The organism is Rudaea sp. (genome assembly GCF_047601565.1).
GTDB lineage: Bacteria > Pseudomonadota > Gammaproteobacteria > Xanthomonadales > Rhodanobacteraceae > Rudaea.
Genome location: NZ_JASGIY010000001.1, coordinates 1,492,599 through 1,549,503, shown reverse-complemented (window position 1 = coordinate 1,549,503; position 56,905 = coordinate 1,492,599). Strand labels below are relative to the sequence as shown.

The following is a 56,905-nucleotide window of genomic DNA, read 5'->3' as shown; positions in this document are numbered from 1 at the left end:
TCGGCATGGGCAGATCCTGAGTGGCGAAGGCCCGAGTTTATCAGTTCGGCTGCACATTCCCGGCGCGCGCATGCGGCCGGGACGCGAGTGCCAGCGCCGCGCCGATCATCGCGGCAAGGCAGGTCCAGCCGAGAAAGCGCAGATCGGCCCCCGGGGCGATCAATGGCAGCGGCGCGGCGTAGGCGAGACCGCTCGCGAGTACGGCGATCGCGGCCTGCGCATTCGCGCGTATGCGCCAGCACCAGGCGAGCACGAGTGCAGCGAAGCCAAACGCAAGGTAGGGCCACGGCGCGAGCAATGCCGTGTCGCGCAGCGCTTCGGCGTAGCGAATGCTCGCACCGTGCAAGATCGAATGATTCGGCGTTACGGCAGGATTGTCGGCGAACTGCAATTCGTCATCGACGTAGATCAACTCGTGTGGTCACTCGCGCGGCTTGTTGCCGAACAGTGCGCGCGTAACGCGCCAGCGATGCGCGGCGTAGGAAACCGGATGCTCGACGATCGCGGCCAGCCATGCTTTGCGCAATTTCGAAGCCGCCCGTTCACGGGGCGGAAAAAACGGTCCGATCACGCGGCCCTGGGTTGCGGTGAAGATGGGTACGCTGACGTAGGGTACATAAGCCGTGCGCGGGTCATCGACGGTCAGTTCGGGTTTGCGAGTCTCTGGCGGAAACAGTACCTCGTTCGCGTCCAGCGAGATCGCGGCGAGGTCCCACATCGCCGGATTCGACCACAGCGTGAAGTATCGCTGCGCGGACCATGCGCTCAGCTCGCTGACCGACTGGAGGCCGAGAGCGCATGCGGCGACTGCGACGATCATGGTGACTCGTTTGCGCATGGGCGGAACCGCCCACGATCGCAGGCCCAGCCAAACGGCATAGGCTGCCAACGGCAACAGAGCCGGTAGCCCGTTGTGGCGCAAAGTCGCCGCGAACACGAGCACAAGCCAGAACATGGCGAGCCATCCCGTGCCGTGCGTATCGCGCCAGCGCAACAGTGCGCCGACGGCGAATGCGAGCGCTGCCAGAAGCATCACGTCGGTCCACACGTGCGCGATCAGCACGAAGACGACCGGCGCGAAGGCGGTCGCGATCAAGAACGTGAATCGTCCCGCCAAACCGCATTCAAGTGCGCGCGCGACCAGAACAAAGCGAGTTGGATCAAGAACAAAACCCCCGGCCCGCTCCAGAACTTGTCGGCCAGCCACCACATCCAGCGCAGGCCGGTACCGTAGATGTTCGTGCTCGGCGCGGCGCGCGCCTGCGACCAGATCACCGCGCTGTCGAGCGACATCGCGCCGGGGTAGTAGCACGCGACGAAGAACACGAAGCCGAGCAGCGCGACCGCTGTCAGAGGCCACCATGATTCCCGCCGGCCGGGTGCGGAAGACATGCGCTTAGCCGAGAAGCCGATCGCAAGCGGCGTCGAGGTGCGCGGCGAGCGTCGCCGGGCCGGCAGCGGCACGGTACGGCAGCACGCCGAGACACGGCGCATCGAGGCGTTCGCGCAGCGTCGCGAGATTGTCCTCGCGCCGCGCCATCTGCGCGTCCACGCAACTGCCGATCCAGCCGATCAGTTCCGCGCCGTCGGCGCGAATCGCGCGCGCGGTCAGCAGCGCATGGTTGAGGCAACCCAGGCGCAGGCCGACGACGAGGATCACCGGCAATTGCAATCCACGCGCAATATCCGCCTGCATCAAGCGCGGGCCGAACGGCGCCATCCAGCCGCCGACGCCTTCGACGACGAGAAATTGCGCGTTTGCGGACAATGCGGCAAATGCGGCTTCGATGCGTGCCGGATTGATTGCGACGCCCGCATCGGCCGCGGCGAGGTGCGGTGCGATCGGGTCGGCGAAGGCGTAGGGATTGACGTCCGCGTAGGCCGGCGCGCCCGCGCTGTGCGCGATCAGCAGTTCGGCATCGGCATTGCGCAGACCTGCCGGAGTGTGCTCGCAGCCGCTCGCGACCGGTTTCATCCCGACCGCGCGCACACCATGCGCATTGAGCGCGGCGAGCAATGTCGCCGCGGCGAGGCTCTTGCCGGCGCCGGTGTCGGTGCCGGTGACGTAGATCGCGCGCGTCACGGGCCGGATGCCCGCAGACGCGCGAACTGGCGACGGTAGTGGCGGCCGCAAATCGCGCCGGTCACGACGTTGAGCGCGTAGACGATGCCCGGTATGGAATACTCGAGTACGTCGTTGAACGGCAGCCAGCGTGCCAAGGCGATCGAAAGCAGGCTGATCGCGACATGCCCCGACCAATCCGTTCGACGCATGCGCGTGAACAGGCGTTCGCCGGCGTCGAGCCCGATCCGGTCGGCGAGGCGCAGCGCATGCGCATAGAGCAGGATGAAAACGGTGCCGATCGCAGCGAAGCCGACGCCGAACACGGTATACGCCGTGCGCAACTCGTCGACGGACTGCAGCGCGGCGACGCTGCCGTCGGACAGCCAGCCGCCGCTCCAGCCCATCAGCGCCTGCGCGAACAGCATGCGCATCGGATAGACGAAGATCAGCACGATGAAAACCAGGGCTAGGCTCAGGCCCATGCCGATGCCGTCCTCGATGTCGTAGTAGCGGCTCCAGTTGCGATGCGTAAGCCAGATGCGCGAAATCAGCACGAAGCACACGGCGAACGTCGGCAGACCGCGCAGCGCCTGCATCATCTCCGGCACCGAGGCGGGCACGTGGCCGACCGCGATCACGACGAGGGTGACCGCGAACGCGAACGAGGCGTCGACGAAGCCTTCCAGCCGTGTCGGCTGCTGGCGGCGTATGCGCATCGCGTCGTGGAGAGTGCTGGGCATGCGAGCGGTCGTTGCAGGCTGTCGCGCAGCATAGAAGGATCGGCACGCGAAGCAAAGACGGCGCTGGAGTAGAATGCGTGTATTCCACTCGCCAACGAAATCATGTCCACCGCCGCCGCACTCCAATCCGACAGCAAGCCCGGGCAGTACGCCGAGCTCGCCGAACAGGCGCACGGCCTGCTGCACGGCGAGCGCGACCGCATCGCGAATGCGGCGAACTTCGCCGCGCTCGTCTACAACGCATTGCCTTCGCTCAACTGGGCGGGATTCTATTTCTTCGACGGCAGCGAACTCGTGGTCGGCCCGTTCCAGGGCAAGCCGGCGTGCGTGCGCATCGCGCTCGACAAGGGCGTGTGCGGCGCAGCGGCATCGAGCCGGCGGACGCAGGTCGTGCGCGACGTGAACGCGTTCCCGGGCCACATCGCCTGCGACGCGGCATCGCGTTCGGAAATCGTCGTGCCGCTGGTCGCCGACGGCGAACTGCTCGGCGTGTTCGACGTCGACAGCCCGGAACCCGCGCGCTTCGACGAAGACGACCGCAGCGGCATGGAACAATTGGTAAAAATATACTTGCAATCGCTGCGCGGCGATTGACGCATCGGGACGACTGATGGCAGCGAGAGACACGGCAGGAAAGATCCGCAACGTCGGCCCGAAATCGGCGGCCTGGCTGCGCCAGGTCGGCGTGCGCACGCAAGACGACCTCGTGCGTCTCGGCGCGGTCGAGGCGTTCATGAAGGTCAAGCGCGCCGGCTTCCGACCGAGCCTGAACCTGCTCTACGCGCTCGAAGGCGCGCTGGCCGACTGCCATTGGGCCGATCTGCCCGAGGAGCGCAAGGCCGCGTTGCTGACCGGCGCGGAAGCGGCCGAAGCGGCCAATCCGATCAAGACGCGCTGGCAGAAGCAGGCCGATCGCAGTGCGGCCGTTGCGCAGGCGAGCGGCAACTCATCCGACGAAGGCAATGGATCGCCGCACGGGTTCCCCGACGACGCCGACGGCGCCGCTGCACATGCCGACAAAGACAGCGCCGCCAATCGTTTCGAATAGCGGCGCCGTCCGTTGCCATCAGTCCGCCGCCGGCAACAACGCAATGGCCTGGCGCACATAAGCCATCATCTTCGGATCGATGCCGGTACGCTGCTGCATCGCCTGCGGTTCTTGCTCGAACATCGTGTTGAGCGAACGCTGGATGCCCGCATCGCCGCCGGTGAATTCGCGCAGAAGCGAACGCCAGCGCCGCGCAAGCGCTTGCACTTCCTCGCTGGCCGGGTCCTTGCCCAACGCCAGCGCCGCCTGCATGCCTGCGATCACCTCCGGCCAGGCCTGCTCGACTTCGCGGATGCGGACGGATCCGATGTCCTCGCCGCGCTGTTTGACTTGGGCGAGTTGTTCTTGGGTCAGATATTTTTCCATGATGGTCGATGCCTCGATGCTTTGCAGTAGGGTATCGGCGTCTATCGCGTGCCCGCGACCCGCTGCGTCCGCCACCGATTCGAGACGGACGAGCAGGTCGCTCTGGCGCGCGACCGCCTCCCGCAGGCGGACGACTTGCCTGCGCAGTGCCGCCGCGAACGACGGTGCGTCCGCGGCAAGGCACTCGCGCGTTTCGGTCAGCGAAAAACCGAGCGTCTTCAGCGCGAGAACGTGCTGCAGGCGCTTCAGTTCCGCCGCGCCGTATAACCGATAGCCCTTGTCGCTGCGTCGCGCGGGCGCCAGCAAACCCTGCGCTTCGTAGTGATGCAGGGTGCGAACGCTGACGCCGGTGCGGCGGGCGATCTGGGCGACGGTGTAGGTTTTCATGGCGCGTGCGGATAGCGGGTAATGGAATCGTCCGGCCTCACGCAACGTGAGGGTCAAGCGATTTCTTTATCTCGGGCTCACGGCAGCATGCGCGCGCGCATCCTCGCGCCAGCGCGGCGTGGCGCGGATACGCGGTAGCGCCTCGGCGACGGAGTTGACGAGCGACCACATCTGCAGGTGCTCGTCGTTCATGAAACGTTCGGCGACGACCTGCTGAATGAACGCCTGCAGCGGCGCGTAGAAGTCACGCAGGTTGAGCAGCACGATCGGGTTGAAGTAGATGCCCAGACGCTTGAGCGTGATCGCCTCGAACAATTCTTCGAGCGTGCCCGAGCCGCCGGGTAGCGCGATCACGGCATCCGAACCCGTGAGCAGCCTGTGCTTGCGCTCGCGCATGTCCTCGACGACTTCGAGGTTGGCGATGCCCGGATGCTGCCACTCCACCTCGGTCATGAAGCGCGGGATGACGCCGATCACTTCGCCGCCGGTCGCGAGCGCGCCGTCGGCGAGCGCGCCCATGAGGCCGACCGCACCGCCCCCATAGACGATCTGGCAATTCTCGCGTGCGAGCGTGGCGCCGAGTTCGCGCGCGCCATCGAGATAGACCGGATCGCAGTAGCGGCTCGAGGCGGCGTAGACACAGATGCGCATGATCGAATTCCAAAAAACGGAATTCTACCGCCCCATCGCGGCGGCCTGGATCGGGAAACGGCAGCCTGAAGCGCTAGCGCGCGCCGCGCCCGAACAGCACGACTTCGATCGTCTGGATGAAGATCATCATGTCGAAGCGCAAACTGTGGTTCTTCACGTAGAACAGGTCGTAGGTGAGCTTCATCGACGCGTCTTCTTCGCTCGATCCGTACGGATAACGCAATTGCGCCCACCCGGTCAGGCCTGGTTTCACGGAATGGCGCAAGGAATAGTAGCTGATCTTGCCGTTGAGACCATCGACGAACTCGGGGCGCTCCGGGCGCGGGCCGATGAAGCTCATCTCGCCGCACAGCACGTTCCAGAGCTGCGGCAGTTCGTCGAGCCGCACCTTGCGGATGAAGCGTCCGACGCGCGTTACCCGGTCGTCATTGGTCGAGGCCCAGCGCGCTATACCGTCGCGCTCGGCGTCGGTGCGCATGCTGCGGAACTTGATCAGACTGAATGTGCGCCCGTGTTCGCCGACGCGGCGCTGCCGGTAAAGAATCGGCTGGCCTGGGCCGGATTCCAGCCGGATCGCGAGCGCAACCAACAACATGAACGGCCACGTCAGCGCCAGCACGACCATCGCGCTGGCGATGTCGAAGGCGCGCTTGGTTGCCTTGCGCAGCAGGGTGGCGTGGAAACCTTCGGAAAACACCAGCCACGAAGGCGACACGGCGAGGTTGATCAGGCCGGATTCGCGCTCGAGGAAACGCCCGACCTCGGTCACCTCGATGCCATTGTGCTTGCACTCGAGCAATTGCGTCATGGACAGCACGCCGCGGCGGTCGTCCGGACCGACGACGATTTCAGCGATATCGTTTTGCAAGGCCCATTGAAACAGGGGTATGTCGATCGAAAGCACCTGATTCCGAGGCACACAAACCGGATCATTGCCGATCGGGATGTAACCGATCAGGTTGAGCGTACGGCGACTGGATGGATCGCTGAGCCAGCGATGCACCGGGGTGGCGCATTGGCCCGCACCCAACACCACGACGCGACGCCGGAGCATGTCGCCATCGATCATGCTCAGGAACCAGACGCGGAACGTGCATATGAGCGGCAGACCGAACAGCAGCGACGGGCCGACCACGCTACGGCCGACGTAAGTCTGCGGAACGGCATAATAGACAACCACGAGCAGGATGCCGCCGATTGCGAAACCCACCGCCTGGCGCAGCAACACGCCCGATGCGGATTCGCGAACGTGCGGCTGATACAGTCCGAGCGCCGCCATGCCGACCATGAGACAGAGCGCGAAAACCGCGCTGCGCAGCAGCATGCCATGGGAGAAAAGCGCGTACACCTCAGGCTCGTAGAAGTAGCGCAGGTACATCGACACATGCATGCCCAGCATGAGCAGGCAACATTCACTCGCGGCAAGCACGAGCAGCCAACGCGATATTTGTTGGCGAAGGAAACGAAGCATACGATCTACTCCCTCAGTATCCCTTTGAGAAGCGCACCGATCATTACGCAATCCACAAGGAAAAACTGACACAGCACGGACCGGGACGCTGCGCCTACCTCGTCGACACGGGGGGAGATTTGGGGCAAGTGCGCGACAACCGCCCGCCCCAGCCCATTGCGCCGTGCAATGGCTGTTTCGTGGATGGTCTGCACATGTCGCGGAGACGGTTGCACCGCGTTTACGGACCAGATTCCCCCTGAGCCGTGTCCGCACTCTAGCATATTTCGTGATAGTGTGAAATAGTTCAAAAGACGGAGTTCCGATGCGGAACGGGTCGGAAACCTCCAATCACCGGCTATCGTGTCTTGCGCAGAGGGCAGACGGGTTCGAGACCGGTCTCGTCGCAGCGATGTTCGGGCAGCCGTCTCACAGACGAAACGGCAAAGTACGAAAAATTCTTCTTGTTTTCACGAGTTTGGCATATGGCTAGCGTGCCGTTGGCGCCCCTCGATACGGTGCGTGTGGCAATCATCGGTCTGGGTTACGTGGGGCTGCCGCTGGCCGTCGCATTCGGGCGACGCCGCGACGTGGCCGGCTTCGACATCAACGTCGCACGCGTCGCCGAGTTGCGCGAAGGCCGCGACCATACGCTCGAGGTATCGGCGGACGAACTGAAGGCTGCGGCAAAGCTGCATTTCAGCCACGATCCGGCCGACCTCGCCGGTCGGGATGCCTTCATCATCACCGTGCCGACCCCGATCGACGAATTCAAGCGACCGGACCTGCGGCCGCTCGAATCCGCAAGCCTGACCGTGGGCCGGGCGATCCGCCCGGGCGGCGTCGCGATCTTCGAATCGACCGTCTACCCCGGGGCGACCGAAGAAATCTGCGTGCCGATCATCGAGCGCGCCTCGGGCCTGCGCCACAATGTGGATTTCTATACCGGATACAGTCCCGAGCGCATCAATCCGGGCGACAAGACGCACCGGCTCGAAAGCATCGTCAAGATCACCTCCGGATCGACGCCGGCGGCCGCGGAATTCGTCGATGCGCTGTACCGCGAGATCGTGCAGGCCGGCACTCACCGCACCTCGAGCATTCGCGTCGCCGAGATGGCCAAGGTGATCGAAAACACCCAACGCGACGTGAACATCGCCCTGATCAACGAATTCGCGCTGATCAGCCAGCGCCTCGGCATCGACACGCTCGAAGTGCTGCAAGCGGCGGGGACGAAGTGGAACTTCCTGCCGTTCCGCCCCGGTCTCGTCGGCGGCCATTGCATCGGCGTCGATCCCTATTACCTCACGCACAAGGCGCAGCAGCTCGGCTACCACCCCGAGGTCATCCTTTCGGGACGGCGCATCAACGACAGCATGGGCTCGCACGTCGCCCAGCGCGCGATCAAGCTGATGACCCAGCGGCGCATCCAGGTCGCGGATGCGAATGTCCTCGTCCTCGGCCTGGCGTTCAAGGAAAACTGCCCCGATCTGCGCAACACGCGCGTGATCGACCTGATCGACGAATTCAGGGCCTACGATACGCACGTCGACGTGTATGATCCTTGGGTCGACCCCGGCGAAGCACGCCATGAATACGGCCTTGGCCTCGCGACGAGTCTGGCGCAGGGCAAGTACGATGCGGTCATTCTCGCGGTCGCGCACCGGCAGTTCATCGAAATGGGCGCCGCGCGGATACGCGCGCTCGCCAAACCGGGCGGCGTGCTGTTCGATGTCAAGCACGCGTTGCCGAAGGACGAGGTGGACGACCGTCTGTAAGCCGGACTGCGGAGTCGACGGAATCGTAAGGAGGGTGGATGCGTGTACTGGTGACGGGAGCGGCGGGATTCATCGGCGCGGCATTGAGCCGCGTGTTGCTGGCGCGCGGCGATGAAATTCTCGGCGTCGACAATCTCAATGCCTACTACGACCCCGCGCTCAAACAGGCGCGGCTTGCGCAATTGACCGCACAGCCGCGGTTCCGGTTCGTCAAGGCCGAGCTCGAGGACCGCGCCGCGATCGACCGCGCGTTCGACGAATTCCGTCCGCAGCGCGTGGTCAATCTCGCCGCACAGGCGGGCGTGCGCTATTCGCTGGAAAATCCGCGGGCCTATATCGACAGCAACGTCGTCGGATTCCTCAACATCCTGGAAGCATGCCGTCACGGAGCCGTGGAGCATCTGGTCTACGCCTCGTCGAGTTCGGTCTATGGCGCCAATCGCAAGCTGCCGTTTTCGGTACGCGACGCGGTCGATCATCCGGTCAGCCTGTACGCAGCGACCAAGAAGACCAACGAGCTGATGGCGCATACCTACAGCCATCTGTTCCGGTTGCCGACGACGGGACTGCGGTTTTTCACCGTTTACGGCCCGTGGGGCCGGCCGGATATGGCACTGTTCCTGTTCACGCGCAAGATCCTCGCGGGCGAACCGGTCGAGGTGTTCAATCACGGTCGCCACACCCGTGATTTCACGTATATCGACGACATCGTCGAGGGCGTCGTCCGCACTCTCGACCATGTTCCCGCGAGCGATCCGGCTTTCGACCCGCTGCAGCCGACTCCGGCGTCATCTTTCGCGCCATATCGCGTATACAATATCGGCAACCATCGGCCGGTTCAGCTGGAACGGTACATCGAGATTCTCGAAGCCTGCCTCGGACGCACGGCAGAAAGGATCCTCTTGCCCTTGCAGCCCGGCGATGTGCCCGATACTTGCGCCGATGTGGAAGAGTTGGCGCGCGATGTCGGCTATTCGCCAGCCACTCCGGTGGAGGTGGGAATAGAACGCTTCGTGGCCTGGTATCGGTCTTATTTCGGTCAATAGGACAGGAATGTTGTGGGAAGTCGACCTCGTGTCGTTCGGAACGTGCGGTCCAATCTGCAATTCAGAGCAAAGGTACGGGATATGCGTTCAATCAGCTTCGCCATTGCCTTCGTCGGCGCGCTCGTCCTGGGGCTGCCTTTGTATGGCGCCGAACCGGCGACGACCCAATCCGCACCCGTGTTGCCGGTCGACGTCTACCATATCGGCGTCGACGACGTGCTTCAGGTCTCGGTCTGGCACAACCCGGATCTGAGCGTCACTGCCGTGCCCGTCCGTCCCGACGGCCGCATTTCGGTGCCGCTCGCCGGCGACGTCATTGCCGGGGGGCGTACGCCGGACGAAGTGGCTACGACCATCAGGGAGAAACTGTCCCTGTACGTCCGCGAGCCGCAAGTGGTGGTCATTCTCACCGAATTGCGCAGCCACGAATATCTTTCGCGCGTGCGCGTGACCGGAGCGGTCCGGCAACCGGTCTCGATACCCTATCGACAGGGCATGACGGTGCTCGACGCCGTGCTGGCGGCAAACGGCACCACCGAGTTCGCGGCACCGGACCGCACCGAGTTGTATCGCAAGGACGGACAGCTCACCAAGGCCATGGACGTCAACCTGAGCAAGATTTTGAAGAAGGGCGATTTGACGACCAATTATCCGGTCCAGCCCGGCGACATCATTACGGTGCCCGAGCGCGCTTTCTGATGCGAACCGGCGCATCGACGAGATCGAGAAGGCAACTGCGATGAGCGGAGAATTGATCACCACCAAGGAAATGCTGCACGTCGTGCTCACGGAGGCAGGGCGGCGGCGTCTTCAATTCGGCATGGTTTTCGCGACGATCGCGCTCGCGGCCTTGGCGGTGGGCGCGTTTTGGCCGAAGAAATACGTTTCGTCGACGACCATCCTGGTCCAAGAGCGCAACATCATCAAACCGCTGATGGAGGGACGCGCCGAAGCGACCTCGATCGCCGATCGCGCATCGATTGCGCGCGAAGTGATCTTCAGCCACAAGATCATGGACGAGGTGCTGGCTGCCGGCGGCTGGCTGGACTCGGATCCGAAACCCAGTGCCATCGAGCAGGAACGGATCATCGATGCGATCAAGAACCGCACGACGATCAATCTGTATAAGGACAATCTGATCCAGATCAGCTATGCGGATTCCGACCCCGATCGTACTTACAAGATCGTCACGCTCATGGCCGACCGCTTCATCCAGGAAAGCCTGGCCGCGAAGGAGCGCGAGAGCCGCGAAGCCTACGAATTCATCAACGATCAGGTCGAGGCCTATCACAAGAAACTTACCGATGCCGAGGACAAGCTCAAGGCATTCCGTGCCAGGAACGCCGATGCGCGGCCCGGCAGCGCCACCGACTCGAACACGCGCATCAGCACGTTGCGCGCCCAGGTCGAAAATGCGCGCATCGAACTGATGGAGTTGAATTCCAAGGCCGCTTCGCTCACCTCGCAGGTATCGGGCGAATCGGAGGTCGTGGCGACGCAAACGCGCGAGGGCCAGTATCGCGTGCGTTTGGCCGAATTGCAGAATGAACTCGACAAGCTGCTGTTGACCTATACCGACCAATATCCCGACGTGATCCGCGTGCGCCACGAAATGGACGACGTGCGCGCGGCGCTCCAGCGCGAAGAGGGCCAGAGCGCCGCGCGCAAGGCGGCCGGCATTTCCTCGGGGGGATCGGAAATCGCCGTGACCAATCCGCTCTACGTGGAACTGCGCGGCAAGCTGGCGGACGTGCGCCGCGACGCCGGAGGCGCGGCCTCGCGCATGAGCGCCAGCGAAACTTTGCTCAACGCCGAACTCGAACGCAGCCGCCGCATCGCCGATTCGGAGAACGACCTTGCCGAATTGACCCGCGACTACGAGGTCAATCGCGACACCTACCAGGACCTGCTCAAGCGCCGCGAGAATGCGCGCGTATCGATGAATCTCGACGCGGACCATCAGGGATTGACTTTCGCCATCCAGGAACCCGCCGTCAAGCCATTGCAGCCCGTCGGCTTGCGCTTCCTTCATTTCGCCGGGATAGGTTTGATCGCCGGCGCGGCGTTGCCGCTGCTGCTGCTGTTCGCCCAGGCCAAGCTCGATCCACGCGTGCACACGGCCGAGCAGATCGAGCGGCTGACCGGACTGCCGGTGCTGGCTTCGATTCCCGTCTACGCCAATTTCCAGGAGCAGCGCAAGTCCCGCTACACCACGCTGGTGCTCGTGCTGATCGTGCTCGGTGTGCTGGTGGCCTACATGCTTTTCATCAGCTTGCACATGAGAGCGTTATGAGCGCCGCAGACTCGGAACTGCCTGACGAGCGCGCCCCGCGGCAGGCGCTGCAAGTCCCCCGCGAAGGCAACCTCATTCAGCGTGGCGCCTCGGGCGCTGCCATTGCGCGCATGGCGCAATCCCACGAGTTGTCCGCCCCCGAACGGCGGAGAATGCGTCTGATTCTACCCGACGAAGCCGCCGGCGGCATCGCGGACGCCTTCCGCGAAGTGCGTACGCGCCTGCTCACCCTGGGGGGAAGCAATAACTTCGTCACGATGGTGGTGCCGGTGAGTCCACACGAAGGTGGCAGCTTCGTCGCGCGCAACCTGGCCGCGGCCTTCGCTTTCGACGAAGCGAAGACCGCGCTGTTGATCGACTGCAATTTCCGCCGACCGGCGCAGCATCTCGCCTTCGGCATCACGGTCGACCATGGCGGCCTGATCGATTGTCTGGAGCATCCCGGCGCCGATCTGGGCAAGTACCTCTATGAAACCGGTATTCCTCGGCTGCGCTTGCTGCCGACCGGTCAGGCACGCGAGATGAATGGCGAATACTATTCATCGATCCACATGCAAATGGTGATTCGCTTCCTGCACAAGCGCTACCCGGATCGGTATCTGTTCCTGGACGGGCCGGCGATCAAGGGGTCGCCCGATGCGCGCATCCTTTCCGATCTGGCCGACTTCATCGTGGTCGTGGCCGCGTATGGACGCGATACCGCCGCCACCATCAATCAGGCGGTGGCAGGATTCGATCCCAACAAGCTCGCAGGCGTGGTGTTCAACAACGTGCGTTGAAGGGGCGGTGATGAGACGGAGAACATGGACAACGCGAATGGTTGCCATCGGGATTCTGTTGCCCGCGTTCGCGGCGCATGCGATCGACGGATTGAACTATTCCCTGCAGGTGGGGCTGGAGCACAGCGACGACATGAACCAGTCCGCGGTCAACCCGATCGGGCAGTCCGCGTTGCTGCCGCAGATCAATTTCGACTGGACCGAGCGCGGTTCCGTATTGCAGGCCGACGTCAACGGCCAGGTGCAATACCGCGATTATCTCGGCGGCGCCTTCGACAACGAAATTCGCGGACAGCTTTCGGGCATCGTCAACTGGATCATCCTGCCGCAGCGGTTGAGTTTCGATTTCGAAGACTACGCCGGCGTGCAACCGGTGAACGTATTCGCGACCAACGCTCCGGACAATCAGCAGCAGACCAACGTTTTCAGCCTCGGCCCGACGTTGCAGTTCCTTCTCGGCAGCGCGCTCAAGGGCGAAGCGGATGTTCGTCTGACCAGTACCACCGCTTCGGTCACCCGGGAATTCAATTCGCAGCGGACCTCGGGCGCTTTTCGTGCGATCCGCGACCTCAGTCCGACCGATCAACTGTCGGGCAACGTGGAAGCCGAACACGTGCATCTCACCGATGCGACGGGCGGACCGGACTATGATCGGTACGCGAGCTACCTGCGCTACCAGAGCAAACTGGCGCAGATCGACCTCGATGCGGCGCTGGGCTATTCGAAACTGGATTTCTCCCAGGCCGCGGGCCGTTCCGGTGTGCTGGCGCGCGGCAGCCTCACTTGGCACGCGACGGCAAGCAGCCAGTTGGAGATGCATGTCGCCCGCCAGTTCTCCGATGCCGCCGAGGATCTCATGATCGATCCGGCGACACTGCTCGCAAGAACGACGGGCGGACCGATCGTGGCGGGTAGCGTGCCGATCACCTCGCAAATCTACCTGGAGAAACGCATCGACGTCGCCTACGCGTTCCGGTCGACCCGTTTCGATTTCCGCGTAGCCCCCTTCTACGAGAAATTGGACTATTCGATCGTACCCGGGCAGGACTTCATTGCGAATGGCGCGACGGGCCAGAGCGGACATGGCGCCACCCTCAACGCGAACTATCGTTTGCGCCCGCTGTGGTCGATCGGATTCAACGCATCGGAGGACACGAGGAAATATGCGCAGGTTGGTCGCCTGGACGAGGACCTGACCTACGGCGTCGATCTCCTCAACCAGCTTACGCACCACTGGAGCTGGCGCGTTGATCTGATCCACAACCAGCGTTCCAGCAGCGTAGCCTTCCAGGGCTTCCGCGAAAACGTCGCGATGCTCACGGTCATTTTCAACCGCTGATGCAGAGCCGGGACGACATACCGATCAAGCTGCTGATCATGACGGACACGGCGATACTCGGACCGGGTGGCAGCGAGCGGTTCCTGCGCAACCTGCTGCTGCGGCTGCCGCAGGAGCGTTACCGCATCGACGTGCTGCAGCTCGCCGCGGAACCCGCCGCGGCCGAACGCGTCGCCGAGTTGAATCTGCCTGCGATACATGTGTTGCACCGGCCGATCGGGGCAAGTTACGGGCTGCGCGGTCTCGCCACGCTGAATTTCGTGCGTGCACGGGTGAGGCGCGAGGGCTACGCCATCGTCCAGTCGCAGCACGAGAAATCCGACCTGATCAACGCACTGCTGCCGCGCCGTCACGGCATGCGCAAGATTTCCAATCGACGCGACATGGGCTTCCAGAAAAGTGCGCGCGTGCGTTCCCTGTTCCGCCTGCTCAACCGTCGTTTCGACCGTGTGATCGCGCCGACCGCCCGCATCGTCGAGGCGCTGATCGCGAACGAGAACGTCGAACGCAAGCAATGCCGCGTCTTCGCCAACGGAGTCGACACGCAGCGCTTCCGCCCGAATCCCGGACAAAGGCTGCGCATTCGAACCGAACTGGGTCTCGACCGCGAGTCGAAGCTCATCGGCTGCGTCGCGAGCTTTACTCCGGTCAAGCGGCATGTCGATCTGCTGGACGCATTCGCCCAGGTACGCTTGCGCCATCCCCGGGCGCGACTGCTTCTGATCGGCGAGGGTCCGCTGCGTGCGCAGATCGAGGAACGGATCGCCGCGCTCGACCTCACCGCCGACGTGCATCTTCTCGGCGCGCGCGCCGACGTCGAAAACCTCCTGCCCGCGCTCGACGCCTTCGTGCTGGCGTCGAGTACCGAGGGCATGTCCAACGCGATACTCGAAGCGCAGGCGTGCGGCGTCCCGGTCGTAGCCACCGCGGTCGGCGGCAATCCGGATCTCGTGCACGATCGGCACAACGGCCTGCTCGTGCCCGCGCTCGCCCCTGACGCACTCGCCACAGCGTTGGCCGAATTGCTCGACCACGCGGACCTGCGCGAAGCGATGGGCTCGGCGGCGCGTGCGCAGATCGAAGAATCCCATTCGCTCGAAGCCATGGCATCCGCTTACGACTGCTTTTATCGCGAGCTCGTGTATGCGCGCTGAAGCTCCTCCCGAAGTGCTGCACGTGCGCTCCAGCTCGGGGCTTTACGGGGCCGAATACGTTCTGCTCGGACTAATTCCGGCGCTGCGCGACATCGGCATAGGCGGTCGATTGCTCTGCCTGAACAACCCCTACCTGCAGAGCCAATCCTTGCAGGCACGCGCGCAAGCACTGGGAGTGCCGGCGGAAACACTGCCTTGTCGCGGTCGTTTCGATCTCGCCACCGTCCGCGCACTGCGCCGGACGCTGCGTGCGGCACCGGATGCGATCGTGCACGTGCACGACTACAAGAGTGCGTTGTACACGTTTCTCGCGCGCAGCTCGTCCGCGCACAGGATCGTCGCCACTTCGCACGGCCATTTCGCCACGAGCCTGAAGCTGCGCACCTACCAGCGGCTCGAAATCCAGCTCATGCGCCGCTTCGACGAAGTCTGCATCGTCTCCGAATCAATGCGACCGTTGCTGCGTCGCGCAGGCATCGCCGACACGCGCATCCAGCTGATCGAGAACGGGATCGATACTCGCCGTTTTTCACCGGACGCAAGGCCGTGGCCTCGCGACGAAATACCTCTGCCTGCCGATGCGTTCGTGTTCGGCGCGGCGATGCGGTTGACCGAGCAGAAGAATCCGCTCGGTCTGGTCGATGCCTTCACCCGCGTAGTGGAAGCCTTGCCGAATTCCCACCTGCTCATCGCCGGCGCCGGCGAACTGCGCGCCCCGGTGCTGGCACAAATCGAGAAGCACGGATTGTCCGCGCACGTGCACCTGCTCGGCGCGCGCGACGATCTGGAGCGGTTCTATTCCCTGCTCGACGTGTTCGTGCTGCCCTCATGGTACGAGGGCCTGCCGCTGGCGCTGCTCGAAGCGATGGCTTGCGCGAAGCCCGTGGTGGCGACGGCAGTCGGACAGGTGCCCGCCGTGCTGCGCGACCTGCCCGTCGAAATGGTCGCTCCCGGCGACACCGCCGCACTGGCTCAGGCGATGCTCACGGCCGTCGGGAACAGGGACGGCGCACTGTTGCGCGAACGCGTGCTGAGCCAATACTCGGTCAAAAGCATGGCGGCTGCCTACGCCGGCGTTTACCGGACGATCGGAGGCCGCCATGGTCGCGCCGCTGCCTGAGCGTCGCCGCATCCGGGCGCCACTGTCCGCGCGCGCGACGGTCGTGGTCGAGCAAGAGCCGAAGCCGCGACACAACTGGGCGCTGTACGCCTTCGCCTTCTTGCTGCCGCTTCAGAACCTGCAAACCGGTTACATGCCCAATCTCGGCGGCGGCCTGAACTTCCTCAATATCGGCTTCGGCCTGTCGCTGCTGGGTGCCATGATGTGCCGCGGCACGATCAGCCATTGGAGTCCCGTGCACAAATGGTTGCTCGCTTATGTCGTGTATGCGTTCATCTCGCTGTTCATAGGCTACAGCAACGTGCATTCCGATACCGAGCAGCATTTCAACGTGCTCAAGGACGCGATGCTTGCGGTGATGCTGATATTCGTCGCCCAGATGAGCGTCGCCGACCTGACGACGGCCAGGCGCATCATCCTTTGCACGTTGCTGCCGATGCCCTACATGCTGCGCGTGGTCTGGGCGCAGCACTCCAGCGTCAGCAGTTGGCATTACAGCGACAACCTGCGCATCTCGGGCACGTTCTCGCTGCTCGGCGCGAACGAATTCTCGGCGTTCTGCGTGACCATGGCCGTGCTTCTGCTGGCGCTGCTGCTCGCCACTCGATGGACGTGGCGATGGCGCGTCCTGTTGATCGTGGGCATCGTCAGCATGATGCTCAGCGTGCTGTGGACCTATTCGAGGACGGCCTATGTCACGATCATGCTCGGCAGCTTCGCGGTCATTCTTCTCTGGCGCGGGCGCTGGAAGATGATCGTCCCGCTCGTCCTCGTCGCGCTGATCCTGCCGGCAGTGCTGCCGGAATCCGTCACCGAACGGTTCCAGAGCACGACGATCGAGGAGGGCAAGCGCGACGATAGTACCGAGGGCCGCTTCGAGTTCTGGCAAATCGCCTGGGACAATTTCCTGCGCCACCCATTGACCGGCAGCGGCTATCACACCTTTCACCACCCCGAGATCAACCCACGCGGCATGGATACGCACAACTTCTTCATGCGCGAACTGACCGAAAAGGGAATCATCGGCAGCTTCATAACGCTCGGGATGCTGCTGAGCATCCTGCGCTCGTGCTGGCGCGTAATGTCCGAATCGCCGCAGGACGATCTTGCCTATGCCCTGGGGCTCGGCATGGTGGCGGCATGGTTGGCATTGATCGTGGGGAATTGCTGGGGTGACCGGTTCACTTATTACCCTGTGATCGGCTATTTCTGGATCTACCTGGGCATCACCCTGAAGTTGTTCCAACTGTCGCTGGACGAGAAAACGCTCCCCGTCGTTGACGCAAAGACAGCGGAAAAACCCGCAGTGCCGCGCCATGCGCAGCCGAGGAGGCCCGTGCATGAGTGAGACGAATCTTCCGATACTCATGTATCACGGCCTGCATGTCGACGAGCGCTGCCGCGGCCGTTTCGATCCCACCTACAGCGTCACGCCCGACCGCTTTGCGGCGCAACTGGACCGGCTGCGGCAGAACGGTTATCGCAGCGTGCGGTTGTGCGAACTGGCGACCGATGCCGACGACGGCAAACGCGTCGTCATCACCTTCGACGACGGCGATGTCAGCAACCTCGAGGTCGCCCTGCCGCTGTTGCGCGAGCGCGGCATGCTCGCCGAATTCTTCGTCACCAGCGGTTTCGTCGACCAGCCGGGCATGTTGACCTCGCGCGACGTGCGCGCATTGGCCGACGCAGGCATGGGGGTGCAGTCGCACGGCGCTACCCACCGGTATCTGCAGGACCTCGACGACGCCGAACTCGAGTCGGAACTGGTGCGCAGCAAACAGGCTCTGGAACAGATGACCGGCGTCGGCGTCGACGCGCTCGCGCTGCCCGGCGGTCGCGGCGGCGCGCGCGAGTGCGCGGCCGCGCTGCGCCTGGGCTACCGCCATGTGCTCAATTCCGAACCCGGTCTCAACCGCCGCCGGCGCGAAGGAGAATATCTGCAACGCCTCAGCGTGACGCGCGCACTGGCGCTGGACGATTTCGCCGACCGCGTCGCGGGGCGCGGAATCGGCCCGTACGTGGCGCAATGGCGTTATCGCGTGCTGGCGCTGCCCAAGCGTCTGCTCGGCAACGCGCGTTACGAGCGCCTGCGCAAGCGCGTGCTCGGGCAATGAGCGCATGGGTGTTCTGGCTGGGCATCGGCGTGGTCGGCTACGCATACCTGGGTTATCCGCTGTTGGCGCGCCTGCTCGCGCGCCGCTTCGGCAGCGCGCCACGGTGCACCGCCGATACGCCGCCGCTGACCGTCGTCATCGCGGCGTACAACGAGGCCGCGCGCATCACCGCGCGCATCCGCAACATCCTCGAACAGGATTACCCGGGCGACAAGGTCGCCGTTCTCGTCGTCAGCGACGGCAGCAGCGACGACACGCCGCGCGCCGCGGCGATCGCGGACAATGTGCGCGTCGTCGCGCTGGATACGAACCAGGGCAAGGCCGCGGCGATCAACGTCGCGATGGAGCACGTCGCCACGCCGCTGGTCGTTTTCACCGACGTGCGTCAGCGTTTCGCGCCCGATGCGCTGCGCCGCCTCGTCGCGCCGTTCGCCGATGCTTCGGTCGGTGCGGTGAGCGGCGAGCTGGAAATCGTCGCGGATCTCGCCGACCGCGCACGCACGGTCGACATCGGCCTGTACTGGCGAATGGAAAAAGCGCTGCGCGAGGACGAGGCGAAGCTCGCCTGGCTGCACGGCGTCAGCGGCGCGATCCATGCCCTGCGCAAGGAGTGTTTCCGGCCGCTGCCGCCGGGCACGCTGCTCGACGACATGTGGATGCCGCTGCAGGTCGTCATCGGCGGCCGCCGCGTGTGGATGGCGCGCGATGCGATCGCCTACGACAGCGCCAGCGCGCAAGGTCGGGAGGAATTCCGCCGCAAGCTGCGCACGCTGGCCGGCAACTGGCAGTTGCTGGCGCATCTGCCGCGCCTGCTCGATCCATGGCGCAATCCGGTGTTCCTGGCGTGGTTGTCGCACAAGTTCCTGCGCCTGATCGTGCCGTGGGCCCTGCTCGCGGCGCTCGCGGCCAGCGCCTGCGCGCAGGGCGCCGTGTATCGCGTGTTGCTGGTCGCGCAGTCGTTGGCTTATCTTGCCGCGACCGTTGCCCTGCTCCTGCCGCGGGCGGCGGCGAAAGTGCCGCTGCTGTCGTCGGCCGGCACCTTTCTGGCGCTCAACCTCGCCGCCCTGTTCTCGCTTCCCGCGTGGCTCGCGTTCGATCCGCGCAGGCTGTGGAAAAAACACTGATTCCACGAGATTGCGATGGCCAAAATCCTTGTCCTCACCAGCCGCGTATGCTATCCGCCGCGCGAAGGCCATCAATTGCGCACCTGGCATCTGCTGCGTGCGCTGGCCCGCGAACACGAGATCCACTTGCTCAGTTTCGCGCGCGCCGACGATGCGACGGACGAGGCTGCGCCGCTGCGCGCGCTCGTGGCGTCGATGCAGACGTTTCCGATTCCGTCCGAGCGCTCGCGCTTCGCTCTCGCCGCCGGTCTTGTCGCCGCGACCGCCGCAAGCACGCCGTTCGTGGTGAAAAAATATACTTCGCCCGCGCTGCGCGCGCATGCCGCGCGGCTCGCGCGCACGGCGGACCTGATCCACGTCGACATGCTGCCGCTGATGAGCGCCGTGGTAGACATCGACGCACGCGTGCCGCTCGTGCTCAACGCGCACAACGTCGAGCATGAATTGCTGCGCCAGCGCGCCGAGGTCGAGACGCGCGCCCTGCATCGCACGTTTCTGCGCAGCCAGGTTGGCAAATTGCGCGATTACGAAATCGCGGCCTGCCGACGCGCGCGGCTGGTGCTGACCTGCTCGCAAATCGATGCCAATCACCTCTCCTCCGAAGGCATATCGCAGACGCGCGTGGTGCCGAACGGGATCGATACGCAGTTCAATCGTCCCGACCCGCGGCCGGGCGCGCGACCTGCGCGCCTGGTCTTCGTCGGGCAGATGGGCTGGTTTCCGAATGCCGATGGCATGCGCTGGTTCCTGGACGACGTCTTTCCGCGCATCCTTGCGCAACGGCCCGAAACGGAACTGGTCGTCGTCGGCAAGTCGGGCGGGCTCGAAGTACCGGCCGGCGTGGCGCACCGGGTGCGCCTCGCCGGATTCGTCGACGACGTCCGCGCTGCGGTGACCGAGGCCGGCGTATACATCGTGCCGCTGCGTGCGGGCAGCGGCACGCGACTGAAGGTGCTCGAGGCGATGGCGCTCGGCATGCCGATCGTGACGACGCGGGTCGGCGCCGAGGGCATCGACCTCGAACACGGGCGCAACGCCCTGTTCGCCGAGTCGGCCGACGCATTCGCCGATGCCGTGCTGGAACTGCTGGCCGCCCCGGACAAGGCCCGCCACCTCGGCGATGCGGCACACGCGCTGGCGGTGGCGCGCTACGACTGGGAGGCGATCGGTGCGGAACTGCTGCGGGACTATCGCGAACTGCTGGCGCCGGCATCGGCCGAGGCGCGCGCGCGCCAGCGGTAGACGAGTTCGCCGATCGATTCGTGAATCGCTTCCTCCGCCTTGTCCAGCGAGGAGCTTTGCGGCAGGAAATATCCCAAACCGCCGGGCGGCAAATAAGCGCGGTCGCTGGCGTACAGGCAGGGACGGAAACCGAACGCTTCGAAGGCGACTTTCGCCCGCGGCAGATGCAGCGCCGAGCTGACCAGCCAGACGCGTGGCGGCGGCGGATCCGCCGCGCGCAGGAATTGCGCGTTCTCCCAGGTGGTTCGCGAAGTCGTTTCCAGACGCATGCGCTGCGCGGGAACGCCGAGTTGCGCGGCGAGATGCGCGAGCACTTCGCTTTCGCGAATCGCATAAGGGCCGCCGCCGGCGAGATACAGCGTGAAGTCCGGATGCTGCCGCCACAGTTCGACGGCGCCGAACAGACGACGCAGACTCGAAACATCGAGCGCCGAATAATCGTCCGCCCGCATCGGCTCGCGGGCGAAACCGCCCGCGAGCACGACGATGGCCTCGGGCAACGGCTCGTCGCAAACAGGCGCAGTCGGAATCCGCGATTCGATCCAACCCGTCAGCGCATTGGCGCCCAGAGGGCACATCAAGACGACCAGGGCGAGTTCGATCGCGACCAGACCTCGCCGCGCGGATTTCGGCAGCGACTTGTGCAAGCAAAGCAAAAGCAACGCAACGAGCAGGCTCAAACCTAGCGGGGATGTCAGCACATGCACTGGCGTGGCGTTCCTTGAGCCCTGTCGAATGAGCCCGGCAGGTCAGTCGGGATATGTTGAGCGGCACACGAGTGTGCGCCTATCATGATAACCGGGCATGGATCACACGGTGCAGGGGAGACTCTTCAGGATGTTCGACAATCTGCGTCAGGATTTCCTCCGTTACCACGGACCGCGGCAAGGCGGGTCGAATTGGCTGGCGGGGCTGCGCGTTCTCACCGAATACGGGTTCCTGGCGATTTGCGTCTATCGATACGGACGCTGGACGCGGGCAATCCGGCCCCTCCTGCTTTCGTATCCGTTCAAGCTGGTCTATCGCATCCTCAACACCCTCGTCGAAATTCTCTTCGGCATCAGCGTGTCGACGAATTTCGAGATCGGGCCGGGATTCTACATCGGTCACTTCAGTTGCATCTTCGTGCACGGCACTCTCGGCCGCAATTGCGCCGTCGGCCAAGGCGTGACGATCGGCTCGAAGGGGGCGGGAAAGTCGAACGGCAACCCGCAGATCGGCGACAACGTCTACATCGGCGCCGGCGCGAAGGTTCTCGGCAGGATCCGCGTCGGCAACGATGTGATCGTCGGCGCGAATACGGTCGTGGTGAAGGACGTCCCCGACCGCACGCGCGTCGTCGGCAGCCCGGCGATCATGACGCCGATCGTCGAAGTCGCGCGCCCGCAGGAGGGCGCGCGGTTCGAATAGCGCAAAACGCCTACAACGTGCAGCCCGCCGGCGTCGGGCCCAGTCTCTGCAAGCTGATATGCCCTTGCTGCCCGGCGTTGCTTCCGCTCGTCACCGAGTAATTCAGGGTAGCGGTTGTACAGCTCTGGAAGACGATGCTGGCGGATCCAATCGCTCCGGATTTCTGGGCCGCCGGCTGCGCAGAGTCGAACACGCCACCGGTCGCGGTATAAATCCCGAGATTGTTGAACGTCGTCGATCCGGCCGCGTAGTTGCTCGTCGACTGCAGGGTATACCACCGCTGCGACGCCCCGCCGCCGACCGTGGCGCCGTCGATCGCGAACGTATACCACCCCGCGAACAACATGCGGTCGTTCGGGTTGATGCTGATGACCAAACCCTGGCCGCTGATCGTCTTGTTATACCATGTTCCCGAAAGCAGGAATTCCGACATCGTGGTGGACACGACCGGAGCGCCCGTCGTGCAACTCACGTTGGCGCCCAGCCGGACGAGCGGGATCGAGCCGGAGCGCCCGCTGCCGTCGGTGAAGGCGTAGGTCAGTGTGGCGCTGTTGCAATCGCCGAATTGCAGCGTCGCGTTTCCGACCTGCGGTCCGGTGACGACGGGACCCGTGGCGAAGTTGCCGCCGTAGGCGGTATAGATTCCGAGCGAGGCCGTCGAACTCGTGCTGTACACGGGCCCCTGGAGCGTGTACCACCTTTGCGCCTCGTCGCCGCCGGACGTCGTATCGAAGGTATACCAACCGCCGAACAGGGAGCTCTCGCCACTGCTGCTGTTATCCGAAAAAACCTGCAGAAACAGGCCCTGACCGCTGGTCGACGGTTGATACCACGCGCCGGTGAGGCCGAACTGGTTCGCATTGAAGGCACTGGTCGCCGTGGTCGCATTGACCACCAGCGATACGGACGACGACGTCGATGCCGCATTGTTGCCGTCGCCGGAATAGGTCGCCGTCAATACGTGCGTGCCGACGCCCAGGCTCGAGGTGGCGTACGTCGCCGTTTGCGACACCAGCGACGCGGTCGTCAGCGTGGTGCCATCGGCCGCAAAGGTGACCGTGCCGGTCGGGGTGGTTCCGCTGCTGCTCACGGTCGCGGTCATCGTCACGGATTGTCCGCTCGTCACCGGATTCGGGGTCACCGCAAGTGTGGTGGTCGAGGTCGCGGTCGTCGTGGAAGTTGCGCTGACGACAAGACTCGTGGCCGCACTCGTGCTCGCGGCGATACTGGTGCTTCCGCCGTAGCTGGCCGAAATGCTGTGCGTGCCGACGGACAGAGCAGACGTGGTCAAGGTCGCGGTGCCGCTTCTCAGGACCGAGGTCGCCAAGGTGGTGCTGCCGTCAAGAAACGTCACTGTGCCGCTTGGAATGCTGCCGCTGCTGCTGCTCACGGTCGCCGTCATCGTCACCGATTGCCCGCTCGTCACCGGATTGGGGCTCACCGCAAGCGTGGTGGTCGAGGTCGTGGTCGCCGTGGAGGTCGAGCTGACGACGAGGCTCGTGACCGCACTCGCGCTCGCTGCGATGCCAGTGCTTCCACCGTAGCTGGCCGAGATGCTGTGCGTGCCGACGGACAGGGCGGACGTGGTGAAGCTCGCGATACCGCTGCTCAAGGTCGCGGTGCCCAACGTGGTACTGCCGTCGAGGAAGGTCACCGTGCCGGTCGGCGTACTGCCGCTGCTGCTCACGGTCGCCGTCATCGTCACCGTTTGTCCGCTCGTCGCCGGATTGGGCGAGACGGAAAGCGTCACCGACGATGATACGGTCGTGCTGCCGCTCGAACCTTGGTATTCAATGGCGCCGATGTCGTAGCCGGAACCCACGGGGCGCGAATAATCGTAGAAATCATATGGAGTCGTGCTCGCACTCGCATCGGCGGCATCGATCAAGGGACTGCCGGCCAACGGTGCGGCATTGAATGCCGAAATCGAACCGTTGGTTATCAATGGGTCTTTGCAAACGCTGCCGGAAGGACAGGTCCCGTACCGGATTTGCCAAACCAGATTGCCGGCATAGCTGACGGTCGGCGTTCCATCCGAATAAAACAAAAACGTTTGTTGCGCATTCGACCTTACCCATGAAGCTTGCCCATACAGTAGATTGTTCTGGATGGCAATCGTCGAAGATGAAGGCGATGTGGTGCCGCCCAGAATCAGTCCATCACCCTGTCCGGTGATGGTGTTGTAGCGGATGGTCGAAGTTTGGCCCGCCAAAGGGGCCACGGCCAAGGTATTGCCTGCCGCACGACACAAATCGCTGGTCTGCATGTAACCGACGCCCTGGAAGGACGTGCAATTGCCGATCAGTATCGAATTTTCGATCGTCGAAGGGCCCGTGATTTTCACCTGATTGCCCGCGTTTCCGATCGAACGCGTGCGCTCGACGGTTACCGAACCGGTGCCGTCGGCGTAGAGCATGTCGATTCCGTCCTGCGTATTGTCGTGGACGTACGAATCCTGGAACACCCAGTTGCCACCGGTGGTTGCCGTGCCTATGCCGTCGCCGTAGCCGCTTTCCTCCTGGCCCCAGCATGCGTAAATGGCCGAGCTGGGATAGTTCTCGGCACAACCATTCCAACCGATTTCGACGTTCTGAAAGACCATGTTGCCCGAATTGGACGAAGACGAGTTGGAGTCGAGTCCGGTAATGTCTCCCTCCCAGCCGGCCCAGCCATTCGCCACCATTTTTACCCGTGTCAGCGTCCAGTTGCTTAATCGGCCGGCGAGAATGCCATTGGTGGCCAGGCCGTGGATATTCACATCCTGGAGAGTGACGTTGCTCGAGTCGTGCGCGATGACTCCATTGGCAGCCCATGAGCCGTAAGGCGCACTACCGCTGGCATCGCAAGCCACGCTGGATGTGGAGTGACCGGCAATGCATGCGCTGTGGTCGGTGATTTCGAGACAGGCGACCTGGACGTTCGATACGCTCTCCAGGTTCAGCACTTCCCGGGTTCGCTCGCTTCCCCACAGCTGGGGCGGCGCCGAGCACCCCTGATCCCAGCCTGCGCCCAGAATCCGGGTCGGCTGACTCGACGAAGGGCCACTGGGCGGCGCCTGCATGTAACAGTCCCAAGGCCAGCTCGTGCTGCAACCGCCATAGGTCGATGCATTCGGAGCGCCATCGCCCATTTCGTACGAGCCCGCTTCGATGATCAACGTGTCGCCGCCGGCGATGGCCGCCGCGGGCGCGGTGCCGATAGGATCGAGATTCGGCGGAAGCGCATCGAACGGGTGATGCCAGGCGCAGGCCTTTCCGCTGACGCTGGCCGAATAGGCGGCATCGGTTTGGCCATTGCATTGACTGGTCGTTCCGCCGTCCGAGCGCACGTAATACGTCGTCGCGAATGCAGGCATCGCGGCAAGAAGCAATATCGAAATCAGCAAAACGCCGAGCGGCGTCTGATTCCTTGCACGGGCCGACGCAACGGGCCGACGCAGGCAACATCCAAGGGAAACAAGCATAAGTCTCTCCAACATCGGTATCTTGAGGGGGATTCCGAACACTTTTTTTATAACATCATTCCCGCGAAGGCGGAGCTCTGAGGGCAGGAATACCGAAGCGAACCTTCGCGCAACGAATGGTCCGAAGCGCACGCGGCAGGATTGCCGCGCGCCATCCATCCTGATCCCGACTCCATGAAGCAAAGACAAAAGCGAACACCCGCTGGCGCGGGAATGAGGACGATATTTATGGATACTTCAACCCCCGTTTCCCGCAGCGATCCTTCGTCTTCGCCGAGCGCGTCGGCCGTGTCGAACGCCACCCGCGGGTCGCCCGGTGATCCAGGCGTGCGGGAGCGGAGGTCCAGATCAAACCATCCGGGGGTGTGGTGCGTCATCGGAGCGGCGGGGAGTATAGATTGATACAATTATACAACAACGATTTCTGCAAAATTCTCATCCTGAGACCCCCTGCTTTACGTATTTTTACAGCGCGGCACGAAATATGCGTAAATGAATCGTTAATATCGATAAAATTTATTTCCCGTGCCGCTATCGTTTGCCGGGTTTCCCGTAATTCCGGGGCTATTCATCCAGCAGAATCAAATGCTTGTACTCCACGTCGTCCGATTCGCCCGGACGCGAGTTCAATTCTGAAGTGCACTCTGGTTGAGTATACAAAGCAGTCTGTTCTGGATCATTCCGCTTCGGCCTGAAGCTCCTTGTTCTTGCCCTTCTTCTCTCGCATGGCGACAGAGATTCTTCGAAGACCTCGCGCGGGGTGCGGAAGCCCAGTACCTCGCGCGGCCGGTCGTTGAGCTTGTCGGCGATCCGGCGCACGTCTGCGCCGTTCAGTCTACCCAAGTCCGTCCGCTTGGGCGCGTACTGCCGGATCAAGCCGTTGGTGTTCTCGTTCGTGCCCCGTTCCCAGCTCGCATACGGCCGCGCGAAGTAGCTCGTGCAACCCAGTACAAGGTCGATCAGTTCGTGCTCGGCAAACTCCGAACCGTTGTCGAAAGTGATGCTTGCCACACCACCCGGCACCGCTTCCTGCCACGGGTACAAGCCACGCAGCGTTGCCGCCAGCGCGGTTCGGGCGCAGCCCTCCGCCGTTGGCTCGATCACCGTATAGCGCGAGCGTCGCTCCACCAGCGTCAACAGTCGCGCTTTGCCCTTACCCACCATCGTATCGCCCTCCCAATGGCCAATCCTCTAGACGTGCCGTCACCTCCACCGGCCGCTCGCTCAACGGACGGCCGCTGATCGCCTCTGGCCTGCGTTCCTCACGCAGGCCCAACTCGACCTTCGCCCACGTCGGCGCCCCTATGCGCGGGCGCGCGCTTGCGCACCTGCGCGCCCCCCTCGGCATGCCGCTTAGTCTCAACTTCCAAGCGCACCCCCCCGATCCGGTAGGGTGTCGCCATGGCAAGACAGTATCAACACTTGAGCGCGGAAGAACGCGCTGTGATCCAAATCGAGCGACGGAAGGGATCGACGCTGCGTTCGATCACTCGCGACCTGGGTCGGAACGTATCGCCGGTCTCGCGCGAGATTGCGCGTAACGAGGCGGAGATCGAGCCGGGTCGACGACTTTGCTACGAAGCGAAGACCGCCGGCATGGCGTATCGGATGCGCCGCGTGCGCTGCAACAAGCTGGTCGAAGGCAGCGCGCTCCGGCAGTGCGTCCATGATCATCTGGTCCACGACCGCTGGTCGCCACAACAGATTGCGGCGAGACTGCGTGCCATGCATGCGGACGATCCCGGTCGACAGGTCAGCCACGAGACGGTCTATGCGGCGATCTATGCGCACCCGCGCGGATCGCTGAAGAAGGCGATGGTGGAAGCACTGCGTCAGGAGAAGCCGAGCCGCGGCCGACGCCGCACGACGCTGGCCAAGGGCGGATTCGTGCCGGAGGCACTGCGCATCGTGCATCGGCCGGAGGCGATCGCCGAACGCAAGTGGCCGGGGCATTGGGAAGGCGACCTTATCAAGGGCGCGTTCAATCGCTCGTGCGTAGGGACGCTGGTCGAGCGCAAGACGCGCTTCGTCGTTGTGTGCCGGATGGAGGGCTGAACGGCCCAGGACGCACTGGAAGGCTTCACGCGGCAGATGAAGAAGCTGCCCGCGTTCCTGCGGAGAGCCTGACCTACGATCGCGGCAGCGAACTGGCGTGTCACGCCGAGTTGGCCAAGCGGTTGAACATCGACATCTGGTTTGCCGACCCGCACGCGCCTTGGCAGCGCGGCAGCAACGAGAACACCAACGGCTTGCTGCGCCAGTTCATGCCGAAGGGGCTGGATCTATCCGGCATTAGCCAGGAGGAACTCGACCACGTCGCCAAGCTCATGAACGGACGACCACGACAAACGCTCGGCTGGATGACCCCGGCGGAGATGATGGACAAGGAAATCGCTGCTCACGCTCAACGTGTTGCGCTTGATTCTTGAGACCGACCTCCTCTCTTCGGTTGGCACAAACAACTACTCGCAAGCCTGGCGCATTCGATGCCATAAGGAAGAGGGAAATTCCAGGTACGTGCGCTTCAAACGCACATGTGCGCTTTCTGATTTACGCAATTATGGTGGAATTGAAATCTGATCAGGTCAGCAAATGGCCAATGCCAAGATGCTTCGCAACTTCTTCAATATTGAAATTGATATCTATCTCGGCCCCCTTCAGGGTAACTCCGGAAAGATTTACCGGCTTGTATGATTTGTTGTTTATCGACGTACAATGACCTTCCGCTACCCATTTTTCCGAGATACCGACCATTTTACCGCCATACTTTCGCTTCCAGTACATGACCCCCACGCCGTGGTCGTAATAATACCTTGCGCGACGCCGGCGTTCCTTTTCATCTGGGCAATTGGGGTGATGGTCGAAATAGCGCCACCATCCGGCCCCATGTTCAAATTGGGACCTGCTTGCCGATTTGGTGGTACACCCCACCAGCTCCCAGTATCTGTGCTTGCGGAAGTTCAGCAGATTCCGTCTACCGCCCAAATCGTGGACGGCACAAGCAGATCCGTCGGGCAAGGATTCAAAGATTTCGGCAAGTTTGTGCATGACGTCAAGCCTGCAAAGAAGATCGGAATGCCAAAATCCGAGACGCTCCGCAAACAAAAAAGCAAATTCCATGGGAAAAAGCGGGAACATGACTTCAAAGCCAAAATGCGCATTGAAATCTATGAGAATCGAACCGGGCAAAACGGTCGGCGGCCCTGATCGGGGATCGAAACCGACAACCGGCGTCCAGCCAACCTCCTGGACCAGACGTTGTTGCAGCATGCACCAGCGGTCACTAACGTTCCAGCACAACCATGGACGAGATACCCCAGCCAAAGCTTGCTCCCATTCGGCTGCCGCCGCATGTACGGTTTCCAAGGGAACATTGAAAATGGCCCAGTTTCCTTTTCCTTTTTGGGAAATTTCCATTGCATCAAGCGTTCTCATCGGCATCTCCATTTCTCGGTAAATATCCGGGCGTTATGCTGCAGTAATCGCTCCGCCAACGGCGTTTCGCCCACGACGAGTGCGGCGCCGACTATGGCTTCGGCAAGGCCCGCGCCGCCGCTCATCGAAATTGCCTTGGGTTCGTTCATGATTGTACCGATTCGAAAACAGGTTCCCTGTACTTCGGGTTGCGTTCGTTGCAAGGAATTGCTTGGATTTTCCCGAAAGATGTCGCGCGACCAGTACAGCGTGGATTCAACCGACCCCGGTATTCGAGAGTCGCAGACCGTGCAAGTAGTCGAACACGGATTGGCGCAATTGTCGATCCAGAAGTAGAGCAAGGCCAACGTAAACGACGAGGATCATGACCGCCATGCAGCCCAGGCGTGCCAGATGCGAGGTCAGGTCGAACAGCCGCGTGTACGTTGCGAGCACCCACAGCAGCGCACCCAGAACGACAGCCGTGGAGGTGCTGCGGAAATCCGGCAACGCGCGAAGTTCCGCCGGACAGAAGAAATAGGAGACGAGCCGCAAACCCACGTAGCAGACCAGCGTGGCATAGGCTGCGCCCATCGAGCCAAAGAGCGGGATCCAGAACCAGTTCAGCAGGACGTTGAACAGCAGGAACGTCAAGGTGAGGGCAAACACGGTTGACGAGCGCTTGTGCAACAGCAGCCCCGAGCCGCAGATGCCAAGGATGCTGTCGAGTACGTAGGTGATACCGACAACGATGAAAACCGGCGCCGATGCGGCATTCTTGTCCCCCGCCAGCAGCAGCAGCGCGTCCTTGCCCACGCAGACAAGGCCAACGATGATTACAACGATGACGTACACGAAGACGTGCAGCAACGCGCGCTTGGTTCGCACGACGGCGGCGGCGCCATACATTTCGAATTCGCGGATACTGACTTGCGAATAGGCGATGTTCATGGCGTTGTTGAGCAGGTAACTCGTATTCATCGCCAAGCCATAGCCGATCGTGTACACGCCTACCGCGGCGAAGTTGCCGAGGATATGCAGCAGCATGATGCGGTCGATGAAGGCGAGCAGTAGCCCCGATATCTCGTTCGCCGACAGCGGCAATCCGTAAGCAAGCGACTGTCGGTACAGAACGCCTTTGAAATTTCGCCGCGAAACATGCAGGCGCCGCAGCATCCACACGCCCAGTATCGACGCCAACCCGACCGTCACCAGAAGACGACCACCGTAGACGCTGATCGCACTGCGACTGACAAAATAGACCAGAGCCAACACGGCACCGGCCTCGAACAAACGCTGTCCGACTGTAACGCACACCAAAAGATCGGACCGATCGATGGCGAGGAGGTACGAATTCGCGTAACTGATCCAGATGGTCGGCGGCAGCAACGCAAGCATGAGCCAACCGATGCCGACGGATTCGGGCAACGCCAGCTGGACGATGACGAAGTGGATGCCCAGCGCCAGCAGCCAGCAGATGCATGCGGTCAGGAACGGGGCCGCGATTACACTGGTGCCGTACCGCTCGAACGCTTTTTCGCCGCCTGTGTGGGGATAGAAACGCAGTATGGCGTGTTGCGCGCCGAACTTGAAAATCGCGACTAGGGCGGCGAGCCAAACGTCGTACACGCCGAAGATGCCGTATTCCTTCGTATCGAGAAGGCGGGTCATGATCGGAAATGAAACGAAGCCAACGATCATGCCGAGCACGTTGCCGGTAAGGAACCGGACGGAGTGCGTGGCAACGCCGGGACGCCGCTCGTCAGCCATGACGCACGGATCGCATGAAGCGGCGGAACATCGCCGAATCGGCCAACCCTGCCGGCAATGCCGATGTCGCGCGGAGGGACGCGCTCGGGTCCATCTTGGTCATGAGTTTGCGCCCGGATCGGTGAATTGGCAAACTTCCATCATACGGAAAACGAAGTGGACCTGAAAAATGGACAGGCGCGTCGGCATGCGGCGCTTTTTGCCGTACTACTTCTTCACAAGGCTGCCGGCGCACCCCAAGCGCCGCGGGAGAAATACATTTGCCGTTCGGTCGATCCCCGTCGTCGTCCGCCGCCGGCAATCATCGGATACGAACGCTGAACAATGCCGGAGCGGTCGGCCGAAATCACGCCGGATAGCAATCCGCTGCGGCGCTGCCTTGTGACCGGAAAAGTTGTCCGGGGCAATTCATCCGCCATGCGCATCAGCCGCCGCGCCACTGCCGCCAGCGCCCGAGCGCGATCTGCGCCATCTCCCGCGCGCTCCGGCGCAGGCGCGGGTCGAGTCCGAGCGCGATGACGGGGTAGACGACGAGCACGACCGCAGTATGCAGGAACAGGTCGAGCCACGGCGATCCGCTCGTCACGTGCGCGGCCAGCACGCAGCTCGCACCGAATGCGAAAACGGAGACGACCAGTGCGAGGAGCGGAAACGGAATCGTCAGTTCCGAGCGGCCGATCAGCATCGCGATCACGAGCAGCACCGCGAACGAAAGCAGGGTCGCGATCGCCGAGCCGGAAACGCCGAACCGCGGGATCAACAGATAGTTCAACGCGATGTTGACGACTGCCGCAATCGCGACGTAGGCGAAGATCGCGCCGGTGCGCTTCTTCAGGAACAGCCCGGCCGCGGCGATCGAAACGTAGCTGTCCTAGCTGTCCAGCGCCATGCCGCCGATCACCCAGGGCACGATGGTGGTGCCCTCGATGTAGCGCGCCGACGCCAGGACCATGACCATGTCCGTCGCATTCGCGGTGACCAGCGCCGCGATGAGGAACGAGAACGCGATATAGCTGCGCGCGAAGCGGCCGAGGAATCGTTCGGTCGCCACGCGCCCTTCGCGTTCCCACACGCGCATGTACATCGGCGCGACCGCCGTGCTGAGCGCAGCCATGGTCGAACCCTTGATATATTCGCACAGGTTGTAGGACGCCGAGTAGACGCCAACCGCCTTGACGCCGTGCAGTTGCTGGATAACGTAGCGGTCGCCGGGCCCCAGTATCGCCCCGGCCACCTCGACACCGACCATCGGCACACCGTACACGACCATGCGCACGAACAGGTCGTGCGAGAATCTCGCCGGGTAGATCGGGTTGTCCTTGACGACGACCGAGCCGATCCAGAGCAGCGAAACGACTTCCGCTGCAATCGTCGCGGCGAACACGCCCTCGGCGCTGCGCGCCAATGCGAGCAGGACGCCGATGGTCGGCACGAGGGTCAAATAGCGCTTGACCACCCCGTAAACCGAAATGAATGCGCTGCGTTCCTTGGCGTAAAGCAGGTTCGAGAAGGCGCTGTCGAGAACACGAATCAGCACCAGGCACGCGGTCAACAGCAGCAGGCCCCTCAGACGCGGATGGGCGAGCGCGCTGTCCGGAAGCAACGCGACAATCAGCATCCACCCCAGCATGGTCAATGCGCCGACCATGGCCATGCCGAGGATCTGCGTCGAAGGCAGCCGTGCCGCCGTTTCCCCCGTCGTGATAGAAGCGCACGGTCGCGCGCTGCATGCCGAGCTTGCCGATCGCGACCAGCGGCGCCAGCGCCAGCGTCGCCGTGTTCAGCAGGCCGTAGTCGGCCACCGACAAGAGGCGCATCAGGATCGGAAACGACACCAGGCTCGGGAACGTGACCAGCGTGGTGCCGATCGCATAGGTGGAGGCATGCCGGAACAGCGAGCTCAAGCTCGCTCCGCCGAAACGTCGCGCGGACGGATGTGCGCAGACGCGCTCAAGCGAGCGCCATCCGCAGCGCGAGGGAAGACACGTCGTAGGGAACCGCCAGGCGCGGCAGCGCGTGGCGGTCGGGCGACCGCGACGGCACCATGCCGACGCGGGCGCTGAGTGCGCCGGCGTAGGTCGCGCGCACGCGTGCGTCCGCAGCCGCGTCGAAATCGCCGTTCGGGTAGCAGAAATACTCGACCGGGCGACCGAGCATCACCTCGATGCGCGCCTTGCTGCCCACGACTTCGCGCTCCAGTTGCGCGTCGTCCATGCCGATCATGATGTCGTGGCTCAACGAGTGCGAACCGATCGTGACCAGCGCCGGATCGAGCGCGGCGAGTTGCGGCCAGCTCACCAGGTCGCTGGCCTGCCGCTGCTTGGCCGACGGCGTGAATGACGGCGTCGCCGCGCGGATCGCCTCGATGCCTTGCGCACGCGCGGCCGGCGACAGCGTTTTCAGATGCTGGACGATGGCATCGCCGCTCCATGCCGGCGCATGCGTCGCAAGTGCGCGGCGCGCGGATTCGTCGAGCGTCTCCAGCCGGGCGCGCATCTCGTGCGTCCACAGCCAGCTGCCTGCGTCGATCAGGCCGGGGCAGACGAAAAACGCCGCCGGCACCGCATGCCGTTCGAGGATCGGATAGGCGACCGTCGCGTTGTTGGCAAGGCCATCGTCGAAGGTCAGCACCACCGCCGGCCGCGTGACGGCCGATGGCTCATCCAGTTCGGCAACGAGCGCGGCAAGGCTGAGCAGCCGGAAATGCCGCTTGAGGTGCACGACCATTTCCTCGAACACATCGGCGGCGATTTCCTGCGCGTCGATGCCGTGCAACATCAGAATGCAGTTGTGCCCGCGCAGCCGCGTGATCGCGGGCGTAATGCCCGTGCGATAGAGCGAAGTGCGGATGCGTCGTATGATGGCGGCGAGTGCGTTGGGCATGCTTCGGTCCCCTCCCCAGCAGGTCGTTCGGCCATGCGGGCCGCGCCTGCCATGGCGCATTATCCCGCGTGGCGGTTATGCTCTCAACCCGAACCGTGCAGAGTGGGCATCCTGCCTCGGTTGGCAAAAAAGCGGTCGCGGCAGCGCTGCGCGATGTCTTTTCAGAAAATTCACGGAATTTCCTGCAACGAACGCAAGTTGCAATACAGATGACCTGTCTCTACAGTCAGATGAGCGGTTTTCCAGACATGCTGCCGCGCAGCACTGTACGCCAGTAGAATTCCAGTTGCCGAAGATCTGAACCTTTTTGTTCGATGGGGATTGAACATGTCGGGGCACGGGGACACAAGCGGATTCGTTCCGCATGCCAGTCAGCGCGCGGCCATGGTTGCCATTTGTGGCTTGTTGGACGTGAAAGACGACCGGGGCGCCAGATCGATCTGTCCGAATGCATGATCCGGCGCAAGCGCATGCCCGGATCGCGTCGTACGGCTCGAACGTGGTGAATCGACGCTGGCGGTTTCGCACTACCTCAAGTCACTCCGATACCAGCCGCGGCAACCGGGGCTGTTCAAGCCGCTCGTGATCGCGGCACTGCCGTTCGGCAGCGGCGTGCTGCTGCGTGATCGCAGGCGCGCATCGCGCAGGCGCCAGCGTGGAAATGGGGAAGAAAAGGCATGACGAGATTGGTTCCGAACAGCGCGATCCACGTATGCACAGTCGAATCCGGCGACGCGTTCGCCGAGATTGGCGAGTGCTGGGAGCGTTTGCACGCCGATGCGCAGTCGGCAAGCATATTCAGCAGTTTTGACTGGCAGCACCTGTGGTGGCGCACTTACGGACGCGGCCGGCAACTTCGGCTGCTGCTCGCATGCGACGGCGACGCGCTCGTCGGCATCCTGCCGCTGTATGTCGAATCCGTGCGCATGCTCGGCTGGCCGGTGCGCAAGTTGCGTTTTATCGGCGTCGGCGGCGACACCTGTCCGGACGACCTCGGCCCCGTACTGATGCGCGGCCGCGAAAGCGAAGTCGCGCATGCATTCGCCGAGGCCGTGATGGGGCTCGCCGGATGGGACGTGCTCGCGCTCAGCGACATGAACCCCGACTGCGCGTTCACCACGGCGATCGAGGCCGTTGCACGGAAGTCGCGCCGGGCGTGCCGCCGCGGTTGCAGCGAACGCATCGCCTTTCTGCGGCTGCCGGCGAGTTGGGACGACTGGCTCGCCTCGCTGCACCGCGACCGCCGCTATCGCGTGCGCAACATCCGCAAGAAACTCCTCGCCGCGCATCCCGATACGCGTTTCTTCGCCTGGGACGATGCGGCCACGCTTGATGCGGGCATCGATCGGCTCATATACCTGCACCGCAAACGCTGGACGGCGTCCGGAGAGAAGCATGGGTTTTCCTCGCCCGAGTACGTGGCGTTTCACCGCGCCGTGATGGCGGCGTGCTTCGCGCGCGCCCGGTTGCGCCTGTACTGCCTTGAAATCGGCGGCAAGATCGTGGCGATGTTCTACTTCTACCGCTTCCGCAACACGGTTTACTTGATGCAGAGCGGCTTCGATCCCGACTATGCGGACCTGAAGCCGGGCCAGGTACTGCTCGGCTACATCATCGAGCACGCCATCGGCGAGGGCCATGCCGTGCTGGATTTTCTGCGCGGCGAGCACCGCTACAAGGACGAACTGGCCACCGGCAAGCGCGAGACCGTGTTCGTGCAAGTGTTGAAGATGCGCTTCGGTGCATTCGTCTATGCGCTGCGCCGGCGCTGGCTGCCAGCGCTCAAGCGCCATTTCAAAGTCAAATTGAACAAGCCTACGGAAACGGCTGCCTCGCAAACCTCCTCGATCTCGAGTGGCATGGATTTGCAAGTCCACAATCCATTCCGGCGTGAAGTAGACTGGGTGGAGGACCCGTACCAACGGCACGGCTTGGCATCTGCAGCTCATCGCGTTCTACCGACGCGCAACATGTTCCTTCAGCCGAAGGATAGGTTGCTCGATCATGTGCCACGTCACTTCCGCAATCGCCGACGAGACCGCAAGCAGCCCGAGCGCGTAGACGAACAGCCGCACTTCACGCAGCCCATCGTCCGGGCCGTTGATCCAGTCGCGATAATGACTAGCCAGGGCGTAGTGGATGGGCGCATGCACAAGGTAGATCGCGTAACTGCGTGAGCCGAACCAGCGCAGCCATCGGCTGCGGAGCAATTGCCGCAGAGGCTCCGTTGCCGCCGCGCCGTACAGCGCGACGAGGATAATGGCGCCGGACGCGAACGAGATGGCCGTTTGACCGATGACCTGGACCCAGCGGTCGCCCCCGTCGAAGCCATGTTCGAACAATGCGATGACGATGACGGCACCCATGGCGGCCACCGCCACGGGCGGCGCAGCATGCGCCAGTCGCGTACGCCATGCGGGCCAGCGCACCAGGATGGCGATGAGCGCACCGAGCGCGAGGGCGTCCCAGCGTGCGATGGTGAACGAATATGCAGCGCCGGCAGGCAATGCGGTCGACCGCAGGGTGAATCGCAGCAACGGAGTGATCGCCACGATGGTGGTGCAGACGATGGCCAGCGTGCGCTCGGTCAGGCGCAAGGCAAGCAGCGGCCAGAGCAGATAGAACTGCTCCTCCACCGCGAGCGACCACAGGTGCGGCAGGCCATAAACGCCAAAGCCCAGTGGTTCGGCCCAGTTGGAAAGGTAGAACCAGAGCCACCACTGGTTGCGCTGAAAGCCTGCACCCCACGCGCCGCCGATCACGAGGCTGAGCACCAGCGCGCCGATCAGCAGAAGGTAGTACAGCGGGAAGATGCGCAGCGCACGGCGCAGCCAGAACGTCTTGAACGGGTGTGGCCCGGCGCGGTCGTCGAGCAGAATGCGCGTGATCAGGAATCCGGAGAGCACAAAGAACAACTGCACGCCAACCCAACCTCCCGCCAACGCCGTCGAGACGACCTCCTCGACGAGAAGGTGTCCCCATTCTCCTATCCACCATGCGTTGTGGAGGACGACCGTCACGATGGCGACACCGCGAAGGCCATCGAGTTCGGGATTGCGGCTCGGTGCGGTGGAGCCTGCGGGTCGGAAACTGCCATTGCGAGCGATCATGTGTTGATCCGTGGCGCCGATTTCCGATCAGTATCAATACAAGTAACCATCCGGACGGACTGCCCAAGGACGATTCGGCGGATCGATCAGCTTGGCGGGAAAAGAGATAGGTCGGTAGTGTCCCGGTTTGGAATCCATCCGCAGCGAACAATCCGGGTATCATATATGTTGCGAGGCGACGAACAGTCGCCTGCAAACCAGGGGAGCAAATTCGCATGACCGTATCGCCCAACGTCAGGCCCAGCGAACTGGTCGCGAAAACGTCGGCGATCGCCACCGAAGTCGCAGCCCGGCATGCCGTCGACGTCGATGCGAAAAGCCGCTTTCCGACGGAGACGATCACGGCGCTCAAGGCGGCCGGCCTGCTCTCCGCGGCCGTGCCGCGCGAATTCGGCGGCGCCGGCGCGGGCATGCGCGAACTCGGCGCGCAATGCGCCGCGCTCGCGCAGGGTTGCGGATCGTCGGGCATGGTGCTGGCGATGCATCACATCCAGGTGGCCTGCATCGCAAGACACGGCAAAAACTCGCCGTACTTCGCGCGCTACTTGCGCGAGAACCTCGTGGAAAAGCAGCAGCTGATCGCCTCGATCACGTCCGAGAACGGCACGTTCGGCGACACGCGTTCGAGCATCTGCGCGGTCGCGGTGGACGGCGATGCGATGTCGCTCGACAAGGACGCGACGACGGTGTCCTACGGCGCGCACGCCGATGCGCAGCTCGTCACCTGCCGCCGCGCTGCGGACGCCTCGGCCAGCGATCAGGTGCTGGTGCTGTTCGAGGCGGGGCAGTATTCGCTGACGCAGACAACCACGTGGGATACGCTCGGCATGCGCGGTACTTGCAGCCCAGGCGCCAAATTCAGCGGCCGCGGCCGCGCCGAGCAGATCCTGCCGGGTTCGTTCGCCGATTCGTCCGCGCAGACCATGGTGCCGTATTCGCACATCCTCTGGTCCGCGCTGTGGTCCGGCATCGCCGCGGACGCGATCGGACGCGCCGCCGAGTTCGTGCGCGGCGCGGCGCGGCGCAATCCGGGCACCGTGCCCGCGAACGCGACGCATCTAGCGCGCGCGAACGCCGAGTTGCAGGCGATGCGGAATAACTGGCAGGCCTGCGCGAACGAATTCGATGCGATGACTGCCGCGGATGACCGTGCGGCACGCGAGGAACTCGGCGGCATGGCCTGGGCGCTCAAGATGAACCAGCTCAAGATGACCAGTTCGGAGATGGCGCCGCGGCTGTGCCACGAGGCGCTGCAGATCATCGGCATCCTGGGTTACAAAAACGACTCGCCGCTCAGTATCGGGCGCCATTATCGCGACGTGCTGTCGGCCGCGCTGATGATCTCGAACGAGCGCATTGCCGGAAAGAGCGCCTCGATGCTTCTCGTCCTAAAGGATATCTAGCATGCGCAATGTATACATTTGCCCGTCATTCCGACGAAAGCCGGAATGAGGCGATATTTCTCGTACGTGTCGATTTTGAGATAGGTTCCAATCATGTCCGCGACCGAATACGATGCCGCCAAATTCCATGAAGGTCTGGTCAAGCACGGGTTGATCGTCCCTGTCGGCGTGCAGGGCATCTTCGGCCGCAACCGCGTGTTCGAGGACGTGCTCGAGCGGTTCAACGCCCTTGTCACCGACCTCGCCAGGGACGACGGCGCCGAATACTTCGTCTTCCCGCCGACGATCGACCGCAAGGTGCTGGAAAAGTCGGACTACATGGACAGTTTTCCGAACCTCGCCGGCACCGTCTTCAGCTTCAAGGGCAAGGAGCTGACCGCCCGCCAGCTCAGCGAGGCGATCCATGCGGGCGAATCGTGGGAAAAGTACGAGAGCATGACCGATGTGGTGCTCAATCCCGCGGCCTGCTATCCGGTCTATCCGAGCTTCAGCGGCACGGTGCCGAGAGAAGGCCGCCTCGTGACGATGTTCAACTGGGTGTTCCGCAACGAGCCCTCGCCCGAACCGACGCGCATGCAATCGTTCCGCGTGCGCGAGTTCGTGCGTTGCGGCACGCCCGAGCAGGTGGTCGAGTGGCGCGACATGTGGCTCAAGCGCGGCGTCGCCTTGCTCGAATCGCTGGGGTTGCCGGCACAGGCCGAAATCGCTTCCGATCCGTTCTTCGGCAAGGGCGGCAAGATGCTCGCCGTTTCCCAGCGCGAGCAACAGCTCAAGTTCGAAGTGCTCGTGCCGGTAATCTCGAAGGAGAAGCCGACCGCGGTCTGCTCCTTCAACTACCATCAGGAGCACTTCGGCGAGGCGTTCGACATCCGCACCGAGGACGGCAAGGTCGCCAACACGGCCTGCCTCGGCTTCGGTCTCGAACGCCTGGTCATGGCCTTGTTCCAGACCCACGGATTCGATCCGGGCGCGTGGCCGGCCGCGGTGCGCGCAAAGCTTTGGCCCTGAGGTCGTCGTGAACGTGCTGCAGCTCGACGCGGCGAACTACGCACGCCACATGCTGCATGCCGACGAGCGGGTCTGGGTCGAAAAGAACTGCTACGTCGACATCTGGATCGAGCTGGTCCATGCGTTCGGCTGCGAACCGCTGGCGATGCTTGCGTTCGTCCTCGCGATCGATTTCGAGGGCGACCAATGGACCTTCTACAAGCCTCCGCACGACGAGCTGCGCGACCTGTACGGCATCGACGTGCAGGAACTCAACTGCTGGCGGCCGCTGATCGAACACGCCGCCGAACACCTGGGCGCCGGCAAGCTGATCTCGACCGAGGCCGATGCCTGGTGGCTGCCCGACACGCACGGCACCGACTATCGCAGCCAGCACACCAAGTCGACGATCGTGCTCAACGAGCTGGACATCGATGCGCGCCGGCTCGGCTATTTCCACAACGCGGGATATTTCGCGCTCGAGGGCGAGGATTTCGCGCGCACGTTCAACCTCGACCGCGCACCCGATCCGGCCTTCATGCCGCTGTTCGCCGAACTGGTGCGCGTAGACCGCATCGAGCGCCAGCCGCGCGCCGATCTCGTGCGGCAGTCGCGTGCGCTGCTCGCGCGCCATCTCGCGCGCCAGCCGCGCGACAATCCGGTCGAGCGGTTCGCGCAGCGTTTCCAGCGCGACCTGCCGCTTCTGCAAGAGCGCGGTCTCGCCTACTACCACGCCTGGGCGTTCGCCACGGTACGCCAGCTCGGTTCCGCGGCGGAACTGGCCGCGCTCTACCTGCGCTGGCTCGATATGGACCGGTACGACACAGCGGCCGAGGCGTATGAGCGCATTTCGACCGGGGCCAAGGCGTTCATCCTGAAGGCCGCGCGCGCGGTCAACGCGAAGCGCGCGTTCGACGCGGCGCCTGTGTTCGAAGAATGGGCCGCGCAGTGGCAGCTCGCATCATCCGCGCTGCAGAAAACTGTATAGATTGCTTATGCTGGAAACGGCCGCACCGCGCATTCGCGTTGGCATCGACCTGGTCAGGACCAGTCGCATTGCCGAATCGATCGAACGATTCGGCGAGCGTTTTCTGCACCGCGTCTATACCGAGGGCGAAATCGCCTACGCGTACTCCGCGCCGGGCAATGCCGACGAGCGTCTGGCCGTGCGCTTTGCGGCGAAAGAGGCGGCGAAGAAAGCCTTGGACCTCGACGGCGTCGGCTGGCGCGACATCGAGGTGCAGCGCAGCGCAAGCGGCGCCTGCCATCTGGTATTGTATGGAGCCGCACGCGCCGCGGCGGGCGCATCGCAGCTTGCGCTGTCGATGAGCCATGACGGGGATCAGGCAACTGCAGTGGTAATCGCCTATGAGTAACGGAAACAAGGTCCGGACCATCCTCAAGGAGCATGGCCGGCTCGCCAAGGACGTCGACAGCCTTGCCGACGACATGGACCTGTACCAGGCTGGGATGACTTCGCATGCCTCGGTCAACGTCATGCTGGCGCTCGAGGGCGAGTTCGACATCGAATTCCCCGACCACATGCTCAAGCGCAGCGTGTTCGAAAGCATCGCCTCGATCACGAGCGCGGTCGACGAGTTGACCGCGGCCGCGCAATGAACCGCCCCCGATGCGCCGACGCTGTGCGGCGCATCGCGCTCAGCGAGGGCTGGCAGGTCGCGGCCGCGCCGCCGGGAACAACGCCCGGGCAGATCGATGGCCTCGACTGGCTTGCGGCGTCGGTGCCGAGTACCGCCGCCGCGGCGCTGCGCGCGGCGCAGCGCTGGGACTGGAACCAGACGCGCCGCTTCGACGACGAGGATTTCTGGTGGCGCCTGCGTTTCGTCGCGCCGACCGGCGCGGGGGTGCTCGGCTTCGACGGTCTCGCGACGCTGGCCGAGGTCTGGCTCGACGGCGAGAAGATTCTCGCCAGCGACAACATGTTCGTCGGCCACGAAGTGCCGGTCGAATTCGAGCGCGAGCACGAACTGGTGATCCGCTGTCGCGCGCTGACCCCGGAACTCGCGATCAAGCGCCCGCGCCCGCGCTGGCGCGTGCCGATGCTCGAACAGCAACAGTTGCGCTGGATCCGCACGACCCTGCTCGGCCGCACGCCCGGCTGGTCGCCGCCGTGCCCGCCGGTGGGACCGTGGCGCCCGGTATGGATCGAATACCGCGCGCTGCACGTCGGCGCAGTCGATGTCGATGCCACCCTGTCGGCAACGCACGACCTCGGCGAAGTCGCCATGGCGGCGACACTCGATGCACGCATCGTGCGCGCCGTCCTTCTCGTCGAACGCGACGGCGAACGCCACGAGGCGCCGCTGACGTTGCGCGAAGGACGCTGGCGCGGCAATGTCGGCATCGCGAACCCCGCATTGTGGTGGCCGCACACGCATGGCGAGCCGGCGTTGTACGCCGTGGCGATCGCCGCCGCGACGGGCGATCGCGAGCTGCGCATCGAACTCGGTCGTACCGGGTTTCGCCGCATCGAACTCGATCGCGGCAGCGGCGCCGACTTTCGCCTGCGCGTGAACGGCGTACCGGTGTTTTGCCGCGGCGCGTGCTGGACCCCGCTCGACATCGTCGCGCTCGGCGCGACGCCCGATGCGTACCGCGCGGCGGTCGCGCAGGCGCGCGAGGCCGGCATGAACATGCTGCGCGTCGGCGGCACGATGGTCTACGAGGACGACGCCTTCCACGATGCGCTCGACGAGTGCGGCATCCTGCTCTGGCAGGATTTCATGTTCGCGAACATGGATTATCCGGACGACGAAGATTTCATCGCCGCGGTGCGCGCCGAGGCCGATCAGCAACTTGCGCGCTGGCGGGCGCGGCCGAGCCTGGCGGTGCTTTGCGGCAACAGCGAAGTCGGCCAGCAGGCGGCGATGAGCGGCGCGCCGCGCGAGCGCTGGTCGCCCGCGCTGTTCCACGACGTGCTGGCGGCGCGCGCGCAGGCGCTCGGCGTCCCGTACGTGCCGTCGAGCACCTGCGGCGGCGCGTTTCCGCACGCGGCAAACGCGGGGCCGGCCTCGTACTACGGTGTCGGCGCGTATCTGCGCCCGCTCGAGGATGCGCGCCGCGCCGAGGTGCGCTTCGCCTCGGAATGCCTCGCCTTCGCCAACATCCCGTTCGACGCCGGTCTGCCGGGCGGCGCCGCGTTGCGCGTGCACCACGCCGCGTGGAAAGCGCGCTCGCCGCGCGACCTCGGCGCCGGCTGGGACTTCGACGACGTACGCGACCATTACGTGCGCCGTCTGTTCGGCGTCGATCCGAACGAACTGCGCGTCAGCGATCACGAGCGCTACCTCGCCTTCGGTCGCACCACGAGCGGGGAGGTGATGGCGCAGACGTTCGCCGAGTGGCGGCGGGCGCGCTCGTCGACCGGCGGCGCCCTGGTCTGGTTTCTGCGCGACCTGTGGCCCGGTGCCGGCTGGGGCGTGGTCGATGCGCACGGCACACCCAAGCCGTGCTGGTACGCATTGCGGCGCGCGCTGGCGCCGGTCGCGGTCGCGATCAGCGACGAAGGCGTCAACGGGCTGGCCGTGCACGTCTTCAACGAGGCGCCGGCGCCGCTCGATGCGCGCGTCGAACTGGACCTGTACCGCGGTGGCGACATTTCCGCAGGCCGCGGCGCGACCGACGTCCGCGTGTCTGCGCACGGCACGATCGAGCTGGCCGCCACCGATTTGTTCGACGGGTTCCTCGACCTGTCCTGGGCCTACCGCTTCGGGCCGCCGCTCGCGGACGTGATCCATGCGAGGCTGAGGGTTGCCGGCGCGTCGGTCGCCGAGACGTTCTGGTTTCCCGCCGGACAGCTGCTGCCGCGCGCGTTCGACGTCGGTCTCTCCGCGACGGCGCAGTCGACGGCGCAATCGCCCGATCGGTATCTGCTCGTCGTCGCCACGCGCAGCTTCGCGCAATCGGTCATGATCGAAGCGCGCGGTTTCGTCGCCGAAGACAACGGGTTTCATCTGGCGCCCGGACAGTCGCGCACCGTGGCGTTGAGCGCGACGGCGCCATCGCGGCCGGGCCGCTTCGCCGGCACCGTCACGGCACTCAACGCCAAACGCAGCATCCGCTTTCAAAGCGCATGAACGCCGCGCACTCCGCCGATCCGGTCATCGACCGCGCCGCTGCGTCCCCGCCGGATGCACAGGGCGGATTTTTCGGGCCGCCGTCGCGACCGCGGTTCGGATGGCTGCATCGGCCCGCGGCGCTCGCCGCGGGTGTCGGTCTCGTCATCGTGCCGCCGTTCGGCTACGAGGGCATTTGTGCCTATCGCAGCGTGCGCCACCTCGCGGAAGTCGCGGCGCGGCGCGGCGCGGTCGCGTTGCGCTTCGATCCGGACGGTTGGAGCGACAGCGCGGGCGACGATCTGGATCCCGACCGCCTCGAAGCATGGCTTGCGAGCATCGCCGACGCCTGCGATCTGATGCGCGGCGCCGGTGCCGATCGCATCGTGCTGGCCGGCATCCGCCTCGGCGCGCTGCTGGCCGCGCTCGCGGCCGAACGCAGGGACGACATCGCCGGGTTGGTCGCGATCGCGGCGCCGGCGAGCGGCAAGGCCTGGCTGCGGGAGGGCCGCGCCTTGCAGCTGGCACTGGATCTGGCGGCGCCGCCGGCGGGTACGGTGCGCGACGAATCCGTGCAGGAACTGGTCGGATTCGCGCTGACGGAACAGACGCGCGCCGACATCGGCCGCATCGACTTGACCCGTGCGGTGCGCCCGGCTGCTCCGGCCGTGCTGCTGCTCGACCGCGACGACTTGCCGGGCAACGATGCCTGGGCCGCGCATCTGCGCGCGCTCGGCGCACAGGTCGAGCAGCGCCGCTTGCCCGGCTATGTCGAAATGGTGCTCGATGCGCAGAACGCCAAAGTGCCGCGCGAGATCGTCGCCGCCGCCGCGGACTTTCTCGCCGCTGCGGCGCCGACGACGACGGCGCCGCCTCCGGCGCCGCCCGCCCTGCGCGCCGCGAACGAAATACTCGCGCGCGAGGGAACGGTGACCGAGGAATGCGTCGCGATCGATGCTTGCCTGAATGCGATCCTGACGCGACCGGTGGCCGCCATTCCGCGTCGCGCGGTCATCCTGCTCAACGCCGGCGCGATCGCGCACATCGGCCCGAATCGCCTGTACGTGACGCTGGCGCGGCGTCTCGCCGCGCAGGGCGACTTGGTGCTGCGCCTGGATCAGTCCGGACTCGGCGACAGCCGCGCGCGCGAGGGTGCGCAGGAACACGTCGTCTACGGCGAGCACGCCGTCGGCGACGTCGCCGACGCGGTGGCGTGGGTGCGCCGGGCCGGCGTCGAGCAGGTTGTCCTCGCCGGGCTGTGCTCGGGCGCCTATCATGCGTTCAAGGCGGCGTTGGCCGGACAGCCCGTGGACCGGATCATCGCCATCAATCCATTGACGTTCCATTACAAGCCCGGCATGCCGCTCGATTTCGCTGCGTTTCGCATCGCCGCCGAGGCGGCGCGGTACAAGCGGTCACTGCGCAGCGGCGCGTCGTGGAAAAAATTGCTGCGTGGCGAAGTCGACGTCGGACGGGCGGTGCAAATGGTCGCCCGGCGACTGCTTGCCGCCGTGGCGGGGCGTGGCAGGGACGTACTGCGCCACCTCGGCGTTCCGCTGCACGAGGATCTCGGCAGCGAGCTGCTCGCGCTCGCGCGGCGCGGCGTCGCGATGGAGTTCATTTTCGCAGGCGGCGACCCCGGCGTGGCTCTGCTCGCCGACGAAGCCGGCAGCGTCGTGCGGCGGCTCGCCGGCGACGGCAAGCTCACGATCCGCACGATCGACGGCGCCGGCCACACTTTTACCCCGCGCTGGTCGCAGCCGCTGTTGCTCGATGCGATCGTCGAGGCGCTGCGGTGATCCAATCGCGCATCGAGGCCGGCGGGTTGGCGGCGATCGCGGTCGGCGATCCGGCGGCCGCGCTCGTCGTCGTCGTCCTGCACGGGCGCGGAATGCAGGCCGCCGACCTCGCGCCGTTCGCGCATTCGCTGGGCGGCGACGCCTGGTTCGTGTTTCCCGACGCGCCGCTTGCGCTGCCACCGCGCGGCTACAGCTGGTGGCCGGTCGACGCCGAGATGCGTCTGCGCGAAAACGGAGCGCGCGATCTGCACCTGCTCGATCCGCCCGGCCGCATCGACGCGCGGGGACTGTTGGCGCGATTCTGTGCGGCGGTCGGCCAAGGGCGGCGTCTGGTACTCGTCGGTTTTTCCCAGGGCGGCATGCTTGCCATGGACTACGTGCTCCATGGCGGCCGCGCGGATGCATTGGCGTTGCTTTCGTCCTCGCGCATCGCGTTTGCCGAATGGACGCCGCTGTTGTCGAGACTCGACGGTCTGCCCCTCCTCGTCGCCCACGGCCACGACGACGACGAGTTGGCCTTTGCCGCCGGAGAGCGCCTGCGCGATGCCGCACTCGCGGGAGCCGCGCAGGTGACCTGGGTGCCGTTCGGGGGAGGACACGAAATTCCGCTCGTGGTCTGGCGTGCGTTGCGCCGATTTCTTCGCGCAATGGATGTGTCCCATCGGGATCGGCCGATCGCCATTGCAGAAGGGAACGACCATGCCTGACCATGCCACCGGTTTCGACTCGGCAATGTTTCGCAGCGTCATGGGAAGGTTCGCCACCGGCGTCACCGTGGTGAGTTTCCTGCGCGGAAACGAGCCCGCCGGCATGACGGTCAACGCGTTTCTCTCGGTGTCGCTCGACCCGCCGCTGGTCCTGATTTCGGTGCGTCGGGCATCGAGTTTCGTGGGGCACGTGCGCGTCGGCGACTGCTACGGCGTGAACATGCTGGCCGAAGCGCAGGAACGGCTCGCCCCGTACTTCGCAAAGCGCCCGGACGGGGCGGTGGACGTCGCGTTCGTGGACCATTTCGGCACGCCGCGGATCGACGGCAGCCTGGCGCACGTGGTCGCGCGCGTCGTCGACATCCATCCCGCCGGCGATCATCTGCTCTACATCGGCGCGGTCGAACACCTCTGGCACGGCGTCGAGGCCCGACCGCTGATTTTCTTCAGCGGCAAATACAAGCAGATCCACGCCCATGAACCGGTGACGCAGTGGAATGCGGTAGACGGTTGGTAGTCGGCGTGCGCGATCACTGCCGTTGTTTTCGATGGAGGCAAGCATGTTGCAGAGGGCCAGCGACCACGAACGGGCATTGCGCGACGAACTCGTCGAGCGAGCCCGTTCCCTCAAGCCCCTGCTGAGCCGCAACGCCACGCGGACCGACAGCGAACGCCGCGTTGCGGAAGAGAATATCGCGGCGTTGAAGCAGGCCGGCCTGTTCCGGCTGATGCTGCCAAGGCGCTACGGCGGCCACCAGGTCAGCATGCGCACGAACCTGGACGTGGTTTCCATCCTTGCCGAAGCGTGCGGCGCCAGCGCCTGGGTGCTCAATCTCATCAACAACTGCGGCTGGATCGTCGGCCTCATGTCCGAGCGCGCGCAGGACGAGATTTTCGGCGCCGATCCCGACGCACGCGTCGCCGGCGTATTCGCGCCGAGTGCGCAGACGCGGCGCGTGGACGGTGGGCTGGTCGTTTCCGGCAAATGGTACTGGGCGTCGGGCTCGCTGCATGCCAGTTGGGGCATGCTCGGCCTGATCGAAAACGACGCCAACGGCAGGCTCGTCGACCAGTACCTCGGCTTTGCGCCGATGCGCGAGTTGTCGATCGAATACACCTGGTACGTTTCGGGCATGCGCGGCACCGGCAGCAATTGCCTCGTCGCCGAGGACGTATTCATTCCCGACCATCGCCTGATGTCGCTGAATGCCGCCGTCCGTGGCAGCCATGCGACCGAACGTGAAAGCGAACCTCTGTACCGCTCCGCCTTCATTCCCGTCGTGACGCTGGCGCTCGTGGGCCCGCAGCTCGGCCTCGCACGGGCAGCGCTCGACCAGGTGATCGAATCGGCGAGCAGGCGCAACATCCCCTACACGGTCTATGCGCGGCAGGCCGAGTCGCCGGCGTTCCAGTTGCAGGTCGCCGCGGCGGCGATGCAGATCGACAGCGCGCACCTGCACGCCTATCGCGCCGCGGACGACATCGACGGCGCCGCAGCGCGCGCGGAATTTCCCGATTTCCGCACGCGCGCGCGCATCCGCGCCGATGCGGGCTACGTCGCGCGCACGATCACCGAGGCGCTCAACACGCTGGTCTCTGCGCACGGCGCGGGCGCGTTCGCCGAAGCCAATCCGTTGCAGCGCATCTGGCGCGACGCGAACACCGCCGCGCGGCATGCGCTGGTGCTGCCGCTGGTGGGCGAGGAAATCTACGGAAAGGCGCTACTCGGCATGGACCGGAACATCACGCCATTGATTTGATGCCGATGTCGCGGCGGCGCGAAAAACCGCTCGCGACAAAGCCGCACCACTTTTTTCAAACCGCTTTGTTGCGGGACTGCAATTTGCGCTCCCAGCCAAGCGCCGTCTTCGCTATCAGGTCCAGATCGTCGAAACGCGGTTGCCAGCCGAGCACGTCGCGAATGCGGCGCGCATCGGCGACCAGCGAAGGCGGATCGCCCGCGCGCCTCGCGTGTTCCACAACGGCGATGGGTGCGCCATGGGCGCGCTCGACGGCAGAGATGACCTCGCGCACCGAATAGCCATGGCCATAGCCGCAGTTCAGCGTGGTCGAGGCGCCGCCGGCGCGCAGATAGTCCAACGCATCGAGATGCGCGCGCGCCAGGTCGGTCACGTGGATATAGTCGCGCATTCCCGTCCCGTCCGGCGTGGGATAGTCCGTGCCGAAGATGGACAAATGCGCTCGCTTGCCTACGGCCGCTTCGCAGGCGACTTTCATCAGCAGCGTGGCATTTTCGGTGGACTGGCCGATGCGTCCCTGCGGATCGCACCCGGCGACATTGAAATAGCGCAACGCGACGTAACGCAACGCGCTGGCGGCCGCGAGATCGCGCAGCATCCATTCGCTCATCAACTTGGAGGTGCCGTAAGGATTGATCGGCACGGTCGGCGTATCCTCGTTGGCCAGGCCGTTCGCCGGAATGCCGTAGACCGCCGCGGTCGAAGAGAAGACGAAATGCCTGACGCCGGCCTGCGCGCAGCAGGCGAGCAGATTGCGCGTGGCGCAGGTGTTGTTGGCGTAATAGCGCAACGGGTCGGCCACCGATTCGGGCACGATCGTGCGCGCCGCGAAATGCAGCACCGTGTGCACGCGGTGTTCCTGCAGGATGGCGGAGACGAGCTTTTGGTCGCCGACGTCGCCGACGATCAACTCGGCTCCGCCGACGGCGTCGGCAAAACCGGTGCTGAGATTGTCCAGCACAACGACACTTTCGCCGGCTTCGAGGAGTTGCAACACGACGTGGCTGCCGATGTAGCCGGCTCCTCCGGTAAGCAGGATCGTATTGGGTTTTTCCGTGGCCATATCGATTTGCTGGGGTAGCTAAGTTCATGCCGGCGAAGGCGATCCGCCGGGTGCGCGGCATCGCAATCGGTACGGCCTTCATCGTACCGATCCACAACGCGCGGTAGACCTGTGACGCCTACCATTATCGCCGCCGTGCATGGATTTGCCTAACGGCGACGGCCCTATGAGCTCATGCAGGCTGCGCAGATGCGAGCGGACTCTTCCGCAATGCGAAACGCCACATCCATGACGCAGTGGTGGTTTTACCACCAGCGTTCTTGAACTGAACGGTGCATTAACGCAATCCAAACGGGCCGTTTGCTATGGTCGCGCCCTCGTTTGTCGTTCCACCGCCCGTTTCAGGGGAGCCGCCGGCCATGTCGCAAACCCGAATCGTCCGTCTTGCCCTATCCGTTCTTGCGGTCGTGGCACCGATCTCGTCGTTTGCGCAGTCTCCGATCTTCCAGGCTTCCACGGCCCAGGTCGCGTTCTCGCTCGACCAGGCCGTGCCGTCGCAATACCACCCGTTCGTGGCACAACCCGCGACGACGCGCATCCCGTTGGCCGCAAGGCCTGCGCTCGATACCGACGCGGGGTTTGTCGCAAGCATGGATGCCGTCATCGACCGTGCGGTCTACAAAATCCCGCGCAAGCGCGTCGCCGATTTCGCCATGACCTTGCGCGACATCCGCTATCGCCGCGCCGGCCACGACCCGTCCACCGGCTTCGACTGCTCGGGTTTCACCCACTACGTCTACAACAAGACCTATGGGGTCGACCTGCCCTACGACGCGCCGAGCCAATATCGCGACGGCGAAAAGATTTCGCGCGAGGAGATGAAGGTAGGCGACCTCGTCTTCTTCCAGGTGCGCAGCCACATCACCCACGTCGGCATCTACATGGGCGAAGGCCGCTTCATCCATTCGCCCTCCCCCGGCAAGCGCGTGCGCGTCGACGAACTGGCCAATCCCTACTGGGCCAAGCGCTGGGCCGGCGCGCGCCGCGTGCACGTCCAGTCCTGACCGGGCCCCGCGTCGCGCCGCGGAAGCAAGCGCAGGTTTCCGAAACCGCCAGGAACGACGCATCCCAACCTCAGACCCAGTCGCGCGGCACCAGATAGTCGGTCAGCCGCGCCTCCGCCGAGCCGGACTCGGGCGCATAGCCGTATTCGAAGCGTACGCGCGGCGGCAGCGACATCAGGATCGACTCGGCGCGCCCGCCCGATTGCAGGCCGAACAGCGTGCCGCGGTCGTAAATGAGGTTGAATTCCACGTAGCGCCCGCGCCGGTAGAGCTGGAATTCGCGCTCACGTTCGCCGAAAGGTGTACTTTTCCTTTTTTCCACAATGGGAAGATAGGCGTCGAGGAAGCCGTTGCCGACGGCTTGGGTGAAGGCGAAGCTGCGCTCGAAGCCGCCCGCATCGAGGTCATCGAAGAACAGACCGCCGACGCCGCGCGTCTCGTTGCGGTGCTTGAGGAAGAAATACTCGTCGCACCAGCGCTTGTATTTCGGATGGACCTCCGCGCCGAACGGTGCGCAGAGGTCGCGCGCGATGCGGTGCCAGTGCACGACGTCGTCGTCGAACGGATAGCAGGGCGTGAGGTCGAAGCCGCCGCCGAACCACCATACGGGATCGGCGCCGTCCGCACGCGCCTCGAAGTAACGCACGTTCATGTGCGTGGTCGGCAGATACGGATTGCGCGGATGCAGCACGAGCGAAACGCCGAGCGCGGTCCACGCGCGCCCGGCCAGTTGCGGCCGGTGCGCGGTCGCCGACGGCGGCAGCGCCTTGCCTTCCACGCGCGAGAAATTGACCCCGCCCTGTTCGAACACGGCGCCGTGCTTGAGTACGCGCGAACGGCCGCCGCCGCCTTCGGCGCGCGTCCACGCGTCCTCGGCGAATTTCGCGCCGCCGTCGGCGCGCTCGAGCGCGGCGCAGATGCGGTCCTGCAGGTCGCGCAGGAAAATGTCGACGAGAGCGAGCGAGTCGGTAGGCATGGCGGTGGCACGTCGGAAAACGAAATGGCGGACCGGGTCGCGCCGCCGCGGATGATCGCAGACACGGCACCGTTCATTCCAGTCGCCGCCGCCGCGTTGCGGTGCCTCGCCATGCAAACCTATACTCCGCCGCATCCTCTTCGTTTTCGTCCGTTCGCTTGCCAGCCCGCATTGCGCCGCTTGCCGTCACCGCATTTACCGCCACCTGCGCCGCCGCGCGCGGCACGGGCGCGCTCGCGCACGCGCTCGAAACACGCCGCAGCGGACTGACCCAGAACACGTTCTCCACGCAGCCGCTCGAATGCCGCATCGGCCGCGTGGCCGGGATCGAGGAGTGTACGCTGCCCGGCGAACTCGCCGCGTTCGATTCGCGCAACCATCGCCTCGCCTGGCTGGGCCTCGACGCAGACGGCTTCCGCGAGCGCGCGCTCGCGGTGCGCGAACGTTTTGGCGCGACGCGAATCGCGCTCGTGCTCGGCACCTCGACTTCGAGCATCGGCGAAACCGAGCGCGCCTACCGCGAACTCGACGCGGACGGGCGCCTCCCCGCCGCGCAGCGTCGCCCGCAGGTACACCAACCGCATGCGCTCGGGCTGTTCGTCGCGCACGCGCTCGGTCTCGCCGGGCCGAACCTCACGATCGCAACCGCCTGTTCGTCGAGCGCGAAGGTGTTCGCCAGCGCCGAGCGCCTGCTGCGTCTGGGCCTCGCCGACGCGGCCATCGTCGGCGGCGTCGACACGCTTTGCGACAGCGTGCTGTTCGGCTTCAACTCGCTCGAACTCGTTTCGAGCGAGGAATGCCGCCCGTTCGACGCGCACCGGCGCGGCCTCTCGCTCGGCGAGGCGGCCGGCTTCGCCATCCTCGAACGCATGCCGCAAAGTGGAAAAGTGGAGAAAGGAACAAATCTTCTGATCGGCTACGGCGAGGCCAGCGACGCGCACCACATGTCCGCGCCGCACCCGCAGGGGCTCGGCGCCGAACGCGCGCTCGACGATGCGCTCGCGCGAGCGGGCCTGCGCGAAAGCCAGATCGATTACATCAACCTGCACGGCACCGCGAGCCGGCAGAACGACGCCGTCGAAGCCGCCCTCGTCGCGCGCCGCTTCCCGGCGACGACGCGCGCGAGTTCGACCAAGGGTTGGACCGGCCACACGCTCGGCGCGGCCGGCATCCTCGAAGCCACGATCACGCTGATCGCGCTCGAGCGCGGCATGGCTCCGGGCACGCTCAACACGCGCGAACTCGATCCGGTCTGCGGCCCGCAGATCCGCATCGACAATTCCGAGGCGGACCTGCGCATCGCGCTGTCGAATTCGTTCGGCTTCGGCGGCAACAATTGCTGCCTCGCGTTCGCGCGTGGGGACGCCGCATGAGCGCGGCGCTGGACCTCGCGATCGAAGGAATCGGCCTGTGCGCGCCGGGGCTGCCGGACTGGACGGTCGCCGCCGCGGCGCTGCGCGGCACCGGTCACCATGTCGACGAACCGGCCGCGGCAATTCCGAAGGTTACGCTGTTGTCGCCGAACGAACAGCGCCGTGCGCCGCAGTCGGTGCTGCTCGCGGCGGCGGCGGCCGAACAAGCATGCCGCATGGCCGGCCGCGCACCATGCGAGCTGCCGAACGTGTTCGCGTCGAGCTACGGCGATCTCGCGATCAACGACTATCTCTGCGCCGTGCTCGCGCGCGCGCCGCGCGAGCTGTCGCCGACGAAATTCCACAACTCCGTGCACAACGCGCCGGCCGGATACTGGACGATCGCCGCGGGCTGCACGGCCTCGTCGACCGCGCTCAGCGCCGGCCGCGCAACGTTCGCCGCAGGCCTGCTCGAAACGGCGACGATCGCCTGCGCCGAGGCGACGCCGGTGCTCTGCGTCGCGGTCGACGTCGCCGCCTCCGGCCCGCTCGCCGGCATGATCGACTGCGACGCGGCGTTCGCCGTCGCCCTCGTGCTCGCGCCGCCGGCGGGCGCGCACGCGCGGCGCCTGCGCCTGCAATTGCGCGACGGCGACGCGGCGCAGCTTGCGCCGTTGCCCGCGGCGCTGCACGCTTTGCGCGAGCGCAATCCGGCCGCGGTCGGGCTGCCGCTGCTCGCCGCGCTGGCGCGGCGCGAGCCGGCAACGTTTGACTTCGCCCTGCACGACGACAAAGACTTGCCGCCATCGACCTTGCATCTGGAGATCGCGTTTTGACCAAGGACGAGACTCAGTCCGCGCCGGCGACCGGCGTCGTCGTGATTCCGGCGCTGAACGAGGAGCGCGCGATCCGCGCCGTGGCGGAAGCGGCGCTGCGCGTCTGCGCTAAGGTGATCGTCGTCGACGACGGCTCCAGCGACGGCACCAGCGCGGCGGTCGCGGGGCTTGCGGTCGAGCTGATCCGCCACACCGCGCCGCAGGGCAAGGCGATGGCGCTGCGCGACGGTTTCCGCCGCGCGCTCGAACTCGGCGCCGACGGGGTGCTGACGATGGACGGCGACGGCCAGCACGCTGCGGCCGACCTGCCGCGCCTGCTCGCCGCGGCCGGAAAATACCCGAACCACGTCGTCATCGGCGCGCGCCTGCTCGGCCGCGACGCGCAGCCGGACAAGAATCGCTTCGGCAACGCGCAGGCCGACTTCTGGGTATCGTGGGCCTGCGGCCAGCGTATCGTCGATTCGCAAAGCGGCCAGCGCTACTACCCGCGTGCGGCGATCGACATTGCGCTCGCGCTGCCGCACGACGGCTTCGTGTTCGAGAGTGAAATTTTGATCGAGTGTGCCGCACACGGTATCCGCACGGTCTCGGTGCCGATCAAGGCCAGCTACGAGGAGGAGCGGCGCGCGAGCCATTTCAAGCCGGTCCGCGATGTCGTCCGCATCACGCGCATGATCGCGGGCCGTCTTTTGCGCGGCGGTCTCATGCTCGGCAACCTGCGCCGATCGCGCAAGGTGGCGCCGATCGTGGTCGATATGCCGGCGATGTGAGAAGCATTGTTTTGACCGTCGAGAACGCAAAAGGCGCAAAGGAAGGCGACGAGAAAACTCTTTGCGGCCGACAACCTTCGCTTCATCTGTGTTCATCCGCGTAACCCCCGGTCAGGTCGTTCTGCTTCCCCGGCTGCCAACGCAAGGCGACAATCGAGATCATGCCGGCAAGCAGGTTCAGGTACAGCGTCGCAATTCGCCAGAGCAGCAGTGCGCTGGCGACCGTCGCGGTCGCCACGAATGGCGCCAGCGTCGCGGCGAGGCCGAGGTCCGCGCCGCCGCCGCCGGCCGGCATGCCGGTCCACTGCGCGACGTGCAGCACGACGCCCTGCAGCAGCAGGGCGAGCGAGAACGGCACGTAAGCGCCGAACAGCGTCAGGATCAGCCAGAGCACGCCGTAGCGCGCGAGCCATTGCACCGCGGTCGAGGCGAACGCGAGGGCGAAGTACGCGGGCGATCCGCGCATCAGCACGCGGGTCTGCGCGAGCACGTTGTCGACGAAGCCGCGTAGCGCGTTGCGGCGCCGGCGCAGGAAGGCGATGCGTGCCAGCGGCCCGCGCGCGCCGAAGAACCATGCGCCGATCGGCCTGCGCGCGAGCACGAGCGCGACGAGCAGGGCGAGCGCGACTATGCCGCCGAACGCCGCGCCGTGCGCCAGCCACGGCGAGAGTTCCGCGGTCTGCGACAGGCACAGCGCCGCGACCGGCATCGCGATCGCGAAGAACATCAGGTCGAGGACCTGGTCGGCCGCCGCGAGCGCCGTCGCCTGCGCGTAGGAGGCGCCGATGCCGCGCAGGTACCAGATGCCGGCCGCGTAGCCGCCGACACCGCCCGGCGTGGCGAGGAAGGCGAAGTCGATGGCCAGCGAGATCGCAAGATTGCGCCATGCGCCGACGGCAAGGCCGAGGCGCTGGATCAGCAGCCACTGTTTCAGCGCGCGCATGCTCCAGCCGAACACGGCGAGGGCCACGATGGCCAGGTAGGCATGCGTCGCCAGATCGAAACTCGCGAACACGGCATGGCGCCCGCCGAGCCAGACCGGCACGACCAGCGCCACGAGCAGCGCGGCGAAGATCAGCAGCGTGCCGGTATGGCGCATGCCTTATCGAGAAGCGTCGCCAAGGATGGCGGCTTTTTGATCTCCGCGGTCATGGACGATCGCAGAGATGGCTTGGGATTTCGTGACGGCCCGGCGGCGACCGAGCAACTCGCTGAGCACGTCGCGCCAGCACACGAGCAGGTCGGCGTGGTCGGCATCGGCCGGATGCAGGCCGACGCGCACGAGCGGCGCCTGCGCGGTGAGGCACAGGCCGGCGCGCAGGAACGCGCGGCTCGCTACACGCCGCCAGCGCGAGCGCGGCGAGGCGGTGAGGCAGGGCGCGGTGAAGCGCCGCTCGCCATCGCCATCGAGCGCGATCAGCGCCGTATGCGTCGAGGTCCAGCGCAGGCCGGTGCGTCGCAGCGCCGCGCGCGTGCCCGCGCCCGCGAGCCAGGCCGGCGGCACGAAGCCGTCGACCGTCCAGCCCTGCGCGCGCAGCAGATCGAGCCCGTCACGAATGCGCGCTGCGGCGGCGTCCGCATCGAGCGCGGCGAATTCGCCTTCGCCCGCAGTCAGCACGCGGCGACGCAGCCATGCCGCGGGCGCGCGCGGCGCGGGCGCATCGTCGCGATGGGAATAGCCGTGCAACGCGATCTCGTCGCCGCGCGCGAGGCGCGCGGCGATCGCGCGACGGAAATCCGGCGACCCGTCGACGCGCCCCGCCCTGTGCCAGTCCGGCACCACGAGCAGCGTCAGCGGCGGCGCGCCGAGCGCATCGACGAGATCGAGCAAGCGCGCGCACCGCAGCCACGTCGCCGGTGCGACGTCGTGCAGCGCGATGCACAACCGCGCGCTCACGGCGGGCTCGTCGCGTCGGCAGGCTCGAAGGCGCCGCCGGTTGCCGCGGGCAATCCGCGCGTGCGCAGCAGGCGCGCGTAGCGCTCGAGTTGCAGGTCGAACACGCTCGACCACGCGTAGCGACGCTCGGCGCGCAGGCGTGCGCGCCGGCCCATCGCCGCCGCGTCGCCCGAGCATACTTTTTCGATCGCGGCGCAGAGCGAGTCCGCGTCGCCCGCCGCGAAGAGCGCGCCCACCGAATCGTCGATCAGCTCGGGCAGCGCGCCGCCACGCACGCCGACCACGGGCAGGCCGCAGGCCATCGCCTCGACCACGATCAGGCCGAAGGTTTCCTGCGCACCCGCGTGCACGAGCATGTCGGCGCTGGCGAGCAGGCGCGCGAGGCGCGCGGGGTCCTGCTCGTAGGGCAGCATCGTCGCGTTCGCCGACAGCGCCTCGCGGCGCTCGCCGCCGACGAGGATGAGGTGATGGCGCGACCCCAGCCGCGCGAACGTGCGCAGCAGCAGCGGCACGTCCTTTTCGCGCGCCATGCGGCCGGCGAAGATCGCCAGGCGCGCGTCGTCGGCGAGGCCGAGTTCGCGGCGCAGCGATTCGTCGCGCCGCGACGGATGGAACGCGTCGGCATCGACGCCGAGCGGCTGCACGACGATGCGCGCGATGCCGCTGTCGCGCAGGCGCTGCGCGATCAGCCGGCTCGGCGCCTGCACCAGGTCGAAGCGCGAGTAGAGGCGGCGCAGATACGCATCCGCGGCGCGGCCGGCGATGCGGCCGAAGCGGCTCGCGAGCATGCGCGGCAGGTCGGAATGCGCGAACGCGACCGTCAGCGCACCGCAGTCGCACGCCGCGGCCAACGCGGCCCAGGCGAGATGGTACGGGTCGCCGACCTCGATCACGTCGGGCCGCAGCGCGGCGAGCGCGTGCCGCCAGCACGCCGGACGCAGCGGCACGCGGTAGCCGCCGGCGCAGGGAATGCGCACGGCGGCGCGCGTGAAGATGCCCGGCTCGATCTCGCCCGTCGCCGGACCCGGCACGAGCAGGCTATGGCGCACCCCCGCGCGCGCGGCCAGGCAGCGGTGCTTGGCCAGAAGATAGCGCTTCACTCCGCCCGAATGCGGCGCGAAGAACAGGCTGATGTCGGCGATATGCATCGTGCGCAGCGGGCGCCGTGGAAACGGCGTGCACGATGCGGTCGCAGCGTGACAAACGTATTACGCCACGGGCGGCCGCGCGAAGCATCGAGTCTTTTCCGCGCCGTGCGGCGATAATGGCCTCCTTCACGCCATGCCGGACGGACACGCGAATGAACGTGCTGAGAATCGCCACGCGCCAGAGCGCGCTCGCCCTGTGGCAGGCCGAACACGTCGCCGCGCGGCTGCGCGCAGCGCATCCGGGCCTCGTCGTCGAGTTGCTGCCGATGACCACGCGCGGCGACCGCATCCTCGATCGGCCGCTCGCGCGGATCGGCGGCAAGGGACTGTTCCTCAAGGAACTCGAAGTCGCGCTCGCCGAGCGCCGCGCCGACCTCG

At 65.1% G+C, this 56,905-nt stretch carries 55 protein-coding genes and 2 pseudogenes (2 of these 57 only partly in view); 33 read left to right on the top strand and 24 right to left on the bottom strand.

Annotated features, from left to right (window positions below; translation table 11 throughout):
• The 6 genes in view from QM741_RS06665 to QM741_RS06640 are tightly spaced (at most 33 nt apart) and all read right to left on the bottom strand, a layout consistent with a single transcriptional unit that may run on beyond the window.
• Positions 1–7: the 5' portion of a hypothetical protein gene (locus tag QM741_RS06665; protein WP_415206941.1), read on the bottom strand. Its footprint begins 347 nt before the window's first position; 7 of the gene's 354 nt are visible here — the first part of the coding sequence; it begins with the start codon at positions 5–7; its stop codon lies beyond the left edge, outside the window.
• A gap of 33 nt (positions 8–40) precedes the next feature.
• The gene (locus tag QM741_RS06660) at positions 41–412 is read right to left on the bottom strand and encodes a hypothetical protein (RefSeq protein ID WP_415206940.1); all 372 of its coding nucleotides are present in this window, start codon (positions 410–412) and stop codon (positions 41–43) included.
• Positions 413–421: 9 nt separating this feature from the next.
• Entirely contained in the window at positions 422–1,063 is a 642-nt protein-coding gene (locus QM741_RS06655) for a hypothetical protein (protein WP_415206939.1), read from the bottom strand.
• A gap of 29 nt (positions 1,064–1,092) precedes the next feature.
• Positions 1,093–1,392 carry a hypothetical protein gene (locus tag QM741_RS06650; RefSeq protein WP_415206938.1) on the bottom strand — a complete coding sequence of 100 codons (300 nt, stop codon included), beginning with the start codon at positions 1,390–1,392 and terminating at the stop codon, positions 1,093–1,095.
• A gap of 4 nt (positions 1,393–1,396) precedes the next feature.
• Positions 1,397–2,083 carry a dethiobiotin synthase gene (bioD, locus tag QM741_RS06645; protein WP_415206937.1) on the bottom strand — a complete coding sequence of 229 codons (687 nt, stop codon included), beginning with the start codon at positions 2,081–2,083 and terminating at the stop codon, positions 1,397–1,399.
• Positions 2,080–2,805 carry a TMEM175 family protein gene (locus QM741_RS06640; protein ID WP_415206936.1) on the bottom strand — a complete coding sequence of 242 codons (726 nt, stop codon included), beginning with the start codon at positions 2,803–2,805 and terminating at the stop codon, positions 2,080–2,082. Before QM741_RS06640 ends, bioD begins: the two co-directional genes overlap by 4 nt.
• A gap of 102 nt (positions 2,806–2,907) precedes the next feature.
• Here QM741_RS06640 and QM741_RS06635 point away from each other — a divergent pair, with 102 nt between their 5' ends.
• Entirely contained in the window at positions 2,908–3,399 is a 492-nt protein-coding gene (locus QM741_RS06635; protein WP_415206935.1) for a GAF domain-containing protein, read from the top strand.
• Between the two features lie 16 nt (positions 3,400–3,415).
• Entirely contained in the window at positions 3,416–3,853 is a 438-nt protein-coding gene (locus tag QM741_RS06630) for a TfoX/Sxy family protein (protein ID WP_415206934.1), read from the top strand.
• 18 nt (positions 3,854–3,871) lie between these two features.
• Here the strand turns inward: QM741_RS06630 and QM741_RS06625 are convergent, their stop codons facing one another.
• The 3 genes from QM741_RS06625 to QM741_RS06615 form a co-directional block, all read right to left on the bottom strand.
• Positions 3,872–4,606 carry a MerR family transcriptional regulator gene (locus tag QM741_RS06625; protein ID WP_415206933.1) on the bottom strand — a complete coding sequence of 245 codons (735 nt, stop codon included), beginning with the start codon at positions 4,604–4,606 and terminating at the stop codon, positions 3,872–3,874.
• 66 nt (positions 4,607–4,672) lie between these two features.
• Entirely contained in the window at positions 4,673–5,257 is a 585-nt protein-coding gene (locus QM741_RS06620; protein WP_415206932.1) for a TIGR00730 family Rossman fold protein, read from the bottom strand.
• Between the two features lie 73 nt (positions 5,258–5,330).
• Positions 5,331–6,800, bottom strand: coding sequence for a TIGR03013 family XrtA/PEP-CTERM system glycosyltransferase (locus tag QM741_RS06615; RefSeq protein ID WP_415206931.1), 1,470 nt, complete (start codon positions 6,798–6,800; stop codon positions 5,331–5,333).
• Positions 6,801–7,192: 392 nt separating this feature from the next.
• Between QM741_RS06615 and QM741_RS06610 the strand changes: the two genes are divergently transcribed.
• From QM741_RS06610 to QM741_RS06555, 12 genes are all read left to right on the top strand, one after another.
• Positions 7,193–8,485, top strand: a complete 1,293-nt coding sequence (locus QM741_RS06610; protein ID WP_415206930.1) for a nucleotide sugar dehydrogenase — start codon at positions 7,193–7,195, stop codon at positions 8,483–8,485.
• Between the two features lie 38 nt (positions 8,486–8,523).
• A complete protein-coding gene (locus tag QM741_RS06605; protein ID WP_415206929.1) occupies positions 8,524–9,531 on the top strand; it encodes an NAD-dependent epimerase in 1,008 nt (335 codons plus the stop codon).
• Positions 9,532–9,612: 81 nt separating this feature from the next.
• Positions 9,613–10,230 carry an XrtA/PEP-CTERM system exopolysaccharide export protein gene (locus QM741_RS06600; protein WP_415206928.1) on the top strand — a complete coding sequence of 206 codons (618 nt, stop codon included), beginning with the start codon at positions 9,613–9,615 and terminating at the stop codon, positions 10,228–10,230.
• A gap of 40 nt (positions 10,231–10,270) precedes the next feature.
• On the top strand, positions 10,271–11,824 hold the full coding sequence (locus tag QM741_RS06595) for an XrtA system polysaccharide chain length determinant (protein WP_415206927.1): 1,554 nt from the start codon (positions 10,271–10,273) through the stop codon (positions 11,822–11,824).
• Positions 11,821–12,603, top strand: coding sequence for a polysaccharide biosynthesis protein (locus QM741_RS06590; RefSeq protein WP_415206926.1), 783 nt, complete (start codon positions 11,821–11,823; stop codon positions 12,601–12,603). The genes QM741_RS06595 and QM741_RS06590 overlap by 4 nt, the downstream gene beginning before the upstream one ends.
• Complete coding sequence (locus tag QM741_RS06585; protein ID WP_415206925.1) at positions 12,512–13,942, top strand: hypothetical protein; 1,431 nt, start codon at positions 12,512–12,514, stop codon at positions 13,940–13,942. Before QM741_RS06590 ends, QM741_RS06585 begins: the two co-directional genes overlap by 92 nt.
• Positions 13,942–15,096, top strand: coding sequence for a glycosyltransferase (locus QM741_RS06580; RefSeq protein ID WP_415206924.1), 1,155 nt, complete (start codon positions 13,942–13,944; stop codon positions 15,094–15,096). The genes QM741_RS06585 and QM741_RS06580 overlap by 1 nt, the downstream gene beginning before the upstream one ends.
• The gene (locus QM741_RS06575) at positions 15,086–16,216 is read left to right on the top strand and encodes a glycosyltransferase (protein ID WP_415206923.1); all 1,131 of its coding nucleotides are present in this window, start codon (positions 15,086–15,088) and stop codon (positions 16,214–16,216) included. The genes QM741_RS06580 and QM741_RS06575 overlap by 11 nt, the downstream gene beginning before the upstream one ends.
• A complete protein-coding gene (locus QM741_RS06570) occupies positions 16,197–17,564 on the top strand; it encodes an O-antigen ligase family protein (protein WP_415206922.1) in 1,368 nt (455 codons plus the stop codon). The genes QM741_RS06575 and QM741_RS06570 overlap by 20 nt, the downstream gene beginning before the upstream one ends.
• On the top strand, positions 17,557–18,333 hold the full coding sequence (locus QM741_RS06565) for a polysaccharide deacetylase family protein (RefSeq protein WP_415206921.1): 777 nt from the start codon (positions 17,557–17,559) through the stop codon (positions 18,331–18,333). Before QM741_RS06570 ends, QM741_RS06565 begins: the two co-directional genes overlap by 8 nt.
• Positions 18,330–19,457, top strand: coding sequence for a glycosyltransferase family 2 protein (locus tag QM741_RS06560; protein ID WP_415206920.1), 1,128 nt, complete (start codon positions 18,330–18,332; stop codon positions 19,455–19,457). Before QM741_RS06565 ends, QM741_RS06560 begins: the two co-directional genes overlap by 4 nt.
• 15 nt (positions 19,458–19,472) lie before the next feature.
• Entirely contained in the window at positions 19,473–20,699 is a 1,227-nt protein-coding gene (locus QM741_RS06555; protein WP_415206919.1) for a glycosyltransferase family 4 protein, read from the top strand.
• Here QM741_RS06555 and QM741_RS06550 read toward each other — a convergent pair.
• The gene (locus QM741_RS06550) at positions 20,645–21,379 is read right to left on the bottom strand and encodes a YdcF family protein (RefSeq protein WP_415206918.1); all 735 of its coding nucleotides are present in this window, start codon (positions 21,377–21,379) and stop codon (positions 20,645–20,647) included. The genes QM741_RS06555 and QM741_RS06550 overlap by 55 nt on opposite strands.
• Before the next feature lie 157 nt (positions 21,380–21,536).
• On the opposite strand from QM741_RS06550, the gene QM741_RS06545 reads away from it, so the two are divergent.
• Positions 21,537–22,109 carry a serine O-acetyltransferase gene (locus QM741_RS06545; protein ID WP_415206917.1) on the top strand — a complete coding sequence of 191 codons (573 nt, stop codon included), beginning with the start codon at positions 21,537–21,539 and terminating at the stop codon, positions 22,107–22,109.
• A gap of 10 nt (positions 22,110–22,119) precedes the next feature.
• On the opposite strand, the gene QM741_RS06540 is transcribed toward QM741_RS06545, so the two are convergent.
• The gene (locus QM741_RS06540) at positions 22,120–25,572 is read right to left on the bottom strand and encodes an Ig-like domain repeat protein (protein WP_415206916.1); all 3,453 of its coding nucleotides are present in this window, start codon (positions 25,570–25,572) and stop codon (positions 22,120–22,122) included.
• 564 nt (positions 25,573–26,136) lie between these two features.
• On the bottom strand, positions 26,137–26,760 hold the full coding sequence (locus QM741_RS06535; protein WP_415209085.1) for an IS30 family transposase: 624 nt from the start codon (positions 26,758–26,760) through the stop codon (positions 26,137–26,139).
• 213 nt (positions 26,761–26,973) lie between these two features.
• On the opposite strand from QM741_RS06535, the pseudogene QM741_RS06530 reads away from it, so the two are divergent.
• Positions 26,974–28,001: pseudogene (locus tag QM741_RS06530) on the top strand (IS30 family transposase).
• Positions 28,002–28,152: 151 nt separating this feature from the next.
• Here the strand turns inward: QM741_RS06530 and QM741_RS06525 are convergent.
• The 3 genes from QM741_RS06525 to QM741_RS06515 all read right to left on the bottom strand — a co-directional run bounded on the left by QM741_RS06525 (position 28,153) and on the right by QM741_RS06515 (position 30,756).
• A complete protein-coding gene (locus tag QM741_RS06525) occupies positions 28,153–29,007 on the bottom strand; it encodes a hypothetical protein (RefSeq protein ID WP_415206915.1) in 855 nt (284 codons plus the stop codon).
• Positions 29,004–29,156, bottom strand: coding sequence for a hypothetical protein (locus tag QM741_RS06520; protein ID WP_415206914.1), 153 nt, complete (start codon positions 29,154–29,156; stop codon positions 29,004–29,006). Before QM741_RS06520 ends, QM741_RS06525 begins: the two co-directional genes overlap by 4 nt.
• 106 nt (positions 29,157–29,262) lie before the next feature.
• Positions 29,263–30,756 (bottom strand): oligosaccharide flippase family protein, encoded by a 1,494-nt coding sequence (locus QM741_RS06515; RefSeq protein ID WP_415206913.1) that lies wholly within the window; start codon positions 30,754–30,756, stop codon positions 29,263–29,265.
• A 126-nt stretch (positions 30,757–30,882) separates the two neighbouring features.
• On the opposite strand from QM741_RS06515, the gene QM741_RS06510 reads away from it, so the two are divergent.
• Positions 30,883–31,077, top strand: coding sequence for a hypothetical protein (locus QM741_RS06510; RefSeq protein ID WP_415206912.1), 195 nt, complete (start codon positions 30,883–30,885; stop codon positions 31,075–31,077).
• A 103-nt stretch (positions 31,078–31,180) separates the two neighbouring features.
• Here the strand turns inward: QM741_RS06510 and QM741_RS06505 are convergent, their stop codons facing one another.
• The 3 genes from QM741_RS06505 to QM741_RS06495 all read right to left on the bottom strand — a co-directional run bounded on the left by QM741_RS06505 (position 31,181) and on the right by QM741_RS06495 (position 33,639).
• Entirely contained in the window at positions 31,181–31,612 is a 432-nt protein-coding gene (locus QM741_RS06505) for a polysaccharide biosynthesis C-terminal domain-containing protein (RefSeq protein WP_415209084.1), read from the bottom strand.
• 15 nt (positions 31,613–31,627) lie between these two features.
• On the bottom strand, positions 31,628–32,410 hold the full coding sequence (locus tag QM741_RS06500; RefSeq protein WP_415206911.1) for a lipopolysaccharide biosynthesis protein: 783 nt from the start codon (positions 32,408–32,410) through the stop codon (positions 31,628–31,630).
• A gap of 296 nt (positions 32,411–32,706) precedes the next feature.
• Positions 32,707–33,639 (bottom strand): polysaccharide deacetylase family protein, encoded by a 933-nt coding sequence (locus tag QM741_RS06495; protein WP_415206910.1) that lies wholly within the window; start codon positions 33,637–33,639, stop codon positions 32,707–32,709.
• A gap of 677 nt (positions 33,640–34,316) precedes the next feature.
• Here QM741_RS06495 and QM741_RS06490 point away from each other — a divergent pair.
• Positions 34,317–35,306 (top strand): annotated as a pseudogene (locus QM741_RS06490) (GNAT family N-acetyltransferase); the annotation flags it as partial.
• 288 nt (positions 35,307–35,594) lie between these two features.
• Here QM741_RS06490 and QM741_RS06485 read toward each other — a convergent pair.
• Positions 35,595–36,749, bottom strand: a complete 1,155-nt coding sequence (locus tag QM741_RS06485; RefSeq protein WP_415206909.1) for an acyltransferase family protein — start codon at positions 36,747–36,749, stop codon at positions 35,595–35,597.
• A gap of 215 nt (positions 36,750–36,964) precedes the next feature.
• Between QM741_RS06485 and QM741_RS06480 the strand changes: the two genes are divergently transcribed.
• The 10 genes from QM741_RS06480 to QM741_RS06435 all read left to right on the top strand — a co-directional run bounded on the left by QM741_RS06480 (position 36,965) and on the right by QM741_RS06435 (position 47,481).
• Entirely contained in the window at positions 36,965–38,152 is a 1,188-nt protein-coding gene (locus tag QM741_RS06480) for an acyl-CoA dehydrogenase family protein (protein WP_415206908.1), read from the top strand.
• 93 nt (positions 38,153–38,245) lie between these two features.
• Entirely contained in the window at positions 38,246–39,160 is a 915-nt protein-coding gene (locus tag QM741_RS06475) for an amino acid--[acyl-carrier-protein] ligase (RefSeq protein ID WP_415206907.1), read from the top strand.
• A gap of 7 nt (positions 39,161–39,167) precedes the next feature.
• Positions 39,168–40,127, top strand: a complete 960-nt coding sequence (locus QM741_RS06470) for a DUF1839 family protein (RefSeq protein WP_415206906.1) — start codon at positions 39,168–39,170, stop codon at positions 40,125–40,127.
• Between the two features lie 7 nt (positions 40,128–40,134).
• Positions 40,135–40,515, top strand: a complete 381-nt coding sequence (gene acpS, locus QM741_RS06465) for a holo-ACP synthase (protein WP_415206905.1) — start codon at positions 40,135–40,137, stop codon at positions 40,513–40,515.
• Complete coding sequence (locus tag QM741_RS06460; protein WP_415206904.1) at positions 40,508–40,759, top strand: acyl carrier protein; 252 nt, start codon at positions 40,508–40,510, stop codon at positions 40,757–40,759. The genes acpS and QM741_RS06460 overlap by 8 nt, the downstream gene beginning before the upstream one ends.
• Positions 40,756–43,236 (top strand): glycosyl hydrolase 2 galactose-binding domain-containing protein, encoded by a 2,481-nt coding sequence (locus QM741_RS06455; RefSeq protein ID WP_415206903.1) that lies wholly within the window; start codon positions 40,756–40,758, stop codon positions 43,234–43,236. Before QM741_RS06460 ends, QM741_RS06455 begins: the two co-directional genes overlap by 4 nt.
• On the top strand, positions 43,233–45,014 hold the full coding sequence (locus tag QM741_RS06450) for a serine aminopeptidase domain-containing protein (RefSeq protein WP_415206902.1): 1,782 nt from the start codon (positions 43,233–43,235) through the stop codon (positions 45,012–45,014). Before QM741_RS06455 ends, QM741_RS06450 begins: the two co-directional genes overlap by 4 nt.
• Positions 45,011–45,721, top strand: a complete 711-nt coding sequence (locus QM741_RS06445) for an alpha/beta hydrolase (RefSeq protein WP_415206901.1) — start codon at positions 45,011–45,013, stop codon at positions 45,719–45,721. Before QM741_RS06450 ends, QM741_RS06445 begins: the two co-directional genes overlap by 4 nt.
• A complete protein-coding gene (locus QM741_RS06440; RefSeq protein WP_415206900.1) occupies positions 45,714–46,238 on the top strand; it encodes a flavin reductase family protein in 525 nt (174 codons plus the stop codon). The genes QM741_RS06445 and QM741_RS06440 overlap by 8 nt, the downstream gene beginning before the upstream one ends.
• 43 nt (positions 46,239–46,281) lie before the next feature.
• Positions 46,282–47,481 (top strand): acyl-CoA dehydrogenase family protein, encoded by a 1,200-nt coding sequence (locus QM741_RS06435; RefSeq protein WP_415206899.1) that lies wholly within the window; start codon positions 46,282–46,284, stop codon positions 47,479–47,481.
• A gap of 55 nt (positions 47,482–47,536) precedes the next feature.
• Here the strand turns inward: QM741_RS06435 and galE are convergent, their stop codons facing one another.
• On the bottom strand, positions 47,537–48,544 hold the full coding sequence (galE, locus tag QM741_RS06430) for a UDP-glucose 4-epimerase GalE (RefSeq protein ID WP_415206898.1): 1,008 nt from the start codon (positions 48,542–48,544) through the stop codon (positions 47,537–47,539).
• 359 nt (positions 48,545–48,903) lie between these two features.
• Here galE and QM741_RS06425 point away from each other — a divergent pair, with 359 nt between their 5' ends.
• Positions 48,904–49,548, top strand: coding sequence for a C40 family peptidase (locus QM741_RS06425; RefSeq protein ID WP_415206897.1), 645 nt, complete (start codon positions 48,904–48,906; stop codon positions 49,546–49,548).
• A gap of 70 nt (positions 49,549–49,618) precedes the next feature.
• On the opposite strand, the gene hemF is transcribed toward QM741_RS06425, so the two are convergent.
• Positions 49,619–50,524, bottom strand: coding sequence for an oxygen-dependent coproporphyrinogen oxidase (gene hemF / locus QM741_RS06420; RefSeq protein ID WP_415206896.1), 906 nt, complete (start codon positions 50,522–50,524; stop codon positions 49,619–49,621).
• A gap of 158 nt (positions 50,525–50,682) precedes the next feature.
• Here hemF and QM741_RS06415 point away from each other — a divergent pair, with 158 nt between their 5' ends.
• From QM741_RS06415 to QM741_RS06405, 3 genes are read left to right on the top strand one after another with little or no spacing between them, the layout of a single operon-like run.
• A complete protein-coding gene (locus QM741_RS06415) occupies positions 50,683–51,897 on the top strand; it encodes a beta-ketoacyl-ACP synthase (protein WP_415206895.1) in 1,215 nt (404 codons plus the stop codon).
• A complete protein-coding gene (locus QM741_RS06410) occupies positions 51,894–52,712 on the top strand; it encodes a beta-ketoacyl synthase chain length factor (protein ID WP_415206894.1) in 819 nt (272 codons plus the stop codon). The genes QM741_RS06415 and QM741_RS06410 overlap by 4 nt, the downstream gene beginning before the upstream one ends.
• Complete coding sequence (locus tag QM741_RS06405) at positions 52,709–53,482, top strand: glycosyltransferase family 2 protein (protein WP_415206893.1); 774 nt, start codon at positions 52,709–52,711, stop codon at positions 53,480–53,482. Before QM741_RS06410 ends, QM741_RS06405 begins: the two co-directional genes overlap by 4 nt.
• A gap of 82 nt (positions 53,483–53,564) precedes the next feature.
• Here the strand turns inward: QM741_RS06405 and QM741_RS06400 are convergent, their stop codons facing one another.
• Genes QM741_RS06400 through QM741_RS06390 form a run of 3 tightly spaced genes read right to left on the bottom strand, consistent with a single transcriptional unit; the run spans position 53,565 to position 56,527 of the window.
• Positions 53,565–54,581, bottom strand: a complete 1,017-nt coding sequence (locus QM741_RS06400) for a lysylphosphatidylglycerol synthase transmembrane domain-containing protein (RefSeq protein ID WP_415206892.1) — start codon at positions 54,579–54,581, stop codon at positions 53,565–53,567.
• A 3-nt stretch (positions 54,582–54,584) separates the two neighbouring features.
• Positions 54,585–55,379: a DUF2334 domain-containing protein gene (locus QM741_RS06395; RefSeq protein WP_415206891.1), complete on the bottom strand. Its 795-nt coding sequence runs from the start codon at positions 55,377–55,379 to the stop codon at positions 54,585–54,587.
• The gene (locus QM741_RS06390; protein WP_415206890.1) at positions 55,376–56,527 is read right to left on the bottom strand and encodes a glycosyltransferase; all 1,152 of its coding nucleotides are present in this window, start codon (positions 56,525–56,527) and stop codon (positions 55,376–55,378) included. Before QM741_RS06390 ends, QM741_RS06395 begins: the two co-directional genes overlap by 4 nt.
• A gap of 152 nt (positions 56,528–56,679) precedes the next feature.
• On the opposite strand from QM741_RS06390, the gene hemC reads away from it, so the two are divergent.
• On the top strand, positions 56,680–56,905 hold the 5' portion of the coding sequence (gene hemC, locus QM741_RS06385; protein ID WP_415206889.1) for a hydroxymethylbilane synthase. It continues 689 nt past the right edge of the window; 226 of the gene's 915 nt are visible here — the first part of the coding sequence; its start codon is at positions 56,680–56,682; the stop codon falls past the right edge of the window.

Bases quoted from the DNA above. Each gene is read 5' to 3' on its own strand.
- QM741_RS06600 (WP_415206928.1), top strand. From the start codon at position 9,613: ATGCGTTCAATCAGCTTCGCCATTGCCTTCGTCGGCGCGCTCGTCCTG.
- QM741_RS06640 (WP_415206936.1), bottom strand. From the start codon at position 2,805: ATGCCCAGCACTCTCCACGACGCGATGCGCATACGCCGCCAGCAGCCG.
- QM741_RS06560 (WP_415206920.1), top strand. From the start codon at position 18,330: ATGAGCGCATGGGTGTTCTGGCTGGGCATCGGCGTGGTCGGCTACGCA.
- QM741_RS06425 (WP_415206897.1), top strand. From the start codon at position 48,904: ATGTCGCAAACCCGAATCGTCCGTCTTGCCCTATCCGTTCTTGCGGTC.
- QM741_RS06620 (WP_415206932.1), bottom strand. From the start codon at position 5,257: ATGCGCATCTGTGTCTACGCCGCCTCGAGCCGCTACTGCGATCCGGTC.
- QM741_RS06520 (WP_415206914.1), bottom strand. From the start codon at position 29,156: ATGAACGAACCCAAGGCAATTTCGATGAGCGGCGGCGCGGGCCTTGCC.
- QM741_RS06575 (WP_415206923.1), top strand. From the start codon at position 15,086: ATGCGCGCTGAAGCTCCTCCCGAAGTGCTGCACGTGCGCTCCAGCTCG.
- QM741_RS06400 (WP_415206892.1), bottom strand. From the start codon at position 54,581: ATGCGCCATACCGGCACGCTGCTGATCTTCGCCGCGCTGCTCGTGGCG.
- QM741_RS06570 (WP_415206922.1), top strand. From the start codon at position 16,197: ATGGTCGCGCCGCTGCCTGAGCGTCGCCGCATCCGGGCGCCACTGTCC.
- QM741_RS06590 (WP_415206926.1), top strand. From the start codon at position 11,821: ATGAGCGCCGCAGACTCGGAACTGCCTGACGAGCGCGCCCCGCGGCAG.
- hemF (WP_415206896.1), bottom strand. From the start codon at position 50,524: ATGCCTACCGACTCGCTCGCTCTCGTCGACATTTTCCTGCGCGACCTG.
- QM741_RS06475 (WP_415206907.1), top strand. From the start codon at position 38,246: ATGTCCGCGACCGAATACGATGCCGCCAAATTCCATGAAGGTCTGGTC.
- QM741_RS06540 (WP_415206916.1), bottom strand. From the start codon at position 25,572: ATGCTTGTTTCCCTTGGATGTTGCCTGCGTCGGCCCGTTGCGTCGGCC.
- QM741_RS06390 (WP_415206890.1), bottom strand. From the start codon at position 56,527: ATGCATATCGCCGACATCAGCCTGTTCTTCGCGCCGCATTCGGGCGGA.
- QM741_RS06555 (WP_415206919.1), top strand. From the start codon at position 19,473: ATGGCCAAAATCCTTGTCCTCACCAGCCGCGTATGCTATCCGCCGCGC.
- QM741_RS06565 (WP_415206921.1), top strand. From the start codon at position 17,557: ATGAGTGAGACGAATCTTCCGATACTCATGTATCACGGCCTGCATGTC.
- QM741_RS06585 (WP_415206925.1), top strand. From the start codon at position 12,512: ATGGACGCGATACCGCCGCCACCATCAATCAGGCGGTGGCAGGATTCG.
- QM741_RS06595 (WP_415206927.1), top strand. From the start codon at position 10,271: ATGAGCGGAGAATTGATCACCACCAAGGAAATGCTGCACGTCGTGCTC.
- QM741_RS06625 (WP_415206933.1), bottom strand. From the start codon at position 4,606: ATGAAAACCTACACCGTCGCCCAGATCGCCCGCCGCACCGGCGTCAGC.
- QM741_RS06495 (WP_415206910.1), bottom strand. From the start codon at position 33,639: ATGCCCAACGCACTCGCCGCCATCATACGACGCATCCGCACTTCGCTC.
- QM741_RS06635 (WP_415206935.1), top strand. From the start codon at position 2,908: ATGTCCACCGCCGCCGCACTCCAATCCGACAGCAAGCCCGGGCAGTAC.
- QM741_RS06650 (WP_415206938.1), bottom strand. From the start codon at position 1,392: ATGTCTTCCGCACCCGGCCGGCGGGAATCATGGTGGCCTCTGACAGCG.
- QM741_RS06460 (WP_415206904.1), top strand. From the start codon at position 40,508: ATGAGTAACGGAAACAAGGTCCGGACCATCCTCAAGGAGCATGGCCGG.
- QM741_RS06515 (WP_415206913.1), bottom strand. From the start codon at position 30,756: ATGGCTGACGAGCGGCGTCCCGGCGTTGCCACGCACTCCGTCCGGTTC.
- QM741_RS06450 (WP_415206902.1), top strand. From the start codon at position 43,233: ATGAACGCCGCGCACTCCGCCGATCCGGTCATCGACCGCGCCGCTGCG.
- QM741_RS06440 (WP_415206900.1), top strand. From the start codon at position 45,714: ATGCCTGACCATGCCACCGGTTTCGACTCGGCAATGTTTCGCAGCGTC.
- QM741_RS06435 (WP_415206899.1), top strand. From the start codon at position 46,282: ATGTTGCAGAGGGCCAGCGACCACGAACGGGCATTGCGCGACGAACTC.
- QM741_RS06630 (WP_415206934.1), top strand. From the start codon at position 3,416: ATGGCAGCGAGAGACACGGCAGGAAAGATCCGCAACGTCGGCCCGAAA.
- QM741_RS06485 (WP_415206909.1), bottom strand. From the start codon at position 36,749: ATGATCGCTCGCAATGGCAGTTTCCGACCCGCAGGCTCCACCGCACCG.
- QM741_RS06500 (WP_415206911.1), bottom strand. From the start codon at position 32,410: ATGGCCATGGTCGGCGCATTGACCATGCTGGGGTGGATGCTGATTGTC.
- QM741_RS06480 (WP_415206908.1), top strand. From the start codon at position 36,965: ATGACCGTATCGCCCAACGTCAGGCCCAGCGAACTGGTCGCGAAAACG.
- acpS (WP_415206905.1), top strand. From the start codon at position 40,135: ATGCTGGAAACGGCCGCACCGCGCATTCGCGTTGGCATCGACCTGGTC.
- QM741_RS06610 (WP_415206930.1), top strand. From the start codon at position 7,193: ATGGCTAGCGTGCCGTTGGCGCCCCTCGATACGGTGCGTGTGGCAATC.
- QM741_RS06410 (WP_415206894.1), top strand. From the start codon at position 51,894: ATGAGCGCGGCGCTGGACCTCGCGATCGAAGGAATCGGCCTGTGCGCG.
- QM741_RS06525 (WP_415206915.1), bottom strand. From the start codon at position 29,007: ATGAGAACGCTTGATGCAATGGAAATTTCCCAAAAAGGAAAAGGAAAC.
- QM741_RS06605 (WP_415206929.1), top strand. From the start codon at position 8,524: ATGCGTGTACTGGTGACGGGAGCGGCGGGATTCATCGGCGCGGCATTG.
- QM741_RS06580 (WP_415206924.1), top strand. From the start codon at position 13,942: ATGCAGAGCCGGGACGACATACCGATCAAGCTGCTGATCATGACGGAC.
- QM741_RS06545 (WP_415206917.1), top strand. From the start codon at position 21,537: ATGTTCGACAATCTGCGTCAGGATTTCCTCCGTTACCACGGACCGCGG.
- galE (WP_415206898.1), bottom strand. From the start codon at position 48,544: ATGGCCACGGAAAAACCCAATACGATCCTGCTTACCGGAGGAGCCGGC.
- QM741_RS06455 (WP_415206903.1), top strand. From the start codon at position 40,756: ATGAACCGCCCCCGATGCGCCGACGCTGTGCGGCGCATCGCGCTCAGC.